53 protein-coding genes (2 of these 53 cut by a window edge) are annotated in these 57,671 nt (G+C 43.5%); 34 read left to right on the forward strand and 19 right to left on the reverse strand.

The features are described 5' to 3' along the window. The 6 genes from L1070_RS12305 to L1070_RS12330 all read right to left on the reverse strand — a co-directional run. On the reverse strand, positions 1–641 hold the 5' portion of the coding sequence (locus L1070_RS12305; RefSeq protein WP_070986610.1) for an iron-containing alcohol dehydrogenase. It extends 562 nt beyond the left edge of the window; the window shows 641 of its 1,203 coding nt (coding positions 1–641); the start codon lies at positions 639–641; its stop codon lies beyond the left edge, outside the window. Positions 642–826: 185 nt separating this feature from the next. After that, positions 827–2,641 carry a DEAD/DEAH box helicase gene (locus L1070_RS12310; protein WP_070986611.1) on the reverse strand — a complete coding sequence of 605 codons (1,815 nt, stop codon included), beginning with the start codon at positions 2,639–2,641 and terminating at the stop codon, positions 827–829. Between the two features lie 214 nt (positions 2,642–2,855). Further along, entirely contained in the window at positions 2,856–3,119 is a 264-nt protein-coding gene (locus L1070_RS12315) for a GrxA family glutaredoxin (RefSeq protein ID WP_237125766.1), read from the reverse strand. Between the two features lie 100 nt (positions 3,120–3,219). Beyond that, positions 3,220–3,498: a peptidylprolyl isomerase gene (locus L1070_RS12320; protein WP_070986613.1), complete on the reverse strand. Its 279-nt coding sequence runs from the start codon at positions 3,496–3,498 to the stop codon at positions 3,220–3,222. Between the two features lie 217 nt (positions 3,499–3,715). Beyond that, positions 3,716–4,198, reverse strand: a complete 483-nt coding sequence (locus L1070_RS12325; RefSeq protein WP_070986614.1) for a TlpA disulfide reductase family protein — start codon at positions 4,196–4,198, stop codon at positions 3,716–3,718. Positions 4,199–4,308: 110 nt separating this feature from the next. Further along, positions 4,309–6,015, reverse strand: a complete 1,707-nt coding sequence (locus L1070_RS12330) for a lysophospholipid acyltransferase family protein (protein WP_237125767.1) — start codon at positions 6,013–6,015, stop codon at positions 4,309–4,311. Positions 6,016–6,189: 174 nt separating this feature from the next. Here L1070_RS12330 and L1070_RS12335 point away from each other — a divergent pair, with 174 nt between their 5' ends. Further along, the gene (locus L1070_RS12335; RefSeq protein WP_237125768.1) at positions 6,190–7,110 is read left to right on the forward strand and encodes a glyoxylate/hydroxypyruvate reductase A; all 921 of its coding nucleotides are present in this window, start codon (positions 6,190–6,192) and stop codon (positions 7,108–7,110) included. A 190-nt stretch (positions 7,111–7,300) separates the two neighbouring features. Further along, complete coding sequence (locus tag L1070_RS12340; protein ID WP_170829168.1) at positions 7,301–7,441, forward strand: hypothetical protein; 141 nt, start codon at positions 7,301–7,303, stop codon at positions 7,439–7,441. On the opposite strand, the gene smrA is transcribed toward L1070_RS12340, so the two are convergent. The 3 genes from smrA to L1070_RS12355 form a co-directional block, all read right to left on the reverse strand. Next, positions 7,431–8,012 (reverse strand): DNA endonuclease SmrA, encoded by a 582-nt coding sequence (smrA, locus tag L1070_RS12345; RefSeq protein WP_070986617.1) that lies wholly within the window; start codon positions 8,010–8,012, stop codon positions 7,431–7,433. The two genes, L1070_RS12340 and smrA, sit on opposite strands and share 11 nt — an antisense overlap. 66 nt (positions 8,013–8,078) lie before the next feature. Next, a complete protein-coding gene (locus L1070_RS12350; RefSeq protein ID WP_070986618.1) occupies positions 8,079–8,318 on the reverse strand; it encodes a hypothetical protein in 240 nt (79 codons plus the stop codon). Positions 8,319–8,418: 100 nt separating this feature from the next. Continuing rightward, positions 8,419–8,883, reverse strand: coding sequence for a hypothetical protein (locus tag L1070_RS12355; protein ID WP_237125769.1), 465 nt, complete (start codon positions 8,881–8,883; stop codon positions 8,419–8,421). Between the two features lie 93 nt (positions 8,884–8,976). Between L1070_RS12355 and L1070_RS12360 the strand changes: the two genes are divergently transcribed. After that, positions 8,977–9,360: a response regulator gene (locus L1070_RS12360; RefSeq protein WP_237125770.1), complete on the forward strand. Its 384-nt coding sequence runs from the start codon at positions 8,977–8,979 to the stop codon at positions 9,358–9,360. A 64-nt stretch (positions 9,361–9,424) separates the two neighbouring features. Here the strand turns inward: L1070_RS12360 and rpsT are convergent, their stop codons facing one another. Further along, positions 9,425–9,685 (reverse strand): 30S ribosomal protein S20, encoded by a 261-nt coding sequence (gene rpsT, locus L1070_RS12365; protein ID WP_070986621.1) that lies wholly within the window; start codon positions 9,683–9,685, stop codon positions 9,425–9,427. Between the two features lie 373 nt (positions 9,686–10,058). Here rpsT and murJ point away from each other — a divergent pair, with 373 nt between their 5' ends. The 13 genes from murJ to L1070_RS12430 all read left to right on the forward strand — a co-directional run bounded on the left by murJ (position 10,059) and on the right by L1070_RS12430 (position 24,664). Continuing rightward, positions 10,059–11,627, forward strand: coding sequence for a murein biosynthesis integral membrane protein MurJ (gene murJ, locus L1070_RS12370; protein WP_276204896.1), 1,569 nt, complete (start codon positions 10,059–10,061; stop codon positions 11,625–11,627). A gap of 127 nt (positions 11,628–11,754) precedes the next feature. Beyond that, complete coding sequence (gene ribF, locus L1070_RS12375; protein ID WP_070986622.1) at positions 11,755–12,681, forward strand: bifunctional riboflavin kinase/FAD synthetase; 927 nt, start codon at positions 11,755–11,757, stop codon at positions 12,679–12,681. Between the two features lie 21 nt (positions 12,682–12,702). After that, positions 12,703–15,528 carry an isoleucine--tRNA ligase gene (gene ileS, locus L1070_RS12380; RefSeq protein ID WP_237125771.1) on the forward strand — a complete coding sequence of 942 codons (2,826 nt, stop codon included), beginning with the start codon at positions 12,703–12,705 and terminating at the stop codon, positions 15,526–15,528. Positions 15,529–15,537: 9 nt separating this feature from the next. Next, on the forward strand, positions 15,538–16,038 hold the full coding sequence (lspA, locus tag L1070_RS12385) for a signal peptidase II (RefSeq protein ID WP_070986624.1): 501 nt from the start codon (positions 15,538–15,540) through the stop codon (positions 16,036–16,038). Beyond that, positions 16,035–16,475: an FKBP-type peptidyl-prolyl cis-trans isomerase gene (fkpB, locus tag L1070_RS12390; protein WP_070986625.1), complete on the forward strand. Its 441-nt coding sequence runs from the start codon at positions 16,035–16,037 to the stop codon at positions 16,473–16,475. The genes lspA and fkpB overlap by 4 nt, the downstream gene beginning before the upstream one ends. Continuing rightward, positions 16,475–17,404 carry a 4-hydroxy-3-methylbut-2-enyl diphosphate reductase gene (ispH, locus tag L1070_RS12395; RefSeq protein ID WP_070986626.1) on the forward strand — a complete coding sequence of 310 codons (930 nt, stop codon included), beginning with the start codon at positions 16,475–16,477 and terminating at the stop codon, positions 17,402–17,404. The genes fkpB and ispH overlap by 1 nt, the downstream gene beginning before the upstream one ends. A gap of 18 nt (positions 17,405–17,422) precedes the next feature. Then, on the forward strand, positions 17,423–18,448 hold the full coding sequence (locus L1070_RS12400; RefSeq protein ID WP_237125772.1) for a histidine kinase: 1,026 nt from the start codon (positions 17,423–17,425) through the stop codon (positions 18,446–18,448). Beyond that, positions 18,445–19,110 carry a LytTR family DNA-binding domain-containing protein gene (locus L1070_RS12405; RefSeq protein ID WP_237125773.1) on the forward strand — a complete coding sequence of 222 codons (666 nt, stop codon included), beginning with the start codon at positions 18,445–18,447 and terminating at the stop codon, positions 19,108–19,110. The genes L1070_RS12400 and L1070_RS12405 overlap by 4 nt, the downstream gene beginning before the upstream one ends. A gap of 98 nt (positions 19,111–19,208) precedes the next feature. Next, positions 19,209–19,766, forward strand: a complete 558-nt coding sequence (gene pilV / locus L1070_RS12410) for a type IV pilus modification protein PilV (RefSeq protein ID WP_237125774.1) — start codon at positions 19,209–19,211, stop codon at positions 19,764–19,766. Positions 19,767–19,770: 4 nt separating this feature from the next. Further along, positions 19,771–20,763: a PilW family protein gene (locus L1070_RS12415; RefSeq protein ID WP_237125775.1), complete on the forward strand. Its 993-nt coding sequence runs from the start codon at positions 19,771–19,773 to the stop codon at positions 20,761–20,763. Then, a complete protein-coding gene (locus tag L1070_RS12420; RefSeq protein ID WP_070986631.1) occupies positions 20,751–21,224 on the forward strand; it encodes a pilus assembly protein PilX in 474 nt (157 codons plus the stop codon). The genes L1070_RS12415 and L1070_RS12420 overlap by 13 nt, the downstream gene beginning before the upstream one ends. Before the next feature lies 1 nt (position 21,225). Next, the gene (locus tag L1070_RS12425; protein WP_237125776.1) at positions 21,226–24,258 is read left to right on the forward strand and encodes a PilC/PilY family type IV pilus protein; all 3,033 of its coding nucleotides are present in this window, start codon (positions 21,226–21,228) and stop codon (positions 24,256–24,258) included. After that, positions 24,245–24,664, forward strand: a complete 420-nt coding sequence (locus L1070_RS12430) for a type IV pilin protein (protein ID WP_237125777.1) — start codon at positions 24,245–24,247, stop codon at positions 24,662–24,664. The genes L1070_RS12425 and L1070_RS12430 overlap by 14 nt, the downstream gene beginning before the upstream one ends. Position 24,665: 1 nt before the next feature. Here the strand turns inward: L1070_RS12430 and L1070_RS12435 are convergent, their stop codons facing one another. Together L1070_RS12435 and L1070_RS12440 are read right to left on the reverse strand one after the other, a co-directional pair. Next, positions 24,666–25,184, reverse strand: coding sequence for a GspH/FimT family pseudopilin (locus L1070_RS12435; RefSeq protein WP_237125778.1), 519 nt, complete (start codon positions 25,182–25,184; stop codon positions 24,666–24,668). A gap of 87 nt (positions 25,185–25,271) precedes the next feature. Further along, positions 25,272–25,820: a GspH/FimT family pseudopilin gene (locus L1070_RS12440; RefSeq protein ID WP_237125779.1), complete on the reverse strand. Its 549-nt coding sequence runs from the start codon at positions 25,818–25,820 to the stop codon at positions 25,272–25,274. A 130-nt stretch (positions 25,821–25,950) separates the two neighbouring features. Here L1070_RS12440 and glnB point away from each other — a divergent pair, with 130 nt between their 5' ends. Continuing rightward, positions 25,951–26,289 (forward strand): nitrogen regulatory protein P-II, encoded by a 339-nt coding sequence (gene glnB, locus L1070_RS12445; protein ID WP_070986635.1) that lies wholly within the window; start codon positions 25,951–25,953, stop codon positions 26,287–26,289. An 83-nt stretch (positions 26,290–26,372) separates the two neighbouring features. Here glnB and L1070_RS12450 read toward each other — a convergent pair whose 3' ends face one another. Then, the gene (locus L1070_RS12450; RefSeq protein WP_070986636.1) at positions 26,373–27,131 is read right to left on the reverse strand and encodes an outer membrane protein assembly factor BamD; all 759 of its coding nucleotides are present in this window, start codon (positions 27,129–27,131) and stop codon (positions 26,373–26,375) included. A 123-nt stretch (positions 27,132–27,254) separates the two neighbouring features. Here L1070_RS12450 and rluD point away from each other — a divergent pair, with 123 nt between their 5' ends. The 4 genes from rluD to L1070_RS12470 all read left to right on the forward strand — a co-directional run bounded on the left by rluD (position 27,255) and on the right by L1070_RS12470 (position 32,838). Beyond that, positions 27,255–28,232, forward strand: a complete 978-nt coding sequence (gene rluD / locus L1070_RS12455; protein WP_070986637.1) for a 23S rRNA pseudouridine(1911/1915/1917) synthase RluD — start codon at positions 27,255–27,257, stop codon at positions 28,230–28,232. Between the two features lie 9 nt (positions 28,233–28,241). Beyond that, complete coding sequence (pgeF, locus tag L1070_RS12460; protein WP_237125780.1) at positions 28,242–28,967, forward strand: peptidoglycan editing factor PgeF; 726 nt, start codon at positions 28,242–28,244, stop codon at positions 28,965–28,967. A gap of 89 nt (positions 28,968–29,056) precedes the next feature. Then, positions 29,057–31,630 carry an ATP-dependent chaperone ClpB gene (gene clpB, locus L1070_RS12465; RefSeq protein ID WP_237125781.1) on the forward strand — a complete coding sequence of 858 codons (2,574 nt, stop codon included), beginning with the start codon at positions 29,057–29,059 and terminating at the stop codon, positions 31,628–31,630. 437 nt (positions 31,631–32,067) lie between these two features. Next, entirely contained in the window at positions 32,068–32,838 is a 771-nt protein-coding gene (locus L1070_RS12470; RefSeq protein WP_237125782.1) for a response regulator, read from the forward strand. Between the two features lie 76 nt (positions 32,839–32,914). Here L1070_RS12470 and L1070_RS12475 read toward each other — a convergent pair whose 3' ends face one another. Then, positions 32,915–34,462: a methyl-accepting chemotaxis protein gene (locus L1070_RS12475; protein WP_070986641.1), complete on the reverse strand. Its 1,548-nt coding sequence runs from the start codon at positions 34,460–34,462 to the stop codon at positions 32,915–32,917. A gap of 201 nt (positions 34,463–34,663) precedes the next feature. On the opposite strand from L1070_RS12475, the gene L1070_RS12480 reads away from it, so the two are divergent. The 5 genes from L1070_RS12480 to L1070_RS12500 all read left to right on the forward strand — a co-directional run bounded on the left by L1070_RS12480 (position 34,664) and on the right by L1070_RS12500 (position 41,690). Continuing rightward, positions 34,664–35,602: an NADP-dependent oxidoreductase gene (locus L1070_RS12480; RefSeq protein WP_237125783.1), complete on the forward strand. Its 939-nt coding sequence runs from the start codon at positions 34,664–34,666 to the stop codon at positions 35,600–35,602. A gap of 101 nt (positions 35,603–35,703) precedes the next feature. After that, the gene (gene gshA, locus L1070_RS12485; RefSeq protein ID WP_237125814.1) at positions 35,704–37,239 is read left to right on the forward strand and encodes a glutamate--cysteine ligase; all 1,536 of its coding nucleotides are present in this window, start codon (positions 35,704–35,706) and stop codon (positions 37,237–37,239) included. Positions 37,240–37,361: 122 nt separating this feature from the next. After that, positions 37,362–37,970, forward strand: coding sequence for a transglycosylase SLT domain-containing protein (locus tag L1070_RS12490; RefSeq protein WP_237125784.1), 609 nt, complete (start codon positions 37,362–37,364; stop codon positions 37,968–37,970). Between the two features lie 198 nt (positions 37,971–38,168). Next, complete coding sequence (locus L1070_RS12495) at positions 38,169–41,039, forward strand: pentapeptide repeat-containing protein (protein ID WP_237125785.1); 2,871 nt, start codon at positions 38,169–38,171, stop codon at positions 41,037–41,039. A gap of 111 nt (positions 41,040–41,150) precedes the next feature. Further along, positions 41,151–41,690 (forward strand): SRPBCC family protein, encoded by a 540-nt coding sequence (locus L1070_RS12500; RefSeq protein WP_237125786.1) that lies wholly within the window; start codon positions 41,151–41,153, stop codon positions 41,688–41,690. A gap of 73 nt (positions 41,691–41,763) precedes the next feature. Here the strand turns inward: L1070_RS12500 and L1070_RS12505 are convergent, their stop codons facing one another. After that, entirely contained in the window at positions 41,764–42,153 is a 390-nt protein-coding gene (locus L1070_RS12505) for a hypothetical protein (RefSeq protein WP_237125787.1), read from the reverse strand. Between the two features lie 154 nt (positions 42,154–42,307). Here L1070_RS12505 and L1070_RS12510 point away from each other — a divergent pair, with 154 nt between their 5' ends. Beyond that, the gene (locus tag L1070_RS12510; RefSeq protein WP_237125788.1) at positions 42,308–43,060 is read left to right on the forward strand and encodes a Nif3-like dinuclear metal center hexameric protein; all 753 of its coding nucleotides are present in this window, start codon (positions 42,308–42,310) and stop codon (positions 43,058–43,060) included. 22 nt (positions 43,061–43,082) lie between these two features. Here L1070_RS12510 and L1070_RS12515 read toward each other — a convergent pair whose 3' ends face one another. Further along, positions 43,083–43,832 (reverse strand): YdcF family protein, encoded by a 750-nt coding sequence (locus L1070_RS12515; protein ID WP_237125789.1) that lies wholly within the window; start codon positions 43,830–43,832, stop codon positions 43,083–43,085. Between the two features lie 59 nt (positions 43,833–43,891). Beyond that, positions 43,892–44,779, reverse strand: coding sequence for a LysR substrate-binding domain-containing protein (locus L1070_RS12520; protein ID WP_070986649.1), 888 nt, complete (start codon positions 44,777–44,779; stop codon positions 43,892–43,894). A 287-nt stretch (positions 44,780–45,066) separates the two neighbouring features. On the opposite strand from L1070_RS12520, the gene metE reads away from it, so the two are divergent. Continuing rightward, on the forward strand, positions 45,067–47,340 hold the full coding sequence (gene metE, locus L1070_RS12525; RefSeq protein ID WP_237125790.1) for a 5-methyltetrahydropteroyltriglutamate--homocysteine S-methyltransferase: 2,274 nt from the start codon (positions 45,067–45,069) through the stop codon (positions 47,338–47,340). 75 nt (positions 47,341–47,415) lie between these two features. On the opposite strand, the gene L1070_RS12530 is transcribed toward metE, so the two are convergent. Next, positions 47,416–49,791 carry an EAL domain-containing protein gene (locus L1070_RS12530; RefSeq protein ID WP_237125791.1) on the reverse strand — a complete coding sequence of 792 codons (2,376 nt, stop codon included), beginning with the start codon at positions 49,789–49,791 and terminating at the stop codon, positions 47,416–47,418. A gap of 187 nt (positions 49,792–49,978) precedes the next feature. Here L1070_RS12530 and pyrC point away from each other — a divergent pair, with 187 nt between their 5' ends. The 4 genes from pyrC to L1070_RS12550 all read left to right on the forward strand — a co-directional run bounded on the left by pyrC (position 49,979) and on the right by L1070_RS12550 (position 53,915). Continuing rightward, a complete protein-coding gene (pyrC, locus tag L1070_RS12535) occupies positions 49,979–51,019 on the forward strand; it encodes a dihydroorotase (protein ID WP_237125792.1) in 1,041 nt (346 codons plus the stop codon). A 317-nt stretch (positions 51,020–51,336) separates the two neighbouring features. Beyond that, entirely contained in the window at positions 51,337–51,546 is a 210-nt protein-coding gene (locus tag L1070_RS12540) for a cold-shock protein (protein WP_070986653.1), read from the forward strand. A 203-nt stretch (positions 51,547–51,749) separates the two neighbouring features. After that, positions 51,750–52,055: an H-NS histone family protein gene (locus L1070_RS12545; RefSeq protein ID WP_070986654.1), complete on the forward strand. Its 306-nt coding sequence runs from the start codon at positions 51,750–51,752 to the stop codon at positions 52,053–52,055. A gap of 114 nt (positions 52,056–52,169) precedes the next feature. Further along, entirely contained in the window at positions 52,170–53,915 is a 1,746-nt protein-coding gene (locus L1070_RS12550) for a DEAD/DEAH box helicase family protein (RefSeq protein ID WP_237125793.1), read from the forward strand. Between the two features lie 32 nt (positions 53,916–53,947). On the opposite strand, the gene L1070_RS12555 is transcribed toward L1070_RS12550, so the two are convergent. Further along, the gene (locus tag L1070_RS12555; RefSeq protein WP_237125794.1) at positions 53,948–54,277 is read right to left on the reverse strand and encodes a ribonuclease E inhibitor RraB; all 330 of its coding nucleotides are present in this window, start codon (positions 54,275–54,277) and stop codon (positions 53,948–53,950) included. A gap of 162 nt (positions 54,278–54,439) precedes the next feature. On the opposite strand from L1070_RS12555, the gene L1070_RS12560 reads away from it, so the two are divergent. Continuing rightward, complete coding sequence (locus L1070_RS12560) at positions 54,440–56,176, forward strand: BamA/TamA family outer membrane protein (protein WP_237125795.1); 1,737 nt, start codon at positions 54,440–54,442, stop codon at positions 56,174–56,176. After that, positions 56,176–57,671: the 5' portion of a translocation/assembly module TamB domain-containing protein gene (locus L1070_RS12565; protein WP_237125796.1), read on the forward strand. 2,182 nt of this gene lie beyond the right edge of the window; only the first 1,496 of its 3,678 coding nucleotides appear in the window; it begins with the start codon at positions 56,176–56,178; the stop codon falls past the right edge of the window. Before L1070_RS12560 ends, L1070_RS12565 begins: the two co-directional genes overlap by 1 nt.

Below are 57,671 nucleotides of genomic sequence, written 5' to 3' on the forward strand. Positions count from 1 at the left end.
GCATGTGTCAGAGCATCTATTGCCGTTGTTGCGGTTAACTGCGCAGGTAAGCTGGTGGTGAGGTTGGGCAGTAATACAGCGTGTTGTGGTACCAATGAAAAATCAGTAGCAGCATATTTTTGCTGCTTTTGGGGGTCGTTAACAACTGCAGCAACCGTTGTTTCTGCACCGGTACCTGCTGTCGTCGGAATCGCAATATTGGGAGGCAGACGTTTGAGCACTTTAAACAGGCCTTTGAAGTCGGCTATCGGTTTATTGGGCCTGACTACTTTAGCACCAATGAGTTTCGCGCAGTCGATTACTGAACCGCCCCCGATAGCGATAATTGCACCGCATTGGTTGTGTGTGTAACAGTCATAGCCTTGTTCAACATCGTTAACGGTAGGATTAGGGTGAACGTCACTAAAAACGAATGGTTCAAGTTGTTGTTGTTTGATGATGTCGAGTAATGCTGATATTTGTGGGAGCTTCACGAGCGTATTGTCGGTGACAACGAGCACGTGGGACTGTTGTTTAAGTTTGAGTGCTTGTAACGCTTCTAGTAGCGCGTTACTACCACGGTGTAACTTGGGATTAGGCACACCAATTAGAATAACGATGCATTTAAGGATGAAGTGATAACAGCGATAAAGCAGGGCCATGTGAGCGCTCGATTTTTAAACATGACAAAAATGTAGCATAAAGCTGTTTATTCATCTATGTCAGGTGAAGGAACGATACACATAAGACACTGATGCTTATCGTGTTATGTTGGAAGCGTATAAAAACAAAAAAGCCGCTGAAAAGCGGCTTTTTAAAGAGCAATCAAGTTGCTGCTTAAATGAGATTAGCTGAAGCTTACAGCTCTACGCTCTTTACGTTCACCATCGCGACGAGGTGGACGTTTTCCTTCGCTACGTGGGTCTTTAAAGCTACGCTTTCTGTCGCCACGAGGCTCAGAGCTGCCAGCTTTATCAGCTGGGTGAGAGCTCTTAGTTAGCTTCATTGGACGTTTACAGATAAATACGTTCTGGAAGTGTGATAGCACTTCAGCAGGCATATTCTGTGGTAACTGCACCGTACTGTGTTCATTGAACAGGCGGATGTCACCGATGAATTTGCTTGAGATATCAGCTTCGTTCGCAATAGCACCAACAATGTTCTTAACCTGAACACCGTGATCACGACCCACCTCGATACGGTAAGTATCCATAGGTCCTTGTGAGCTGTTGCGTGGACCACGATCTGAACGCTCACTGCGTTCACGGCCTTTACGCTCACCACGAGCACCGTCACGACCACGACCTTCACGGCGATCATCGCGTTCACGACGCTCACGCTGGAACTTGATTTCTTCAACTTTAAGCGGTGACTGTTGCTGTGCTAAACACAGTAACGCGCCTGCTAAGTCTTCAGTGCTAAGTTCTAGCTTTTCAGCCAAGTCTTTTGCAACGTCATTGAAAAAAGCAATATCTTTGTGCTCAAGTGATGTTGCAAGCTTAGTTTGTAGTGCCGCGATACGTTTTGCTTCAACCGCTTTTGCAGAAGGTAATTCAACCTCAGCAATTTCCGATTTAGTATGACGCATGATGTTGCGTAGCAAATAACGTTCATTGTGTTTTACGAACAAGATTGCTTTACCAGTACGACCCGCACGACCAGTACGGCCAATACGGTGTACATATGCCTCACTATCTTGTGGAATATCGTAGTTGATTACTAAGCTTAAACGATCCACATCTAGACCACGAGCTGCAACGTCTGTTGCAATAACGATATCTAACAGGCCATTTTTTAAACGCTCTACAGTGCGCTCACGTGCTTGCTGGTTCATATCACCATTAAGCGGAGCGGCTGAAAAACCTTCATGCTCAAGTAACTCTGCAAGTTGTACAGTATCGTTTCGAGTACGAACGAACACAATTGCACCATCATAGTCTTCTGCTTCTAAGAAGCGAACGATGGCTTTGTTTTTGTGTACATTGGCACGCCAAAATACTTGCTCAACCGTTGAAACAGTTGAGTTACGAGCAGAGATATGAACTTGTTCAGCATTGTCTAAATACTTAGCACAAATAGACTGAATCTGTTTTGGCATCGTCGCAGAGAACAAACAAGTTTGCTTATCTTCTGGTGTTTTTTCCATGATGCTTTCAACGTCATCAATAAAGCCCATACGTAACATTTCATCGGCTTCGTCTAACACAAGCGCTGCAAGGTTAGATAGGTCGATAGTCTTACGGTTAATATGGTCAATTAAGCGTCCAGGTGTTGCAACAATGATTTGTGCACCACGGCGTAATGCGCTTAGCTGAATGCCGTAGCTTTGTCCACCATATAGAGCTAGTACTTCAACGCCCTTAGTGTATTTAGCATATTGTTCAAATGCTTCTGCCACCTGGATGGCAAGTTCACGAGTTGGTGTTAACACCAAAATTTGTGGCTGCTTAGTAGCCGGGTCAATATTGTTCAATAATGGTAATGCAAATGCTGCTGTTTTACCTGTACCCGTCTGCGCTAGTCCCAGTACGTCCTTTCTTTCTAGCAATAACGGTATACATTGAGCTTGGATCTCAGATGGTGTCTTGTATCCTTGCTCTTCGACTGCTTTTAAAATTGCAGGAGAAAGATCTAAAGATTCAAACGTGACTGGTTCTGACATTAATGCGCCTCAACGAATTTAAAGAGGCGCGCATTGTATAGGAAAAGCGCATCAAATGCTTGTACTAATTGGAACTATTTTATATGTGGTTGAAGTTGTACGTTTTTTAATCGTTTATAAAATGGGTAATTAACAATATGTTTACTAAGTTGTTATTCCTGAACGTATTTTAACCGAGCACGAGGCTCGGTGTTATCACAACAATCAACCAAGGTTAATTGTAAAGCGCCAAGTTCTCTTTGGCGTAGGCTTCAAATTCAGTAAAACCACCGATGTGGTTTTCGTCAATAAATATTTGTGGCACCGTTGGGCAAGGTTTGCCAGCCGATTTTTCTAGATCAGCTTTGCTGACACCTTCTTTAATGATATCGACATAACGATATTTAAAATCCTCGCGCTGTGCGCTTAAGCGTTCTGCTACTTCTTTAGCACGTACACAATAGGGACAACCTTCACGACCAAAAATAACACTAAACACGATAAGACTCTCTTTTGTAATGTGATTGATGGTTACAGTTTAGGAGAATTTTACCAAACTAAAAGTAACAAAAAACAATCAGACTAATCGATTTATTAGATTAGGTTCGATACACTGTTTTAATTAAGTGATAGCCAAACTTGGTTTTTACTGGTCCATGTACTTCAAAAAGCGGTTTTTTAAATACCACATCATCAAAGGCTTTAACCATATCACCCTTGTTAAACTCTCCTAAATCGCCGCCACGCTTTTTTGAAGGACAAATGGAGTGTTGTTTAGCAAGTTTGTTGAAGTCTCCACCTTTGGCAAGTTTAGCTTTGATAGCAAGGCATTCTTTTTCGGTTTTTACCAGAATGTGGTAAGCACAAGCTTTTGGCATGATAGCTCCTAAATTCAAATAATGGCGAGATCATGCAGGGCTGGTAAGTAAAACACAAGCCCTTTAGCCCTCTTGATATTGTGCGTAGTTTTTAGCTGCATCGTGAGTGTGATTAGTTTACCGAGATTAACCTTCAATACGAGGACATGTTTATTGATATGTACTGCTTAAGGTGCTGAGGTTTATGTAATTAATTGGCGGTTCTAAAGTCATAAATCTACATTCTCATCCGCAAACCTAGTTCGCTGGAGTAACCTCTAGAACGAGCGATGATGTTACTTTTTTCATCCAAGACATAATAGCTGGGGTAGGCACTTACTCTATAGTTGGCTTTGATATTGTGGTGGCCCAACAACACTGGCATAGATAGCTCAAGTTCATCAATAAAATGTTGCACCTGTGCTGCATCATCATAATCCAAAGCGATGGCAACAACATTTATATTTTGTTGTTCATAGATGTTATTCAAGTTTGGCATACTGAGCTTGCAGACATGGCACCAAGGCGCGAAAAAATACACTATGGTTTTTTGCCCTTGTAGTGATACTAAGTCTATGCGTTTATCACCCGTGAGGCTAGCAAGTGAGAAATAAGGGGCAGGTTGTGTGCCATCTTCACTGAGCATATCCTTTTCTTGATAAGCCGAAACAAGTAAAAATACGCAAACTACAACAATACATTGCACTAAAAATTTGACCATTTCATAGCAACTAAAAAACCTTATTCATAGCCAAGCTTACTATGGAACGGTCTGATAACAAAATGGATTGCGACGTGTAATGAGTGAGTCAAACACGTCTTTTTATTCCGCTATCCAAGATAGCGCTTGGCCTTTTGAGGTTTGATCTTTGTTAAATCGACCAACACTAAGCCATCGATACAGTTGTTAAAGTCAGGGTCGATGCTAAAGCATAAAAAGTTGGCGCCATCGTTGTCGCAAAGCTCTGTGTACTGCTTGAACAATGTGGGTACTTGAGCACCCATGTTCGCCAGTACATGTTTCAGCTCAGCAAAATCTTCCTTGATGTCGTTACCATCAAATAGTGCCTGATACTGACTCACCTGTTGGCTGGTCAGCTTAAACTCGTTTTTAGGCTCAGCGTGATCAGGCAGTGAGGAAAAGTAATGGGAGTAGTGATAAACCAGCATGGCTTTGGCCTCGTCAGGCAAGCTGTTTGATAAGCTTACGGCACCAAATAGATAGCGATGCTCAGGGTAGCGTTTTACAAAAGCGCCAATTCCATACCAAAGATAGTCCAGGCTTTTTCTTCCCCAGTATTTAGGTTGCACAAAACTGCGGCCAAGTTCTAAACCATGTTGAAAGTATGATTGCATTTTGTTGCTGTAGCGAAAGAGGCTGTCAGTGTATAAACCCTGCTGGCCATATTCTTCAATCACTTGTTTAGCGCTTGCCAGTCGGTATGCGCCAACTAGCTCCAATTGATTGGGGTCCCAAAGCACTAAGTGTTGATAGTGCATGTCGTATTTATCAATGTCGCGGCGCTTGCCACTGCCTTCTCCTACAGCACGAAAGGCGATCTCTCTTAATCTGCCTAGCTCTCGAAAGATGACTGAGCTGCCTTGGTATTGGTAGAGGTAAATTTGCATACCATCATGGGTCTGACCAAGGAGTTCACAGGTTTCCAATGCTTTTTTTAATTCTTTTCGGCATTCAGAAACTGCAATGGGTGTTCGAGTTTTTAACGGTAGGGGCTTTTTACTGCTAAGTCGATATAGCTGCTTGCGAATAAGGCCAACAATCTCTTTGTCTTTAAGGTTTTCAATTAAATATGATTCTGGAGGAATAGATGCCCCAATTTCAAATTCCAGTGACTTTTGTCGCTGTTTAAACATTTCTTTGACCAAAAGCAGGCTTGCTAGTGGTTTGTAAATCATAGAGGTGCCATAAAACAGTGGACTATTTTTAGCTTTAATAAAGACAGGTAAAATAGGGCAGTTGGCTTTTTTTGCCATTCTCAAAAAACCGGAGTTCCACTTGCAGTCTTTGATCCCTGTAGGGCTTAATCGTGAAACTTCGCCAGCAGGGAAGATAAGTAAAGCACCTTCTTGTTTGAGATGTGCTTGGATGTTGGCAAGTTCCTGTTTACGACTTGTACCAGAGAGGTTGTCCACAGGTAGTAGCAGAGAATGCATCGGCGTGATTGACATCAGCATTCTGTTAGCGACAACTTTTAGATCGGGACGAACTTTTGTGATCACACGAACTAGCGCAAGTGCATCAAGTGAGCCTATCGGGTGATTGGCAACGATGACCAGACTGCCTTCGCTGGGAATATGTTCAATTTGTTTTGGTTTGTAGCGGGCATCAAAGTCCAGCTCGTCAAGTACCTGCTCAACAAACTCTATACCTTGTAGGTGAGGGTAGGTGTCAGCAAACGCCACGAATTCCTGTTCATGTAATAGATAGCCTAACCCTTTTTTGACGAGTCCTTTGACTTTTGGAGATTGCTCTAATTGTGGCAAATTAGCTTCGATCACTTTATCGACACTGATCATATAACAGTCCTATTAGGTATGATGTGCATTAGATTAGAAATCTCTGGTGACAGCCATGTTGCAAAAATACGGCAGTTGTATGACATCGTATGGCGTAACGCAATATAAAGCGGCGCTGGGTTTTTTAAGTCGAATTGGTTAGCATGACCATAATACATTGTGATGAGGTGATTAATGTCGTTATTGGTATGTGTAACAAAACGAGACAACACAAAGTTACTAGCTAAGCTAAGATCGTTGTTACCAGGGGTTGAAATTAATGAATGGCCACATTGCCCTAACTTGGAGCGAGTTCGTTGTGTTCTTGCATGGGGGGCGCCAGATAATTTGTGGCCTCAGCTGGCCAACCTAGAATTAGTTCAATCATATGGTGCAGGAGTTGATGGCATCGCCATGGAGCTATTACCTGAGCAGGTTGCGGTGACGCGTATTGTCGATAAGAAGTTAGCTGAAGATATGGCTGAATATGTTTTGACCCATGTACTCGCTCATAAGCTACGTTTGCACCAGTATTTTAGCCAGCAAACTCAGCGACTTTGGAAGCCTAAACGAGCACATCAGGGCTTACATATCGGCATTTTAGGGTTAGGCGAACTTGGCAAAGTAACTGCTAAGCGGCTGATAGCTAATGGCTTTAAGGTGAGTGGTTGGTCCGCAAGGGATAAAAGTGTTGCTGAGGTTAATTGCTATGCTGGCGAGTCTCAGTTACCAACTTTTTTATCGGAACTTGATTACTTAGTCTGCTTGTTGCCGCTGACTGAGCACACTAAAGGTATGCTCAATCGTAATATCTATGAGCAGCTCCCAAATCATTGCGTATTAATAAATGTAGCTAGAGGTTTGCACGTCAATGAGGAAGATTTACTTTGGGCTCTGAATAACGGCGAATTGGCAGGTGCTTGTTTAGATGTTTTTGCACAAGAACCTTTAGCAGAAGGGCACCCATTCTGGTCTCACCCAGCTATTACAGTAACACCTCATTGTGCGGCGCTGACAAGCATTGATACCGCATGTGAACAAATTGCTGCTAACTATCTTGCTTTAATAAGCAGTGAGCGAATTTCCAACCAAATAGATAGGACACGGGGTTATTGAGTAAACAAGTATAAAAGGTAGGATAAAAGTGCTAATCCCCTGGGTTCAATTACCACTTAGTTATTTTACCTTGTACCTGCGCTGTTACAAAAAGTTCACTTATTGTTCATGTTGCTGTATATAAAAACACCTTGTTCGTTCAGGAAATATTCAGTAAATTAATAAAAAATAATAAAAACAGGAGACTAAGATGAAAAGTAAACAAAGTGGTGTTAAGTTCTCAATAATCCTTTTCTCTGTTATCATTTTGGGGGTATCCGCTTGGTTTACCAAGGCTCAAGCAACTGAAATACCTAAGCCTGAAGGCAATGTGGCACACTCTAGCGTTTAGCGTGTAACTCTCTGTTTTCTAATTTCTTCTCTTCACTTTTCTTAAGTAAAACATAAGTTGCAGCACTACCGCCATGACAACTTAGCGCACTATGAAATGCCAACACCTGTGGCATTTCTTGGAACCATTTATTGACGTAGCTTTTTAAGATAGCGGGGAACGGTTTGCTTTTGAGCCCAATACCGTGTCTGACTAGCAGTACGCGTATGTTCCGCTGTTGGCAGTCCATAACGAAATCAAACAATGCGCTTCTGGCTTCACGAAAGGTTTTCCCGTGTAGATCCAACGTTGCGTCAATCTGATACTTACCTAAGCGTAAGTTTTTATAGACGCCTTCTTGGACACCCGATTTTTTGTACTGTAATAGATCATGAGGATCGAGTAAATCAACGTATTCAGTAGAAAGAAAGTTGGCATCAAAATCTATTTCTTGCTGCGCGGCTCGACGTTTCTCAAGTTGCGCTATGGTGGGAGAATGCTTAAGACGGGAAAGCTCGACTTGATTTGATTGCGCTAATGGAGTGACGTCCCCCATTGATGCTAGAAATAATTCTTCGTCTGTCATAGCCATACTGCACCTGTAAAAACCACTGTAGAGTATGGCTGAGATTCTAGCTTAGTCAGACGTCGATGACTACTAGCTTAGTTCTATTTGTCCAAACGTATAGACTTTAAATAAATAAAACGTATTAATTAAAATCAAACTAAGGTTGGAAACAACCGTGGTATTCACAAAGTCCAAACTGAACGATAGAAACAACAGACTACAAGCAGCGATAGCTGCGCCACGCAACAGCGTGATCTGATTGATAAAAAATGCGCCTAAGCCTAGCGCTAACAATACAATATTAATGAGCCAGTTGAACTCGTTGAGCATGGTCTGTTTGGTCTTCCATAGTTGATTAAAGGAGCGCCATTATGGTGATCATTTAACCATGCTTCAAGCGAGTATTTTTATAATTTTCGGATTAGTTTTTTTAATCTAAAATTAATTTTTTCAAGGCGGAAATAAAGCCGTTTTGCTCAATGATTTGATATTTTTGACAGCTATCTGGGTTGTTTAGATCTGCACACAAATATAGCGTATCCCTTTCAAGTGCTGGACGTGGGTGCAAGTTAGAGTCAAATAACACAGGGTCAATACCAGGTAGTCCTCCCCAATACACACTTTGCGAAACGAGTCCTAACTTTTCATAAGTTATAAGCTTTGGCTTGGGAAAGACCAGTGCGATTAGCATAATTACCCCTAGCACAATCCATTTAGTTGGACTTTTCCGCGAGCTTGGCGGCATGTTTTGGGTGGTAGATTCAGAGGCTGACTTCTCAAATGTTAAATTACCTTTGTGAGGTGTTCTTTTAATGCGAGCCTTGTGCTTTCCCTTTACTTGTCCAAGTAACTGAGCTTTTTGTTGTTTTTTTTGCTTATTTAAATTGTTTGCCATGCTTAGATGTAGCCTTTTAGTTGCAGCACTCTATAATAGTTCTATCATCTTAATAATAGCGTATTTTTATGTCGCAGCCTATGGGAAAGGATTATGGAACAGCAAATCTCAATATTAATCGTCGATGATGTGGGAACAGTGCGTAGCTTTTTACACCAAACCTTAATGCACCTGGGAATTGAGCATGTGAAAGAGGCCTCAACTGTTCGCCAGTGTATTAACGCCTGTGAAGAACAGCACTTTGATATCGTGTTTTTAGATATAGAATTACCGGATGGAGACGGCAAAGAAATCATTGCGCAACTTAATGATATTAACCCTGATCTTAATGTTGTGATGGTATCTGCACATTCAACTGTAGAAAATGTAAAAGATGCCATTGAGTTAGGCGCTAAGGGGTTTGTAGTCAAGCCATTTTCACCAAAGAAAATTGCAGCAATGTTGAAAAAGTTCTATCCAGAATTAGAGATAAGTTAGGCTGAAGGGTGTATTTAAGGCATAAAAAAACCGACTTTCGTCGGTTTTTTTAATCAAAAACAAATTATAGTGCTTTGATTTTAGCAGCTAAACGGCTCTTATGACGAGCAGCTTTGTTTTTGTGGATTAGACCCTTAGTTGCGTAACGGTCTAGGATAGGTGTTGCAACAGCAAATGCTTGAGTTGCAGCTTCTTTGTCACCAGCTTCAATAGCAGCTACTACTTTTTTGAAGTAAGTACGCATCATTGAACGACGGCTTGCGTTGTGCTGGCGGCTTTTTTCGCTAGTAATAGCGCGTTTTTTTGCAGACTTGATGTTAGCCAAGGTTTGCTCCTAACAATCTTAAAATAAGCTTAATTTAAAGGCCGAGGAATATGCCTGTTTTAATCGCAAAAGTCAATAAAATTTGACAACTGCGGCCTTTGTTTCTTTCTCATTGGTGGCCTGAATTAACAAAACAGTAAGCAAAAAGCTCGCTATCAAGCATTCTCAGGCCATTGAATCACACCAATACCAAAGAAATTCCCCGGCTGTTGCGATTAATGGAGCGCATTGTAGCAAACCTTACTTCGTTCACATAGTGTTAGGCTAATAAATTTTACTCTATGGTCGTTTTCGTACGATTAGATTGTCATAGAATCATGATCCTATGGCATAATTGGTGGGTTTTACTGATGGTTTTAATTTTGGGGGAAGAGTGGGCAAAGGATTATTTAAATCCGGCATGATAGTCAGTGCAATGACTATGATATCGCGTGTAATGGGATTGGTGCGAGATGCAGTCGTGGCGAACTTGCTTGGAGCTGGGTTAGCTGCGGATGTATTTTTATTTGCCAATCGGATCCCCAATTTTTTACGTCGTTTATTTGCTGAGGGAGCGTTTGCGCAAGCGTTTGTACCAGTACTTTCTGAAATCAAAGAAAAGCATGGTGATGATGACGTGCGAATCTTTGTAGCGCAGGCAGTGGGAACCTTAGGCACGATACTTATGTGTGTCACTATTTTGGGTGTTGTCGGCTCTCCAATTATTGCTGCGCTTTTTGGTACAGGTTGGTTTATAGATTGGTGGCAAGGTGGGCCAAATGCTGAGAAGTTTGTCTTGGCTAGTAGTTTATTAAAATTAACTTTTCCATACCTGTTTTTTGTCAGCTTAGTCGCGCTCAGTGGCGCAATTCTTAACGTGTACAATCGATTTGCCGTTGCCGCTTTTACGCCAGTGCTGTTAAATATTTCTATCATAAGCTGTGCCATATTTTTACACGACGTATTTTCTGTCAGCGCGTATGCACTTGCCGTGGGGGTGTTTATTGGCGGAGTGGTACAGTTGGCGTTTCAGTTACCTTTCTTATTTCGCTTGGGGGTTTTGAGTCGCCCTACGTTTGCTTGGTACTCGCCTCAAGTAAGCAAGGTACGTAAGCTTATGCTACCTGCTATGTTTGGTGTGTCTATTAGCCAAATCAACTTGTTATTAGATACCGTTATTGCGTCATTATTGGTAACAGGGTCAATATCATGGCTTTACTATTCAGATAGATTGATAGAATTTCCACTTGGCCTGTTTGGGATTGGGATTGCGACCGTGATCTTACCTGCGCTATCTAAATTGCACGCTGGGGACAAGTTAGACGATTTTCAAAAAACCTTGGACTGGGGCGTACGCTTCATCTTATTTCTCGGATTTCCTGCGATGTTTGGGTTGATGGCAATAAGCCCACTGATAATCTCAGTGTTGTTTGATCACGGTGCCTTCTCGTCTGCTGAGGTTGACCATGTACAGGCTGTAAGTTACGGCGTTGCTGCATATTCCGTAGGGTTGGTTAGTTTCATGTTAATTAAAGTGTTAGCTCCTGGGTTTTATGCGCGTCAGGATACCAAAACTCCAGTGAGAATAGGCATTGTAACTTTGGTGCTCAACATGGTGTTTAATATCATCCTGGCACCATTTATTGGTTATTTAGGGCTAGCACTCGCGACTTCTCTTTCTGCCACCTGTAATGCTCTGTTGCTATATCGCCAGCTTAATCGTGATGGAGTTTATCGCGTATCTGGCTTTACATGGGGTTTTGCGATTAAATGCGTTGTAGCGGCGGTTGTGATGGCTGTGAGTGTGGGGTATGTCACCTCGTTATATTCGTGGCAAAGTTGGCTGTTGTTGGAGCAAATAGCTTTGCTCGCTCTTTTGCTGCTAATGGCAATGGTAGTATATTTTGGTTTACTGCTGTTATTTGGCGTTAGGCTGACAACAATCAAAGACCTGCGAGATTGATAGTAAGTGAGCGGCCATACCAACTGTAAAGTTGTGCTTGCCTTAAGGTATCTAGATGTTCGCATTTTTAGGTAACTTGGGTATAATCGCTCACTTTCAACTATTGCGTAAATAAGGCATTGAAACTATGCAACTGATCAGAGGTATCCATAACATTCGGCCACATCATTTTGGCTGTGTGTTGACTATTGGTAACTTTGATGGAGTGCACCTAGGGCATGTTGAAGTTCTAAAGGGGCTAAAACAAGATGCGCAGCTACATGGCTTACCTAGCACTGTGATGCTATTTGAACCTCAGCCACAAGAGTTTTTTGCGAAAGAAAAAGCGCCAGCCAGACTGACTCGCCTAAGAGACAAACTTGTGTTGTTGTCTAAGCTGGGTATCGACCGCGTTATTTGTGTTAGTTTTAATGCAAAGTTTGCCAGCCAGCAAGCCGAAAACTTTATTGAACAAGTTCTAATAAATAAGCTGGGCGTAAAAGCACTTACGGTTGGCGATGACTTTCGCTTTGGTAAAGCCAGGCAAGGTGACTTTGGGATGTTACAACGCCTTGGTAAAGTGCACGGTATGCACGTCAAAAATACTGAAAGCTTCCGACGGGACGATCATCGAGTGAGCAGTACGCTAATCAGGCAGGCGCTGAGTGAAGGTAAGCTTGATGAAGCGCACCAAATGTTGGGACATACCTATTGTATATCTGGCCGGGTGATACATGGCTGGAAAAAAGGACGCGAACTTGGCTTTCGAACTGCAAATATAGCGTTGAAGCGACAAGTAAACCCTGTTCGCGGAGTATTTGCTGTGCGGGCGAGTGTGGCAGGAAAACAGTACAATGGTGTTGCCAATGTAGGCAATAAACCCACGCTAAATGGTACAAAAGCACTGTTAGAGGTGCATTTATTTGATTTTAACCAAGATGTCTACGGACATTTTATGCAAGTGGAGCTGATCAAAAAGCTTCGCAATGAGCAAAAATTCGATACATTGGAACAATTAACAGCGCAAATCAGCGAAGATGTTGCCGCTGCTAAACAATGTTTTAATTTTAAGTAGCCGATACGGAAACTAGGATAAATGAGCGACTACAAACATACTTTAAATCTACCGGAAACTGAGTTTCCAATGCGCGGTAACTTAGCGCAACGCGAGCCAAAAATGCTTAATGCTTGGTATGAACAAGACTTATATGGTCAGATTCGTAACGCGAAAAAAGGTAAGAAGCCATTTATTTTGCATGATGGCCCTCCGTACGCCAATGGTGACATTCATTTGGGTCACTCAGTTAACAAAATCCTAAAAGACATCATTGTAAAATCTAAGACGTTATCAGATTTTGACGCGCCTTATGTACCAGGCTGGGACTGTCACGGATTACCTATCGAGCTACAAGTAGAAAAGAAAGTGGGTAAGCCTGGTCAAAAAGTGACGGCTGCTGAATTTCGTGAAAAGTGTCGTGAATATGCCGCCAAGCAAGTAGAAGGTCAAAAAACAGATTTTAAACGTCTTGGTGTACTGGGTGATTGGGATAAGCCTTATCTGACTATGAACTTTGACTTTGAAGCCAATGCTATCAGAGTACTAGGCCGTATCATCAACAATGGTCACCTGCATAAAGGTGCAAAGCCTGTTCATTGGTGTACAGATTGTGGTTCAGCATTGGCGGAAGCGGAAGTTGAATATCAAGATAAGCAATCACCTGCGATTGACGTACGTTTTGATTTTGTCGATCAGCAAGCTGTGGTCAGTGCATTTAATCTGGCTGATGGTCACGAAGGACAGGGCACAGTTAGCACTGTGATCTGGACTACCACACCTTGGACTCTGCCTGCGAACCGTGCCGTTGCGGTACATGCCAAACTTGAGTATGCCTTGGTTCAGGTTGAAGATGAAGGTAAAGAGCAGCGTATTATCTTAGGGTCTGAACTGGTAAAGGACGCAATGGATCGCTTTGGCTTTAAGCATTTCCATGTATTGGGTTATGTCAATGGTCAAGCGCTTGAAAACCTGCGTGTGGCTCACCCTTTCCTTGAAATTGATGTACCAGTTATCTTAGGCGACCACGTTACAACTGACTCAGGTACAGGTATCGTTCACACAGCACCAGGCCACGGTCCGGAAGATTTCTCGGCAGGTCTGGCATACGGCCTAGAGGTTGCCAATCCAGTTGGCGCAAATGGTGTATTTTTGCCAGACACGCCAATTTTTGCAGGACAACACGTCTTTAAAGCCAATGCGAGCATCGTAGAGCTGTTAACTGAAAACGGTACGTTAATGCATCACCACGCCTTGCAGCACAGCTACCCGCATTGCTGGCGTCACAAAACACCGATTATTTTCCGTGCCACTCCTCAGTGGTTTGTGAGTATGGACCAAGCAAACTTGCGTCAAGACTCACTTACTGAGATTGGTAAAACTCAATGGATCCCTGAATGGGGCGAAAACCGTATTGCTAACATGGTTGAGGGACGCCCAGATTGGTGTATCTCTCGTCAACGTACGTGGGGTGTTCCAATTGCGCTATTTGTAGACAAAGACACCGGAGCGCTACACCCAAATACCAATGAGTTGATTGAGCAAGTTGCTAAACTCGTTGAACAAAAAGGCATTCAGGCGTGGTACGACTTAGAACCAGAAAGTTTGCTAGGTGATGACGCGCAGCAGTTTGTAAAAGTACAAGATACGTTAGATGTATGGTTTGACTCGGGTGTTACACACGCTTGTGTGGTTGATGCAAGGGAAGAGCTAACGGGCCCTGCTGATTTGTATCTAGAAGGTTCGGACCAACACCGTGGTTGGTTTATGTCATCTATGATGACGTCAGTGGCGATTAATGGTCACGCACCGTACCGTCAAGTGCTGACTCATGGTTTCACCGTGGACGAAAATGGTCGCAAGATGTCAAAATCGTTAGGTAACGTGATTTCACCACAAAACGTTATGAATAAGCTGGGTGCTGATATTCTGCGTCTGTGGGTGGCTTCAACAGATTACACAGCTGAGATGACAGTATCGGATGAAATTTTCAAGCGTTCAGCCGATCGCTACCGTCGTATCCGTAATACAAGTCGTTACTTGTTGGCAAACCTAAGCGGTTTCAACCCTGCAACTGACTTAGTTGCGGTAGAAGATATGGTTGAATTGGACCGCTGGATTGTGGCACGTGCTGCAGAACTACAAAAAGAAATTATTAATGCATATGACAACTACCACATGTTGGTTGTTACGCAGAAGTTGATGAACTTCTGTACAGGTGAATTGGGTTCTTTCTATCTTGATGTGATAAAAGACCGTCAATACACTGCCAAAAGTGATAGCCATGCTCGTCGCTCTTGCCAATCGGCGCTTTATCATATTGCTGAAGCAATGACGCGTTGGATGGCACCAATCATGAGCTTCACAGCGCAAGAGATCTGGGAAGTACTACCAGGTGAGCGCGGCCAGTTTGTGTTCACCGATGTATGGTACTCAGGACTTGAGAACGTGACAGAAGGGGCACTGAATAACGAGTACTGGCAGAATTTATTAGCGGTACGTGATGAGGTAAACCGTGTGCTTGAAAACGCCCGTAAAGAAGAGCTTATCGGTGCGACATTACAAGCAGAAGTGACCTTATACACGGGGGGGGATTTAGCACAATCACTACAGCAAATTGGTGATGAACTACGTTTTGTTCTATTGACGTCAAAAGCGACGGTAGAAGTCGTTAATAGCAAGCCTCAGCACGCCATCGCGACAGAAATCGAAGGTTTATACATCTCGATTCAGGCAACCGAAGCTGCAAAATGTGAGCGTTGCTGGCATTACTGTGATGATGTAGGTCAGCATGCTGGGCATGATGACTTATGTGGTCGTTGTGTAAGCAACGTAGAAGGTGATGGCGAACAGCGTCAATTTGCATAGGAGCATTAAGTGACTAGCACAACCCAAAGAAGTGGTTTAGTCTGGTTATGGCTGAGTCTACTGCTTTTTGCAGTAGACTACGTGACCAAGGCTGTAGTGGTTGCTAACATGGAGCTTTATGAGTCGATAAAGCTATTACCATTTTTTAATTTTACCTATATGCACAACTACGGCGCAGCCTTTAGTTTCTTGAGTGATGCTGGGGGCTGGCAGCGTTATTTCTTAAGCGTGATTGCAATCGGGATCAGCGTTTTATTACTATATTGGCTTAAAAAGCTACCTGCGAAAAGCTGGGTCTTATGCTGTGCCTATTCAATGGTATTAGCTGGTGCGCTTGGTAACTTGGTTGATCGATTGATACATGGGTATGTAATTGACTTTCTGCATTTTTACTATCAAACCTGGCATTATCCAGCGTTTAATGTTGCGGATATGGCAATCGTTGGTGGTGCTGCATTGTTAATTTTTGATGCCTTTAGAGGTGATAACGCGCAGGAGAAAAAAGTATGAGTGAGCAAGTGATTGGTCCACAATCTGAAGTTGTGTTTCACTTTTCTATTAAACTTGAAGATGGTTCCGCAGCGGACTCTACCAAGGTTCATAATAAGCCAGCAAAGCTGTTTATGGGTGATGGTAGTCTGACGGAAAACTTTGAGAAATGCCTGTTAGGTCTAAAAGCGGGCGACAGCAAGTCGTTTGATTTGCAACCGGAAGATGCTTTTGGTCAACCAAACCCAGACAACATCTATTATCTTGATCGCAGTAAATTCGGTGCAGATGCACCCGCTAAGGTGGGGAACATTATTGCGTTTACTCAGCCTGACGGCACTGAGTTACCAGGGCTTATTCGTGAAGTTGCAGGTGACTCGGTGACCGTAGACTTCAATCATCCATTGGCAGGTCAACCAGTGACCTTTGAAGTTGATATCTTAGAGGTGAAAAACTAATGGACATTTTGCTGGCAAACCCGAGAGGATTTTGTGCGGGCGTGGACCGTGCGATAAGCATTGTTGAGCGAGCACTAGATATCTTCGAAAAGCCCATTTATGTGCGCCATGAAGTGGTGCATAACAAGTATGTGGTTGATGGATTGCGTAAGCGAGGTGCGGTATTTGTTGAAGAACTTCATCAAGTACCGGATGACAGTATTGTTATTTTCAGTGCGCATGGGGTATCACAACAAGTACGTCAAGAAGCAAAACGCCGTGAGCTAAAAGTGTTTGATGCAACTTGCCCATTGGTTACTAAAGTACATATGGAAGTGACTCGCGCAAGCCGCAAAGGAACTGAGTGTGTACTGATAGGACACCACGGACACCCTGAAGTCGAAGGTACCATGGGGCAGTATGACAACCCTAACGGTGGGATTTACTTAGTAGAAACGCCACAAGATGTTGCTAAGTTGCAAGTAAAAGACGATAGCAACTTATTTTATTGCAGCCAAACGACCTTATCAGTTGACGACACCGCGGATGTGATTGATGCGCTACGTGAAAAGTTTCCGAAGATCCATGGCCCGCGCAAGGATGATATTTGTTATGCCACACAAAACCGCCAAGATGCGGTAAGAGATTTAGCTGATAAAGTTGACGTGCTATTAGTGGTCGGCGCTAAAAACAGCTCTAACTCTAACCGCTTACGAGAACTTGCGGATAAAATGGGAACGCGAGCTTATCTTATTGATGATGCAAACAGCGTCGATTCTGACTGGTTTGCTAACGTACAAAAAGTGGGAGTAACAGCTGGTGCATCGGCACCTGAAGTACTTGTGCAGCAAGTTATAACTCGCTTGAAAGAACTTGGTGGACAAACAGTAGTAGAAAACCCCGGCGAAGAAGAAAATGTCGTCTTTGCTGTTCCGGTTGAGCTTAGATAATCCACCAAGCGGCGTGTCATGCTTAAGTCGAACGATTTAACTTCACAGCTGCTACCTACCATTGTTACCGCCAGAGGTGTATTGGCCATGCTGATCACCTCTCAAATTCTCGCCTGTGTACTGGCGTTTGCACCATTGAGTTATGAAAGTGTTTGGGTTCGCTTAGGGATATTCAGCTTATTTATTCATTGTGTGAGTGCTGTTGGCTTTAGCACACTTTATTGCCTACGTAATAAAGTGAGTCGCTATGGCTTTGTGAGCCAAGTAATGCTAACGCTCGTTATATTTCAGTGTATAACCATGCTGATAAGTGTTGTTGTTAGTTATTATTCTGCTCTTTATGATGGTATTTTTGATTGGACATTTGTGCTGAAAAATATGGCGATATGTTTGTTTGTATCGTTGTTTTTTATTCACTCAATGACGATTTTTTTGGATAAGCTACAAACCGTTGAAACGCTCTCAAAAGTGGAGTTTGAAGCGCTGAGTGCCCGAATTCGACCACACTTTTTGTATAACAGCTTAAACACCATTGCTGAACTTGCTCATTGCAATGCCGATGACGCAGAGCAAGCGGTACTCACTTTAGCGCAGCTATGTAAGGCAACGATGCGCGCACAACAATTAGCCTTGTTAAGTGATGAATTACAGCTCGCAAAGCAATATATAGCGCTAGAGCGTTGGCGCTTTGGTGAGCGATTAACAGTCAACTGGTTTGTGCCTGAGTCTATCCCTAGGATTCAACTGCCGGTATTAACGGTTCAGCCACTGTTGGAAAATGCGGTTATTTATGGCGTAGAGCCTGCTACTCAAGCCACGCAGATCGATGTGCGTCTACATATAGAAAAGCAGTATGTGGTGCTTACTATCAAAAATGGTTATAACAGGGCTCGAAAAGCAACTCATCAAGGCCAAGGCATTGCCCAAAACAATATCCGCGCTAGATTAGCACATCATTTTGGCGAACGTGCAAGCTTGGAGATTGAACAAGGCGAGCATGTATACACGGTTACCCTGTGTGTGCCTCTGGATCACTTGTCATGAAGTATTTGGTGGTGGACGATGAACCATTAGCACGTCAGCGAATTCAACGCCTGTTATCACCTTTATCTGATTATGAATGCTGTGCACAAACGGGCAATGCAGAAGAAGTTATATCATTGGTTGAGTGCCATCAACCACAGTTGGTGCTGCTGGATATTAGCATGCCGGGCATGGATGGATTAGAGGTTGCCAAGCGACTCAGTACGATGGACCCCTCCCCGAAAGTGGTTTTTATTAGTGCGCATCCTGAGTACGCTTTAGAGGCATTTGGGGTGTTTGCCAGCGGTTATCTGGTTAAGCCCGTTCAGCAAAGCGAATTGCACGCATTGTTAAGACATTTGTTTCCACCAAGAATCAAGTACTCAATTGGTAATCATATTCGTTGGCTGGAAGTGGCTGACGTATTAGTTGCTCGCGCTGAGGATAAATATACGCAGCTGTTTTTTGAAGGCGGGGAAGCGGTGGTTGATATGAGCCTTAAACAGTTGCAGATAAGTTATCCTGAGCATTTTGTACAGGTACATAGAAACACGTTAGTAAAGCGTACTCAGATGCAATCACTTACTTACGATGGTGATGGTTACTACGTCCATGTAACTGGGTACCCCGAGGCCATCGCGGTTAGTCGTCGGGCTGCACAAGCGCTTAAATCAAGCTCTTAACCGTTTATCGGTCCATTGAACCGTTTATCTGTAAACTGCTTGCTTATGTTTTGCAAAATTATAGGCTAACCTCATGAAGCTCCTTTTTTCGTTGTATTATGCGGATAACATCGTCTCACAATAAAGGCTTTACATTACTTGAGGTATTGATTGCATTTATGGTGCTAAGCTTCGGCCTGCTAGGTGCCGTCGCACTGCAAGCGAAGGCGAAGCAAGCTAGCTTTGATGCCATGCAAAGAGCCGCAGCGCTCGCCTTAGCTAAGGATATAGTGCAACGCTTGAGAGTGAATGATACACAGGCGCTTAGCACCCACTATAAAGTCGTTTTTAGTAGTTCCTCCACTTTAAACCCAGTCAACAGATGTTTCAGTCAGCAGTGTGATTCTACCAGCATTGCAGCAATGGACATTGAGCATTGGCGTCAGGCTATTCGCGCCAGAGAAAATACCGGTTCTTTAGATAATACAACAGTGTGCATTACGCCTTCTGTGGTTGGCGGCACGCGCAACCGAGGTTACAACGTAGAGGTTGTGGTTGCTTGGCAAGGCAAACAAGCGATGAAAGCAAGTTCAGAGAATCAAGCAATTGACTGCGGTGAAAAAAACGATAAACGCAGGCTTGTGGTGATTAACAGTTATGTGTTGGTGAGGGCTTAAGTATATGCGTGTGAAGGGTTTTTCCATTATTGAGCTGTTGATTGCACTGTTTATTGGCACCTTGATACTCGGGGGCGTGGTCGCAACCTATGTGAGCATGAAAGTGACCACCAGAGATACGCTTGCCATTGGTGAGATGCAAGAAACAGGACGCTTGGCGTTGTCTATTTTAGCACGCGATATTGAGCAGGTTGGATTTTGGGGCACCTTTTACGAAGCTGGATTTAGTGAAGAGAACGTGACGATGGCAGAATCTGTCGGTAATCCAAGAGGAGATTGCTTTGGTGGTATCAACAACGGCAGCTTTCCTGATAGAGCGCCTTCCAATTTTCGTTCTATTTATGCTGCCGTAGCCACCGATAATACCCTTAATTGTATCTCAAATGCGAAGAAAAGCACCGAGGCCGTGCAACTTAAGTTTTTAGAAGGTAATCAGTTGCCAAACGTGGCTGCCATGCAAACAAATCGTTACTACTTTATTGCCGATCAGGAACAGGCAATGTTCACTTCTGGTCAGCAACGCACGGCATTACCTACCGTAAACTCTACGCTTTGGCCATACAGCCATCATGTTTACTACGTCAGTGAGCAGCAAGTGACGCTGCGTGATCAAACGATTACTATTCCGGTATTATCACGTCGGCGCTTAACGGTGAATGGCGGTATGATCAGTGAAACGGTCATGGAAGGTGTCGAAGACTTACGTTTGGTGTTTGGGCTTGATACCAATGCAGATAACCGAGTGGATAGTTACCGTAGTACTGAGGACATGACCGCTGCTGATTGGGAGCGGCTCAATGGTATTTTAACCGTGCAACTATTTATTTTGGTCAGAGCACTGGAGCCCGATCCCGATTTAAAGCTCGCAAATCAAACCTACATCTTAGGATCAGATCCTGACAAGCGGGTTCATACATTCAACGATAACTTTCGTCGCACGGTGTTTTCTACCACCATCAGGCTTAACAATATGGGGTCAATATTATGGCGCTTGTAAAGCAACAAAGAGGTATTGTTTTAATCACTGCGATGATCATGATAGTGGCGGTAACTGCAATAGCAGTCACCTTGATGAGCACCAGTAGCATTGATTTGAAAATTACTAATGCAGCGCAAGAACGTGAAGAAGCTGAGAGCTTGTTAATGGGTGAGGTGCAAAGGGCGGTGGCACAGCAAGCCGCGCTTGCAGAGCAAAGCTTATTTACGTTTAGCCGAGAACAGTTAGAACAAGGCAACAACACCTTTGACGGACAGAACGGGGCCACAAATAGGGTAACAAGCCTTAATAATGGCCCGATGGAAATTAGCTGCCCACGTTCGTACAGCGCGACAAACGGATTGATATGTAACATGACGCAACTTGAAACCACTATCAACTACGGTAGTAAAGACCAATACACCATCACTGTGGTAACGGGCGTAGGACAAGAAATGCTCAGTGTAAAAGAGGGTCGTTAAGATGATGAAGTGGTGGCTACTTTTACTCACAGTTATGGCTTCTCATGTGTTGGCTGAAGATATTGAACTATACATAAAACGCAATGCGGATGTGACTCAAAAGCCGAGAGTTATGGTGGTGTTTGATACCTCTGGGAGTATGGCGTTCTCAAGTACCACAGGGGAGGATTGTGGATATGACTATTTTTATGATAGGTATATTTTATGTGCGGATAACCGTTTAGGCGTGGCCAAGACCGCTATCACAACGTTAGTTAACGATAATCCAGATATTGATTTTGGGCTTATGCGTTTTAACGACAGTAATGGTGGTTATATATTGGCTGGCCTTGGCTCAAATACCAATAAAATTAAAAACCAGATCAATGCACTTGAGGCCAATGGGGCCACCCCTTTGAGCGAAACTCTTTGGGAGGCATATTTATACTTAACTGGTGGTAGTCGCTATTATTCTTGGTATTGGCCATCGTCGCAGCGAGACACGAGTGTTGAACGTTACAGCAAATATATTTCCCCGTTTGAGTCGATTGCAGCTGATCCAAATATTTGTAGCAGCTCGGCGAATTTGATTGTGATGACGGATGGTGACCCTTCTAACGACAGCCAAAGCAATTGGAATATTGCAACAGAATACTGGAACACATTTTCAAAAAGCGCGACCACCGTACACGATAGCTATATGCCCGCACTTGCTAAAATTATTCGTCATAAGGAAGATTTATATACTCAAGCAGGTAGTGTGGAAGATAGAGGGCGGGTGTACACCATAGGTTTTGGTCGTGGTATGAGCGATGAAGGTACCGAAATCTTGCAAAAAACTGCGGATTTGGGAGGGGGGATTTATACGCAAGCGAATACACCACATGAACTATCAGAAGCGTTAAAAAATCAAATCGACAATATTCGTCAGCTCAACGACAGCTTTTCGTCACCGTCAGTTTCGACCAGTAGCTCTGATCACACCCGAAGTGGCGAGTCTTTGTATTACACTATGTTCTATCCTGAGAGCCACACCCGTTGGCAAGGTAACCTTAAAAAACTTAAGTTTTCAGATGATAAAGTGGTGGATATGCACGGTGCGCCAGCCCTTGATGAAAAAGGCTTAATTAAGGCAAGTGCAACCACTTTTTGGTCGCAAAGTGGCTCTCAAGATGGTAACAGCGTGAAACGTGGCGGGGTTAATTATCAGCTTAGTCAGCAAATCACACGAACTATTTATTCTGACTTTGGTACTGACGCGTTACTTCCGTTGACCATTCGACAGGGGCGCACTAGATATAAAAATAGAAATAAATTTGCTCGAAAGTTTGGCACGAATGCTTCGCAGCTGCAAAACACCATAGACTGGCTTTATGGCAAAGATGTTGACGATGAAGATCAGGATAATAATACCCAAGAACGCCGTGATACCATATTTGGTGACCCGCTGCACTCAAAGCCAGTATCTATGGATTATGGCAATGGTGACATACGTATAGTTGTTGGCACCAACGACGGATTTTTACACATGTTTAAGGACAGTGGAAATACCGTACAAGAAAGCTGGGCCTTTATGCCGGAGTATTTATTTAAAAATGTTTCGGATATACGTAACAGTAAACCAGATACAAAACTTTATGGTATGGACGGACCGTTGACCATTTACTTTCATGATACACAAAAAAATGGCGTGGTAGATGGCAACGATAAAGTATGGTTGTTTGCCGGCATGCGCCGTGGTGGGGCGCGATATTATGCCTTTGATATTACCTCTCCAGATAGCCCAAAGCTGATGTGGGGAGGGCCCTTAGTTGGCGGTCAAGGGGGCTTTGAAGAACTCGGTCAAAGCTGGTCAAAGCCTGAAGTTACGTTTATTGAAGCAAAGGGTGACTCACCGGTGCTTATCTTTGGAGCAGGGTATGATACTGGCAAAGATAACTACACCAAAGCCACCGATCAGATTGGACGTGGCATCTTTGTGTTGGACGCAGCAACGGGTGCCCTTGTCTGGTCTTTGACGCCAAAAACAGGCTATAAGGGGGCACATAGCGTGGCTGGAGATGTTGCTATGTTGGACTCAAACTATGATGGTTATACCGATAGGCTCTATTTTGCTGATACGGGAGGGGATGTGTGGCGGGTTGATATGCCAAGTGCTGCGCCCAACGATAGTAAAGAGCCTTGGACGCACCATAAGCTTGCCCAATTGGCACAAAATGGTAGTAGTGGCGATCGGCGCTTTTTTTACAAGCCCGCCGTAGTGAGAACATTTTTCAGTAAAGTAACGGTTACAACAACCCCTGATGGCAGCGTCAAAACGCGTAAAGATACGCCATACGAGGCGGTGATGTTAGGCTCTGGTAACCGCTCACGGCCCACATTAACGGGTGTTAATGACTACCTGTTTATGCTCAGAGATGAGCACACTGTCACCCAGTCATTTCAAACGAATGTACCCGAGGTTATCACAATTGGCAATTTAATGGATATCACCGGTGACCCATTTGCGTTGCAGCGCAGTAGTCTTGAAGGATTTACCAATGTTGAAGCAACACTGGGCGCTTTTAAGGGATGGAAGTACGCGCTATCTGGCAATGAAAAGTCGCTGGCAGCACCTGTCGTTGCTGGTGGTATTGCTTATTTTACCTCGTTTACCCCACCTGCGAATGTCAGTCGTTGCGAGGTATCGACAGGAAAGGGCCACATGTACGCGTTTCACCTGCATTATGGCACACAAGTGTATGAACAATTGAAATATGAAACCACCCACACAGTGCCTGATACACCAAAAGTTTACTTTAGCTGTGAAGGTGGAAGTGAAAGCGAAAGTTGTAAAACGGTGGTACGTATGGTCGGTCCTGCACTAGACACCACCGTGAATAGTCAAGATGGTGGGCCTTCTGCGGGGACTCCATGGACTCCATCAGCGCTGGTGGATGACCCTGTACCAGTACTAGTTGATGGCAAGGTTTCTCTGGTCAAGCCAAGCTTGGACTTTGGTTTAACAACACGGCAAATGTTTATCTATAAAAAAGAGCAAAATGATGAAAAGTAATAAGAGTATGGATGGATTTACATTGCTTGAAGCGCTGATTGTTTTGGTGATCTTAGGTATCGTCGTATCAATCGCCTATCCAAGCTACCAAACTCACTTGGTGAAAGCTGCCAGAGCAGAAGCAATGGTGTTGTTACTGGATGCGGCAAACAGACAGGAGCAATATTTTATTGATAATAGAGTGTATACCACCACTTTATCAGACATAGGTGTGCCAGAGAAAACAGAAAACGGTTACTATTCTTTGTCTGTAACAGTTAATGATGATGAGTTTGAAGTGAAAGCGAAACCCATAGCAGGCCCCGTCAAAGATGATCAGCAATGTACCGAGCTAAAAATTAATGAACTAGGGCAAAAGCTCAGCACTGGGAATGGTACAAACGAACTATGTTGGAATCAACAATAACTCACAAAGGGCATTTTTCTGTGTCTCTCAGGCGTGCCCTGCCAGAATTACTGATACTCATCTCTAAACCCCTGGATAGTCCTTGATGCTCAGGCAAACAGTAAACAAAGGTGCCATTAGTGAAGCCCTTAATTGATCCATCGCGGTTAAACACAATCGCGCGACGTGGGTAAACTAAATTATCCGTTGTATGGATTGGCTCAAGTTCATATAGGCGCTTGTCTTTGGCATCAAATACTGTTGGCTCACCGCCATCAATAAAAACTGTGATCGATTTGTGCCATTGATCATCGCGACAGCGGTTGTGCTCAAGGTGGCATACCGTTGCTTGAAAACCTGTAGCACTGGCATGTGCTTTAGCAAGGCTTATGGCATGTTTAATGCGCTTCAGGGCAAATTCTGGTCGGTGTTCAGAGACGATTTCACCATAGCTAGACAGGGCTAGTGTAAGTAAAGTAGCCATGATAGCCATAGTTAAAAGTGATTCAAATAGGGTTAACCCTGCTTCCTTGCTGAGCATAGCGATGTCCATCCTTGGACCTTTATTGCTTGCTAATTTAGTTAAGACTAGTGCATATATAAGTAAACACAAGGCAAACTTAGGTCGTTAGTTACATTTGTCTTGGCTTGTGCCATTGAACAATGCATTACCAGATAGTGTCACGGTGAGCATTTGATTGTTTTTATCTTCAGCGCCTGGGCAATACACAAACTTACCGGCTGCGCTGGTAATTTGCCCGCTGCCGTCAAAACGGATCAAAGAAGCGGTAAATTTCAGGGTATCCGCGCTATATACGGGGTCTAACGCACGTATAATGGTTTCTTCGTCACTATTAAATTGACCATCGTTATTAAGATCAACAAATGTTGCTATGGCATTATTTGCCCAGCTTGGTTGGCAGGCAAAGTTGCTTTTATCTCGGAGTTTCTCTGCGTTTACAGGACATAAGATGACAATTTGGTCATCGGCGGCTGCCTTTGCTCGCGCAAACGTAATATTACGTTTCAGTTCAGTTAGATATGACTCTGCTCGATTGCTATCGAGTAAATTGTTATTCGCATAAAAGGCGATTGAAGCCAAAGTGGCTAAAATTGTGAGAGCGATGAGCAATTCAATCAGAGTGAATCCGCGAAACTTTAACAAATGTGGGCGCATATTCTACAGTGGCTACAACTTTAGTTTTCTTCATTATGGCGTGGTTTTTTACCCTAACGCAATGACTTTGTTTGCTAACATTTTTAGGATTGATTAAAATCGACGCACCATCACAGTAAAGTACAAAACCATGAAAAAAATAGAAGCGATAATTAAACCATTTAAGTTAGATGACGTAAGAGAAGCTTTGTCAGACGTTGGTATTACGGGTATGACCGTGTGTGAAGTAAAGGGCTTTGGCCGTCAAAAGGGTCACACTGAGCTATACCGTGGCGCGGAATACATGGTGGATTTTTTACCTAAGGTAAAGCTTGATATCGTGCTGGCTGACGAAGATGTAGAGCGTGCGATTGATGTTATCCTGAAAACCGCTCAAACCGGTAAAATCGGCGATGGTAAAATCTTTGTGACTGAAGTTGAGCGCGTGGTGCGAATTCGTACTGGTGAAGAAGACGAAGACGCGATTTAACTCTGTTATAGCTGTAAGACTCAATAAAAAATCCCCACTATATTGCGGGGATTTTTATATTTGTTTCACGCTGGTTGATGAGGTTAGCGTTTGTTTAGTTCTCTAGTTTGACGGGCATGTTCGCTCAAGTCACTTAAGCCTAGTTTTTCGTAGCTCTTTTCCATGATTTCCAATGCACTGTCGAGGTAGCTACTTTGTGAGTAATGTTCAACAACATACTTACCGCGGTTTGCTGCGGCCAAGTAAGCTTCACGTTCAAAGTAATACTGTGCCACTTTTAATTCATAGCGTGCCATCTTGTTTAACAACCAAACGAGGCGCTTTTTAGCTTCTGGTACATAAGCGCTATCAGGGTAGCTGTTAATTAGGGTGGATAAATCTTGGAACGCCACGCGCGTGCGGTTGGCATCGCGGTCCGCTCTATCAACACCGAAATAGTCTTGGAATGCGTTTTCGTCTGCTTTGATATTGACCAAGCCACGCATGTAGTACATGTAATCAAGATTTTTATGGTTTGGATTTAAACGTATAAAACGGTCGATGCTTGCCAGTGCTTGGTCAGTATTGCCTGTCTGGTAATAAGCAAATACCAAATCCATCTGCACTTGACGAGAATACGGACCAAAAGGGTATCGAGCATTAATTGCACTTAACAATTCAATTGCGCGCGCATACAAGCCTGAGTCTAAAGTTTGTTTGGCATCTTCATATAACGCTTGGGCTGATTTATTGGGTACGCGTTCTATTTCATCTTGCTCTGGCGCTGAAGAACAGGCCGCTAAGCCTAAAAATGAGGCGCTAAGTACAATGGCAAAGGCGCGCGTCCTTAAGTTATTAGTCATTTTATTTTACTACCTTTGTTGTCTTCGGCTAGGCCAAGTCGGTAAAACCGAGTAAACTATGCATTTATGCGATTCTAACCCAGTCGAGCACAGCTTGCACTGGTAAATTAGGTAAAGTTACAGATGTCAGAGCAAATTTCCCTTCAAGCTGAAGTCCCAACCGAATTAGGTGGTAAACGTCTAGACCAAATATTGGCGCAATTGTTCCCTGATTTTTCACGTTCAAGAATAAAAACTTGGATTTTAGATGATAAAGTCACCGTCGATGGCGCAGTGCTCAATACACCTAGAGAGAAGCTACTCGGTGGAGAAGTGGTTGCAATCGAAACTCAGATTGAAGCCCCACGCGAATATGAGGCGCAAGATATCGCACTAGACATTGTGTACGAAGACGATGATATCCTAGTGATTAACAAGCCAATGGGCTTGGTGGTGCACCCAGGTGCAGGTAATCCAGATGGCACAGTGTTGAATGCGTTGTTACATCATCATCCAGATATTATTAATGTGCCTAGGGCCGGTATCGTGCACCGTTTAGATAAAGACACAACAGGGTTAATGGTGGTTGCAAAAACCATTCAGGCGCAAACCCATTTGGTGAAAAATCTTCAAGCACGAGAAAACTTTACCCGTGAGTATGAAGCAATATGTAACGGCACTATGACAGCGGGTGGTATGGTTGAAAAGCCAATCGGCCGCCATGCAACAAAACGTACCCATATGGCGATTCACGAAATGGGTAAGCCAGCTATCACTCATTACCGAGTAGCAGAAAAGTTTCGTGCGCATACGCGTTTACGTTTGCGTCTGGAAACAGGTCGTACCCACCAAATTCGTGTTCATATGGCGTATTTGAATCACCCCTTGATTGGTGATCAGCTATATGGTGGCCGTCCACGTCCTCCTCGCAATGCTACGCCTGAGTTGTTTGCACAGTTGAGAGACTTCAAGCGCCAAGCGCTGCATGCAATTAAGCTGAGTATTGCACACCCAATTACGGGGGAGATGATGACTTGGCAAGCGCCTGTTCCAGAGGACATGCAAATTTTGACTCAGGCGTTGCGTGAAGATACTAAGATTAACCCTGACCTGTCATTGTAAGGATAGTTGATGATACTGCCCAATTGGCCCATACAGCATCGAGTCAGTGCGTTGTCAACAACACGCCTCGGTGGCTATTCAAATGAGCCTTTTGACAGTTTTAACTTAGGCTATCATGTTAGTGATGAAATCTCTGCCGTGAATAGCAATCATCAGCGGTTACTTGAGTACTTGCCTCGGCCTGCGCAGTGGCTTGAGCAAATTCATAGCGCAAAGGTCATAACGGTAACGAGCCGCACAACAGCCACCGTTTGGCCGCAAGCTGATGCGTTATACACTCGTGTAGCACAACAGCCCTTGGCGATAATGACGGCGGATTGTTTGCCCATTCTGCTCGCTAATGAACAAGGCACGGAAGTGGCCGCTATTCATGGTGGTTGGCGGCCTTTAGTACAGGGCATTGTTGCCAATACGCTAAGTCTATTTGACAGTCCAGCTGAACAACTATATGCATGGCTTGGGCCGGCGATAGGGCCACTGACATTTGAAGTCGGTAGCGAGGTCAAGACGCAGTTTTGCGAACAAAATAGTGCACATAGCAGTGATTTTAGTGCGCAGGGTGATGGTAAATATCTTGCCGATATTTACGGTATTGTGCGCAGACAATTAGCACGCTCAGGTGTTGTTCGCATCTTCGGCGGACAATTTTGCACTGTCAGCCAAAGAGAGTTATTTTTTTCTTATCGTCGTGACGGGCAAACTGGACGTATGGCCAGTTTGATCTGGCGCAATTAATCCTATTTTCCTCGCTTTCGTTACTTGAACATTCGCACAACAATACCCATTAATTAACTAGTTATTAGTTTTTGATAGGTAGATGCACGATGCGTTTAGACAGATTTACCAGTAAATTTCAGGCGGCGCTTTCAGATGCGCAATCTCTTGCGCTAGGCAGAGATCACCAATTTATTGAGCCAGTACACCTGATGTATGCGCTGTTACAGCAAAATGGCTCTAGTGTTCGCGCATTGCTCGCTCAGGCGGGCGTCAGCGCAGATGAATTAAATAGTAAACTTTCTCAGGCCATTGAGAAAGTTTTTAAAGTTGAAGGGATAGGCGGTGACGTTCAGCTATCCAACAATTTAGTTTCGTTGATTAACTTGTGTGACAAGTACGCGCAAAAGCGTAAAGATCAATACATCTCCAGTGAATTGTTCGTATTTGCAGCCTGTGAAGATAAAGGGCCTTTGGGTGATATATTCAAATCGTTAAATATCACTCAGCCGAAAATAGAAGCTGCAATCAAAGCGATTCGTGGTGGCCAAAAAGTTGATAGCCCTAATGCAGAAGACACCCGTCAATCATTAGAAAAATACACCATCGATCTGACCGAGCGAGCAGAGCAAGGTAAGCTAGACCCTGTGATCGGGCGTGATGATGAAATTCGTCGCACTATTCAGGTTTTGCAGCGTCGTACCAAAAATAACCCGGTATTAATTGGTGAACCGGGGGTGGGTAAAACAGCCATTGTTGAGGGGCTTGCACAGCGTATTATTAACGGTGAAGTGCCTGAAGGTTTAAAGAGCAAGCGAGTACTCTCGTTGGATCTTGGGGCGTTAGTTGCTGGCGCTAAATATCGTGGTGAGTTTGAAGAAAGGCTCAAATCAGTGCTAAATGAGCTGGCTAAAGAAGAAGGCCAGGTTATCTTGTTTATTGATGAGATCCATACCATGGTTGGCGCCGGTAAAACTGATGGCGCTATGGATGCGGGCAACATGTTAAAGCCTGCATTGGCACGCGGTGAGCTGCATTGTGTCGGAGCAACCACCCTTGATGAGTATCGCCAGTACATAGAAAAAGATGCAGCGCTTGAGCGCCGTTTCCAAAAGGTATTCGTCAGTGAACCAAGCGTTGAAGATACCATTGCGATATTGCGTGGCCTAAAAGAGCGCTATGAGCTACATCATTCGGTGGACATTACCGATCCTGCCATTGTTGCAGCGGCAAATCTGTCACATCGTTATATCAGCGATAGACAACTCCCAGATAAAGCGATTGACTTAATTGATGAAGCTGGTAGCTCTATTCGTTTGCAAATTGATTCTAAACCGGAGCAGTTAGACAAATTAGAGCGCCGTATCATTCAGCTAAAACTTGAGGACAATGCGCTGGCAAAAGAGAAAGATGAAGCCAGCCAAAAGCGTCGTAGTGAGATGCAATCGCTGATCTCAGATTTAGAAACAGAGTACAAGGAGCTTGATGAGGTATGGAATGCTGAAAAAGCCTCATTGCAAGGCACGCAAGTGATCAAGGCTGAATTGGAACAAGCTCGTTTGGACTTAGAAGTCGCGCGCCGTGCGAGTGATTTGCAGCGTATGTCTGAATTACAATACGGCCGGATCCCGGAACTGGAGCGCAAGCTAGACTTGGCATCTCAGGCTGAAATGCAAGAAATGAGTTTGTTGAAAAATCAGGTCGGCGAAGATGAAATTGCCGAAATTCTATCTCGCTGGACAGGGATCCCTGTAGCAAAAATGCTTCAAGGAGAGCGTGAAAAGTTGCTTCAAATGGAAGATGAACTTCACAAAAAGGTCATTGGTCAAGATGAAGCTGTGAACGCGGTTGCTAACGCGATTCGTCGTTCTCGTGCAGGCTTGGCTGATCCTAATCGTCCTATTGGCTCGTTCTTATTCTTGGGACCAACAGGCGTGGGTAAAACCGAGTTGACCAAAGCATTGGCGCATTTTATGTTTGACACTGAAGATGCCATGGTGCGTATAGACATGTCAGAGTTTATGGAGAAGCACTCCGTTGCTCGTTTGGTCGGTGCACCTCCAGGTTATGTAGGGTATGAGGAAGGTGGCTACTTGACCGAAGCTGTACGTCGCCGACCTTATTCTGTGGTGTTACTCGATGAGGTTGAAAAAGCACACCCTGATGTATTCAATATTTTACTGCAAGTGCTAGATGACGGGCGTTTAACAGACGGACAGGGGCGCACGGTTGATTTCAAAAACACGGTAATCATTATGACCTCCAACCTTGGCTCAGATATCATTCAGGAGCAGGCGAGCAATAACGACTACGCAATGCTTAAAGAGCTAGTGATGGGCGTTTTAGCAAGCCAATTTAGACCTGAATTTATCAATCGTATTGATGAAACTGTGGTCTTCCACCCATTAATCAATGAGCATATCAAACAGATTGCCAGTATTCAGTTAGAAAAATTGGAGTCTAGGCTTAACGATAAGGGTTATCAGTTTACCCTAACGCCTGCGGCGCTTGAAAAAATTGCAGCCAGTGGTTTTGACCCAGTATTTGGCGCGAGACCGTTGAAACGGGCTGTACAGCAATACATCGAAAACCCACTTGCACAGCGCTTGTTATCAGGTGAATTTACCAGTGGTGATAATATTACCGTCGATGTACAGGACGATGATATTATCTTTGTAAAATAAACAGTTAGGCAGGCCAAAGTGACGACCACTGATGGCCTGCCATTTAATTTAAGCTAGTGTTGTTACATCCATTAACACCTCTAACCACCCCCGCCCTCATTCTTTTTTCTATATATAGTTGTTTTTTTATACGTAAAAATGAGTATAATCACTGTGCGCTGGGGCTAGCAGGTTTTACCTCCCCCCAATCTTGAAGGATCTAGGTTTAAGTCGTTTTTTGTTTCACTACTTGATAGTGGAAGATGAACCTGTAGGTCTTTACCTACCCATTTATTTCTATGAGAACACACTAATTGTTTACCAAATAACAGCAATGTAATTGTTGTTATCAGTGCTGAGTGTGCTACAACTAAGTTATGAAGGAATCGCTAACGTTGTCGTATCATGTTCGCGTTTTATGATTAACGTGTTCTCTTTTCCCTTTAACGGAGCATTAAATGCAAGATGTGAGCTTTTTGGTCGTTGACGACTGTCAATTGGTACGTAACCTAGTGCGGAACACCCTAGAAAATCGTTTGGGTGCTGAGAATGTTTATACCGCCACCAATGGCAAGGAAGCGCTCGAACTGCTCAATGCAAGAAGCATTGATATTATTATTGCGGACTGGCAGATGCCAAAAATGGATGGCGATGAGTTACTTCGTACAATTCGCAAATCAGAAAAGCACAAGTTAACCCCATTTATCATGATGAGCTCGTTAGGTGATAAGGAACACGTACTGGCAGCCATTCAAAATGGGGTATCACAGTATGTGATGAAACCATTTAGCGCAGATAAGCTCGAAGATGCAATTCATAAATCATGGAATTCGGCGAATCGACGCGGTGCTGTTCGCTTGTCCGCCCTACCTGAGCATAGGGTGCGTATTCAGACCAGTAACCGTAAGTTAGCTGGCATAGTAAAAAATATCAGTCATACGGGGATGTTGATAGAGTTAACCTATAGCCGTGAACTTAACTTGTTTAATAACTACTCGATTGAGCTGGATATTTTCGATTTAAACCACGAAGGTAATATGCTTATTGAGCCACTATACGGCGTACCCGTTCGTCTTATAGCGGTTGAGCCTAGCACTAGTAAAGCGAATGTTTGTCAAATGGGGATCCGCTTTAACCGAGAAATGTTGCACGAAACAGTGAAAGGCAAACTGGACTATCTACTGAAGAATCTGGGGCAAGATAGCGGTGACCTTATTCAAGATAACTAGTTGCTAAATATCGCTAGTTGTGACGTAAAAAAGCCTGCAATATGCAGGCTTTTATCGTTGATTGAACCATATCCGTTTAAGTCCTAAACGTTAGTATCATTCCTGATATCTTATTGGCACTTTCTACCAGTTTGGCTGCATCCTCTGCAACACGGTAGCTAAGTTGCAGGTTGTCATTACCGTGCTTACTAATATTACCGATATTCTCGTTGATTTCGCAGCTTACCACTTGCTGTTGTTCAGCGGCAGCTGAGATTTCTTGCGCTGATTGAGCTATTTCACTGATTTGGTTGAAAATGGTTTCCAGTGCTTGTTGACTTTGTTGACTGGCCTGCGCACAGTTATCAGCTCTGTCTTTGGTACTTTGCATTACCTTTGACCAACTAAATAGCGTATCCTGAATTTCTTTGACAGACGCATAAATGTGACTGGTTGCATTTTGTGTCCTCGAAGACAGTGCCCTAACTTCGTCTGCTACCACGGCAAACCCTCGACCATGCTCTCCTGCACGAGCAGCTTCAATTGCAGCGTTAAGCGCTAGCAAATTAGTTTGTTCGGCAATACCCTCGATTTCAGTCATTACCTTGCCAATTTTATCTGCTTCATTGGCCAGTGAGGTTGCTGTTTGCGCCGCTTCGTCTACTTGTCCAGCCAGAGTATTAACCATGTGACTGTTTTCCGCCATGGTGGACTTAATATCCTTACAATGCTGTTGTGTTGTCTCTACTTTCTGTGCGGTTGCGCCGGTATTGTGTGAGATGTCGCCAATGGTGCTACTCATTTGCGACATTGCCGTTGCGATTGAGTCTAAGCGCTGGCTTTGTGCCTGAATTCCTTGTTCCGTGCTACTTGATTTTTCATCCAAGCCAGTAGCAATGCTTTTAAAGGTAAAAGTTGCATCTTTCATACGGCCCAATACGGTGCGTAGTTTTGCCTGTAGCATACCTTGGCTATACTGTGCCACGCTAAAAGGGTGATGGCCGTTGTATACATATCTCGATACTGAATCGAATTGTGCTTGTTGATCACGTAATGCTTTTGGGGTTCTAATGAGTTCGTCGTAATTAACCGCCACAAGCAAGGCAAAAGTAAGCAGCAGCAGTAGAGCGGCACTAGTACCAAAAGACCAAAATGTTGCAATAACGGCTGCGATGGTGATTACTCCACTCAGTGCTCTGCGTAAACTGTATTGTTCGCTCCAGTGCCAAATGTTCTTGCCTTGATTAATTGCATCATATAACTTTTGAGCACGTTGTTTGAGCCCTGTGTCAGGGCGCACGCGTACGGATTGATAACCAGTTAACTGTCCATGTTCAAAAATAGGGGTTACAAATGCGTCAACCCAGTAGTATCGGCCATCTTTACAGCGGTTTTTCACAACCCCACGCCACGAATGACCTGCTTTGAGTTTGTCCCAAAGCTCCTTAAAAGCAGCTTTGGGCATATCAGGATGACGAACGATATTGTGATTTTTGCCAACTAACTCTTCGCGGGAGAACCCTGATACCGAGCAAAATGCATCGTTGGCGTAGGTTGTTACGCCACGAAGGTCAGTAGTTGAGACCAATTGTTGGCTATCATCAAAAGTCACTTCTTCATTAATTGTATTTTGTCCACGACGCATAATTTCTCCCTATGGATAACGAGTTAGGCAATTTTAGTCACTAACACGTTTACCACCTAATAAAGTCACCAAGGTTGATGACTTTGTTAAGTTACGTTGTCCTGAGTGGTAGTGATAGACAGGCGTAATCATACCATTAAGATTTTCATTAATTGTGTTAGATTATAGCGAGTTATAGAGTAAGGCAACAAGGCGAGTATCATGACAGAGTTAAACTACGTGTACGGGATTGAACAATTTGGTGATGTAGACCAAATTGTGGCGCGACAGATTGTCGAAAAAGCGTTGGAGGAGCAAGGTGTACGAATTGAGGTATTGGCCTCCAGCGTTAATCCGATTGATATTAAAACACGTAAGGGGCTGGGCTTTGTTGCGGCACAAAAACCAGTGAACGATTTCATGGGTCTTGGTTATGATGTCTATGGGCGCATAAAGGCGCTAGGCAGTCAGGTGAAAAACTTTGCTGTAGGTCAGTATGTTATTGGTATGGTGGGGTTTGCACATCATCCCGGCTGCTACGCAAAACAGGTTGATGCTCACGTGAGTGAAATTATTCCATTGGCGCAGAAAGAAAATTCTGCAATAGCGGGTCTTTGTTTGAGCGGTTTAACTGCTTATCAAGCTTTGCAGTGTGTTCCGGTTAGTTTAGATATACCTATCTACATTAATGCGCCTACGGGTGGCGTTGGACACTTAGCGGTGCAGCTAGCCAAGCTTGAAGGTAGAAAAGTGATAGCGCTTTCGAGTCGGCCCAATCATGAGTTGTTGGCCAAGTTGGACGTTGAAGTGATGGATTATGATTCTTTTTTCGATACGCCAAGAACGGGTCAGTTGCTCGATTTAGTCGGTGGAGACAGAACAATTGAGTTACTTGATAATCTAACCGCAGGGAGTGAGGTGGTCACGGTTCCAACAATTAGTAAAGAGCAGGTATGTGAACATGCAAAGCGTAAACAAATCAATGCACAGGGGATGGTTGTTGAGGCAAACTGCGATGACCTCAATAAATTGTATCGAGCGGTTAGAAGTGGCAAACTGACTGTGCATATGGATAAACAGTTTGTACTACCTGAGGTAGCTGACGCACACCGTTACATGGAAAAAGGCGAGCATAGCGGAAAAGTCATTATTTTGGCTTGAGTATTCCTAGTTTAGCCCCCATAACTTTGGCATTGCCTTATTTGGCCGAGGATATTTTTTTGATAACAACAGATTTACAGACAATACTTGCAGCATTGTCGATGCCTGAGCACAAGCATACCATCAGAGGTATTAAGCGTGGAATAGAGCGAGAGGCCTTAAGGATTGAACGCGATGGTAAGATTGCTCAAACCCCTCATCCAAAAGGCGCGGGACATCCATTAACACACAGTAGCATTACAACCGATTTTTCTGAGTCTTTGTTGGAATTCATCACGCCGGTGAGTGAATTTCCAGAGCAAACTTTGAGCCAATTGCAAGAACTACAAAAGTACACTCTGTCTAAAATGGGTGACGAGTTGCTTTGGCCGATGAGTATGCCTTGTTTTATCAACGATCAGAGCGACATCGCGCTGGCACAGTTTGGTGATTCAAACATTGGTCGCATGAAAACGCTATATCGCGAAGGCCTCAAGAATCGTTACGGTAGTATGATGCAGGCGATAGCGGGTGTGCATTTTAATATCTCATTTCCCGATTCGCTTTGGCAAAGTTTGCAAACAGTTGAAAGCAATACTTCACCGTTACAGCACTTTATATCAGATAAGTACTTGGGCCTGATCCGTAACTTTAAGCAAGAGCTATGGCTGGTTAGTTACCTATTCGGAGCATCTCCTGCGTTGTGCTCGTCATTTTTGCAGGGCAAAGAAAGTCATTTACCGTTTAAAAAGCTAGGCACAGGTACTTTGTATCTTGAGCATGGCACGGCGCTGCGTCTTGGTGATCTTGGGTATACAAACAGCGCACAGTCGTCTTTGAAAGTGATGTATAACAGCTTAGATGAGTATATTGCTGGATTACGTGAGGCAATACGTTGTCATTCAGACCTATACGGGGAGCTAGATGACTACACCAGTGAGACCCCCAAGCAGCTCAATAAAAATATTTTACAAATTGAGAATGAGTTCTACTCTCCAATTAGGCCAAAACGTAATGCACTGAGCGGTGAGCCGCCCACGCATGCCCTAGAACGTGGCGGTATTGAGTATGTGGAAATTCGCGCGCTGGACGTGAACCCATTTGTCGATACGGGTATTAGCATCGAGCAGATAAACTTCTTGGATGTATTTTTAACATATTGTTTGCTGAAACCTTCACCAGAAATGAGTTGGGATGAGCAAAAGTTAAGTCAGGAGAATCTAACCACTGTAGTAAATCAGGGCAGGGACCCAGAAGTGAAATTACTACAGGGCAACCATCAAGTCACGTTAAGACAGTGGGCTGAGCATATCTTTACTGACCTTAAAGATGTGGCTAAATGGATGGATGAGGCTTATGGTAGTGACAAGTATGTTAATACAATCAATGAATTAAGCTCATGGGCTTCACAGCCAGAAAAAACTTTCTCGGGCCGCTTGCTTTCGGAGCTAAAGCAAAAGCAGCAGGACGGTGGTGTATTAGCGCTTGATTTAGCAGCTAAATATAAGGCATCTTATCAAGACGTAAGCTATTCAGAGTATAGTGAACAAGTTCTTGATCTTGCAGCAGATGAGTCACAGCAAGCAGCAATTACAATTAAGGAAAATGACGATAAGGATTTTGTAACTTTCTTGAGAGATTATTTTGCCAGAGCTTAGGCAAAAAAAGCGCAGCCTAATAAGCTGCGCAAATAAATTTCAGGGATGAAACAATGCTAAACTGCTGCATTCATAGGTTAAGACAGGCATTATTTATAAAAGTTCAATGGGTTCGTAAAAAAATGCAAAAATTTATAATTTTATTGCCTGTAGTGTTACTTCTAGCTGGTTGTGCAACAGCTCCACCAAAACAACCCAATGATATCTGTAAGATTTTTCAGGAAAAAGAAGATTGGTACTACGATGCGCGTGATGCTCAAGACAAATGGGGCTCGCCAAAACATGTATTAATGGCAATGATGTACCAAGAAAGTTCCTTCAAACATGATGCAGCACCACCTATGGAATACTTCTTATGGTTTATTCCTGTTGGGCGTGCAAGCTCGGCATATGGCTATTCTCAAGCCAAAACACCGACTTGGAGTGATTATATTCGTGAAACGGGTAACTCAGGTGCAGACAGAGACGACTTTGAAGATGCTATCGACTTTATGGCTTGGTTTGTTTATAAAACTCATAAAATCAATGGTGTTTCTAAATGGGACGCTTATGCACAATACCTCAATTATCATGAAGGTTGGGGGGGATATAAGCGTGGCACATATCGAAAGAAAAAGTGGTTGATGGCCGTGGCCAATAAGGTTAAGCATCGTGCTAGCCGTTATGGCGCACAGCTCAAACGCTGTGAAGAAGACTTAGACAAAAACTGGTTTGAACGTTTGTTTGGTTAAATTTTATTGAGAGGCTGCTATTGCGGCCTCTCACTCTCTCCTTTTACTGTGCAAACATTACCCGCACGATAAACTTCCTAAGTAATATCTCAATTGATTAACGACATGAAAGTACTGGATATTTAAATTTACCTGCGTATTGTAGTTAAAAGTTATTATTTTGTGCGTCATGGTTACGCCTCATTGCAAGGACCCGTTATGAGCAATCAGTATGATCTAACTTTGGAACAGCCCGTTTCAATTTGGAATAAGCCACTTGACCTACCTATCAAAGAGCTATTTAAAAGCCTAGGTAAAGCCACTGTTGCTGGCGTATTTGCTGACAGCAAAGGCCTATATGAAAACTTGGTTGAGGCCTCCAGCGTTTTAGGGTTTGAGAAAAACCCACAGCAAGCTGCGTGGGTATTGGTGTTTAAAAGCCTGCAAGCGACGCTTTGTGAATTAGTACCTGATTATCAAGACTTATTTGAGTGTGAGCTTGATGATACAGGGGTTGAAGCACTTAGTGATAATATGGCCAAGCAGTTAAACGACGTGCCACTTGGGATTACCCCTGATTTCTTTGACTACCCTGAAAACCTGTCGTTATTTACGCATATCAAACCGGCCATTACTTTTTGGCTTGAAAGCTTAGGGATGCGCGCACAAGATGCGGAGGGTTTTTTTGCTCGATTAAAACAAAGCTTTGCTTTGGCACTACATAAAGAATGGCACAACAACCGAGAAGATTACCTGTGTGTTGCTGAGCACCTACAAAGCCCTTTTGCAAGCTGCAACAAAGAGCAGCGAGGTTGGCATGTGTATAATGTGTGGTTACAAGAACAGGTTAACCAACGCATGTTTGCTGAGGCGTTTAGTCTCAGCCAAGTGTATGTCAATCTTAATGCCTACTATAAAGTGGCGGTGGATAACGATGAACAAGAGCTGCTGCGCAGCACAGCGTCTAATACAAAAAAACAGGTTGTTGACCTGCACGCTGAAATAAACAACTGGGCGATACAGTTTAATAAGGCGTGTGCCATCAAAGTGATTAGTGGGGGTCCTGGTTCCGGTAAGTCTTCATTTGCGAAAATGTTTGCAGCCACTATGGTGCGCGAACGCCCAGAAATACGTGTGGTGTTTATTCCGCTGCACCACTTTGACCCAAGCGATGACCTACTTAATGCGCTCGCCCGTTATGTAGAGTCAGACCCTAACTTACCAACTAACCCATTGAATAAGGAACAAAAAACACAGCGAGTGTTGTTGATTTTTGATGGGCTAGATGAGCTGGCAATGCAAGGCAAATTAGCGGCTGAAACCGCTAACCACTTTGTTGAAGAAGTGATCAGTAAAATAAACCGCTTTAACGATGCGGGTTTCCAATGGCAAGCATTGATCACGGGTCGAGAGATGGCGGTTCAGTCGGTAGCAGCAAAGCTAAGGGGGTTACAACAGCTATTGTATGTGCTGCCCTATTTTGTAGAGCAGGATGAAGATACGGATGATAGCGAGTATATCGACCCTGAGAAATTACTGGCAACGGATTTGCGCGATACGTGGTGGCAAAACTATGGTCGGGCCAAAGGAGCAAGCTATGAAAAACTACCCGAGCAGTTGGCTATCAGCCAACTACAACCCATTACGCAGGAGCCGCTACTGAATTACTTGGTGGCGTTGAGTTTTGAGCGTGGGGAAGTGGTTTTTGATGAGCATTTAACGCTTAACCAAATCTATCAGGATTTGTTAGATGCGGTGTATCACAGGCAGTGGGATCATGGTGGCTATAAGCAAACGAGAGACCTTGAGAAGCCGCATTTTATCCGCGTGTTAGAAGAAATTGCCCTAGCGGTTTGGCATGGTAATGGCCGTGTGGCCAGCATTAGCAAAATTCAGCAACAATGTGAGAGCAGTCGCGTCACAAAATATCTAGAGGTGTTTCAAGAAAGCGCCACGTCGGGGATCTCTCGTTTATTGACCGCGTTTTATTTTCGCCAAAGTGAGTTGTTAGACGGGCAAGATAAAACCTTTGAATTTACTCACAAAAGCTTTGGTGAGTATTTGATTGCTCGACGCATTGTGCGTGAAGTGGCTGCAATTACCAGTGAGGTCAATCGTAACATCGCAGACCCAGATGTGGGCTACGACCAGATAAGCGCAAAAGCTCGCTGGGCAAAGCTCAGTGGGCCCACAGCATTAGATGAGTATATATTCAACTTTTTGGTGGATGAGGTGAGTTTACGTCACATAGACGATGTGCAGCAATGGCAAACATGTTTTGCGGGGCTGTTCTCGCGGACACTGCGCAAAGGCATGCCCGTTGAAGAGCTTCAGTTGGCCACATTTAGCGAGATGCAAAAATATGCCCGTAATGCCGAAGTGGCGCTGTTGGCGATTCATCATGCTTGTGGCTGTGCTACCGAAAAGGTCGCGGATTTGAACTTAGAAAATGGGTATAGCTTATCTCAGTGGCTTTTACGGGTTAAAGGGAGTGGGGAAGAGGATGACCGTATACCTGCTAGATGCTTTACTCATATTGATTTACAACAGTGCAGTTTTGAATTCAAAGATCTAAGAAAGGCTAATTTACAAAATAGTAATCTGAATGAAGCCATCTTTATTGGGGGGTATTTAGCTCAAGTTAGGTTGCAAGGCGTGAGTGCGATAGAAAGTAGTTGGTGGGGCGCGTCTTTAAGTTTAGCCAATGCGTCTTATGCGAATTTCGCGAACGCTAAATTTGACCACACTAAAATGCTTCACTGTGTACTAAAGTCAGCCTGTTTTGAAGGCGCGGTGTTTTACCGAGCTGACTTATTTGGTTCAACGTTAATCAATGCAAATTTAACCGATGCAAATTTAACCAATGCAAATTTAACCAATGCAAATTTAACCAATGCAGATTTAACCAATGCAGATTTAACCAATGCAGATTTAACCAATGCAGATTTAACCAATGCAGATTTAACCAACGCTATTTTAGATCACGCCAAGCTTCGCGAGGCTACATTAAAAGGTACAGTTTTAATCGGTGTAGATTTAAGCAAGGTTGACCTAAGTGATGTGGATTTATCCGAGGCGATTTTGGAATAAGTGATTATTGGATTTACATAGCGACATAGTCGATGTCTCTGTCAGTGTTCGGTAGATACGTATAAATCGTCTATGCTTGATGACGGATAATTAAAACACAGGAACCAAAGCATGTTTAAAAAAATAATAATCATACTGCTGCTTGTTATCGCTTCACCATTTATTCTCGCGCTGTTTGTGGCTGATAGCTATCATGTGGAACGTGAAGTGGAGATTGAACAGCCCCTCGAGCAGGTATTTTCTTATATCAAGTTATTAAAAAACCAAAGTAACTACAGTACGTGGGCGCAGGTGGACCCTGCTATGGAAACCGAGTACCGAGGAGAGGACGGCACCGTGGGTTTTGTTTCTGCTTGGCGCAGTAAGCACCCAGAGGTTGGGGTAGGCGAGCAGGAGATCATCAAGATTGACGAAAACAAACGTATCGATTTTGAACTGCGCTTTAAAGAGCCGTTCCAGTCAACCGACCCTGCTTATATGATCACTGAACCCACCCTCAATGGCACAAAAGTTAAGTGGGGATTTAATGGTCATATGGATTACCCAATGAACTTAATGTTGCTACTTGTGGACTTTGAGCAAATGTTGGGTGACGACTTACAAATGGGGCTAGACAATCTCAAAGAGGTGCTTGAACATCCAGTAGAATGATTGGAAGACAACCGAAATTCAGACATAAAAAAACCGCACGTTGCGGTTTTTTTATGTCTACAAAACGTGAGTGTTAAACAACACCACGTGGCAGGCGACAATCATGGTCTTTACCAGCAAGCTCAGCTATCCAAAACTCTTCGGCTGTATAGCCTTCAGCGTTTTCTTTAACGACTTTAAAAGCCGCTTTCTTTTGTGCTTTTGCAGGAGCTGCTTTGCTTGTTTTTGCTTTTTTAGCAGGCGCTGCTTTTTTGGCTGGTTTTGCCTTTGGTGCTTCACTCTTAGTTGAAGAACCAGAAGTAAGCTCTTCTGTCAGTGCTGCTACATCAGCAAGACGGAGGTTTTTCCCGCCATCAATGCTGTACCAACCAGGTTTGGTTGTGATCTCAGGCTTTTTGCCGTGGGCAGCTTCGTAAGCAGCTTCAAAAGCGCTTAATACTTCAGTTTTATCTAGTTTACTCATCGTAGATCCTAGTCGTTTTATACGCGGGATTAAGATTAATGAGTAGTTATACCCATATTTGCGCAATTTTTCAATTTTTTAAGGGTTTTGCTTCCATTTTGGCTGTATAAACGCCAGAATTTGAGAAATTTTCAGAAATAATACTGGTAACTTCATGAAACGTTCAGAATTTACACACGCCCTAACTGAGCTGTTAAAACCCGACGCAATCCGAGATTTTGCCCCGAATGGTCTGCAAGTCGAAGGAGCAGAAAATATTCGCAAGATTGTGACAGGGGTGACTGCCAGCCAGGCATTGGTTGATACTGCGGTAGAGCTACAAGCGGATACTATTTTGGTGCACCATGGCTATTTTTGGAAAGGTGAGTCACAAGTGATCACCGGCATGAAAAAGCGCCGTATTGCAACGTTGCTAGCCAATGATATCAATTTATATGGCTACCACCTCCCGCTTGATATCCATCCAGAGCTTGGAAATAACGCACAGCTTGCAAAGCTTTTGGATATTGAGGTGTTAGGTGGGCTTGAAAGTGGGCCGGCGAGTGTTCCTGTCCATGGGCGATTAAGAACCCCAATGTCTGGTGAAGTATTCGCTGAAAAGATTGCCACCGTGCTAAATCGTAAGCCACTCATTAATATTGTCAGAGATAAACCTATAGAAACCATAGCTTGGTGCACAGGCGGTGGGCAAGGTTACATTGATTTGGCTGTCAGCCGAGGCGTTGATGCCTATCTAACAGGTGAAGCCTCAGAGCAGACGATTCATAGCTCCAATGAACAGGGCATTGATTTTTTTGCGGCTGGGCACCATGCTACAGAGCGTTACGGTATCAAGGCGCTTGGTGAATACTTAGCTGAGCAATATGGCTTTGACGTCACCTTTATTGATATTGATAACCCAGTTTAAACAAAGCTTTTTAAAGAGGCGCTTAGAGCGCCTCTGGATCGATTATTCGTCGAACCTTTATCCAAAGCGTTCCTAACATTTCATGATAATGCGTGGTGACAGCTTCAAGTACGGAGACTTGCGCAATAAACTGCTTATAATCTGGCGCGTTATGCAGATTATGAAACTGTGTTGGGGCTGCAATCGTATCGACCCCTTGCGCCCAGAATAAATTCTTTGCGCGTGCCATATGGCTGGCTGACGTCACTAAGGCAACCTGCCTATCCACTAAATAGGGCGCTAACAGTTTTGCTTCGTCTTTAGTATCCATAGCGGATGGGTTAGCACGTACTCGAACGCTTGGGATACCCAGCGCTATTACTGTCTGTTTCATAAGTGGGGAACTGAGATGACCTGACACAATCAGCTCGGCACTCTTATAGTGATGTGCCAATCTTAGCCCTTCGATAAGTCTGGCTGATGAACAGCCTGTGAGCTGCGCATTGGCAAGTTGCTGACTATTAGGATGGACGCCGCAACCAAGTACCACGATTTTGTCTATTCTTGGGTGTTTGCTGACATCGAAGGTGTGCCATTGTGATTCAGCAGAGGTGGTAATCTTACTGGCAAAAAATGGGGTGCTGATACACCACAGCGCGATCACCGTAAGCCAGAGCATAATATATGACTTCAGGTTGGCTTTGCTTACAAATAACAAACATATTGCAACAATAATTAATGACAGTGGTAGTGGCATCAGTAGGCCACCAAGCACTTTCTTAAACAAAAACATAAGAAACCCAATCAATTAGCTTGGGTTCAGTTTAGTTAATATTACACAAAAATCATAGCTTAACGAGAATTGTTCTGTTTACAGGTGTTTAAAAAGTGTCTGTACACAGGGTTATCCTTCATGGTTTTTTTCATCGCTAGGTACATTGGGCGATTAAGACCAAGCGCCCCAAGAGGGATAGATTTAATAAGGCCTTGGCTTTCATAAGGGGTAACCAGCCAATCTGGTAATGCTGCGACGCCCATGCCCGCACTGACAAGTTGAAAAATGAGTAGCCCTTGGTCAACGGTTTTCAATGTACCGTCAAAGCGTGCATTTTGTATAAAGTGCTTGAAGATGTCTTGTCTCTCGCGCGGAATAGGGTAGGAGATAATGGTTTCATCTTTAAGATCTAATGCGGTTACATAGGCTTTTTTAGCCAATTCATGATCGGGTGAGACAATCAGCTTGAGTTTGAAATCAAACAGGTGCGCATATTCAAGTTTATCTTGCTCACGCATGTCCGAAGTGAGCACCAAGTCCAGCTCATCTTCTAATAGTTCAGGGATCGCGTCATAGCTAAAGCCGCGCTCGTAGTCGACTTTGATATCAGGCCAAAAGTTATTAAATTCTTTTATGGTTGGTAATAACCAGTGAAAACATGCATGGCATTCAACGCTGAGCCTCAGTTGAGAAATTGGCTGATTTAGGCTCTCTTTTAAACGACATTTCGTTGCTTCTACACGAGGTAACACGTCATTGGCAAGTTCTAGTAATAACATACCTTGTGGGGTAAAACGCACCGGTTGGGTCTTTCTTTCGAATAACTGACAATCAAGTTTATTTTCTAAGTCTTTAATTTGATGTGACAAAGCTGATTGCGTCAAGAACAACTCACGGGCCGTATTAACAAGCGAACCAGTGTCTTTAAGGGTTGCGATGGTTTTCAAATGCTTTATGTCGATCATCTTTAATAAATCTCATTATTAGTGTGAGTTAAACTCAGATTGCTCTACTTGAATCTCAGTCATTACCTAATAGTAACGTCTAGACGTCTAGAAAACTAGCAATCGATGATTAATTTTTAACAAAATCACTATAGCATTATTTTTGACAGCGTTGTCATTATTTATTTAACTTTTTTTCAAAAAATACAAATTAATTTTATTCAACTTCCTCCTGAGAAAGCATCATTTGTATTCACACTGCTCATTAAGTAGATTTCTAGACATCCATACATCCAAAGGAGAGAGGCATGACACAAATACATAACTTGGGTTTTCCCCGCATCGGAAAAAAGCGCGAACTAAAATTTGCCATAGAAGCATATTGGGCAGGCAAGATCACACAGGATGAACTGATTGAAAAAGGACGTGAAATTAGAGCGCAAAACTGGAAGTTGCAGGCTCAAGCTGGCGTAGAGCTTTTACCCGTAGGGGACTTTGCTTGGTATGACCATGTTTTAAATACAAGTTTATTGCTCGGAGCCGTGCCTGAGCGCCATCGCAACCATAACGAAGAAATCAACTTAGACACGCTATTTCGTATTGGTAGAGGTAAGGCCCCAACTGGGTGTGCCTGCGCCGCCAGTGAAATGACGAAATGGTTTAATACTAATTACCATTATATTGTACCTGAGCTAGAACAAGACCAAACCTTTACGCTATCTTGGTCTGAGCTATTTGAGCAGGTTGAAGAAGCACAAGCGTTAGGGCATCAGGTTAAACCTGTGCTGGTAGGCCCCGTTACTTATTTACACTTGTCAAAATGTGCTAAGGAGCCATTTGAGAAGTTGGCTTTACTTGAACGTATTTTGCCAGTGTATCAACAGGCTTTAAGTAAGCTTGCAGATTTGGGCGTTGAATGGGTGCAAATTGACGAGCCAGTCCTTGCTTTGGAGGTCAGCGATGACTATCGTGCGGCACTAAAAAAGAGTTTTGAGCTGCTGTCAGGTCGGGGTGTAAAGCTACTACTGGCGACTTATTTCGACTCAGTGAGTGATTATCTTGCAGACATTAGCGAATATCAGGTTGATGGCGTACATTTTGACTGTGTCGCAGGCCAGTATGATATTGCGCAATTGCATGAGACATTGAGGCCTGAGCAAGTACTGTCATTAGGCGTTGTTAACGGTCGAAACATTTGGCGTGCTGACTTACAAGCTCTTTACCAGAGTATTTTAGATGTGGCGATTAAGCGAAAAGGTAAACTTTGGCTTGCGCCTTCTTGTTCACTATTACACACGCCGGTTGACTTAGAGCAAGAGACGAAACTTGATAGTGAGCTACGTTCATGGTTGGCATTTGCGACCCAAAAAGGGCAAGAGCTGGCACTGTTAAAACAAGCGTTAGTTACTCAAGATGAACAGCTTCTGGAGGAATACTGTGCACCAGTTAAAGCACGGTTGACTTCATCACGTGTTAACAATCAAGCAGTTCAGCAGCGCGTAGCTGCTTTGACTGAGCGTGATGGACAAAGAAATAGTGAGTTTGCTAAGCGTATCGAAGCACAACAAGCATCCTTATCTTTGCCTTTATTACCAACGACAACGATAGGATCGTTTCCACAAACCAAGGCTATTCGTGCAGCAAGGCGTGATTTTAAAGCGGGTAATCTGTCATTTGAGCAATATCAAGCGCAAATGGAGGCTGAGATTCGCTATGCGGTGGAGGAGCAAGAGGCACTGGATTTAGATGTGTTGGTGCACGGTGAAGCTGAGCGTAACGACATGGTTGAGTACTTTGGCGAATTGCTAGAGGGCTTTGCGTTTACTCAATTTGGTTGGGTACAAAGTTACGGTTCACGCTGTGTAAAACCCCCCGTTATTTGGGGAGATGTATTCCGTCAAAAGCCAATGACAGTGGCTTGGACCAAGTACGCACAGTCACTGAGCGAGAAAAAGATGAAAGGCATGTTAACAGGGCCTGTGACAATCTTGTTTTGGTCTTTTGTTCGCGATGACTTAGACAAGCCCAGTATCGCCAACCAAATCGCATTGGCCCTCAGAGATGAAGTGGTTGATTTACAAAATGCTGGCATTGATATTATTCAAATTGATGAACCCGCATTTAGAGAGGGGATGCCACTTAAGGCGGGTCAGTGGCAAAGTTATTTGGATTGGGCGGCGTATGCTTTCAGAGTGTCAGCCTGTGGTGTTGAAGACAAAACTCAGATCCATACGCATATGTGCTATGCCGAGTTTAATGACATTATCGCAGCGATAGCGGATATGGATGCCGACGTTATCACCATTGAAACTTCTCGTTCAAACATGGAGTTGCTAGCGGCGTTTGAGCACTTTGATTATCCGAATGATATTGGACCAGGTGTGTATGATATTCACAGTCCTAATGTACCAGACGTGGATTGGATGAAAGCGCTGATACATAAAGCGGCTCAGAAAATTCCGGTACAGCGCTTATGGGTTAATCCAGATTGTGGCCTCAAAACTCGGGCTTGGGAAGAAACTCGTCAGGCGTTGGCCAATATGGTGAGCGCTACCAAGGAGTTGCGTAACGAACTTGGCTAAGTCCATTTTTAAAAATAAGCCCATATCAACATGGGCTTTTTCATGATACGTCTGCTCTGAAATGTATCAACATTCTTAAATCGACAGGGTCATTTGGGTATTGTCGATTAGAAATTGCATGGCCTGTTTTGCTGGCAGCGGTTTAGATACCATAAAACCTTGACCGAACTGACAGCCTTTGCGTTTTAACAATGCCCATTGTTTTGGGTTTTCTATTCCTTCAGCTACTACTTTTAAATCAAGTGAGCGCGCGAGCGACAAAATGGCGTCGACCAGCGGGTTTTCTTTGTGGGTTAATTGATCCACAAAGCTTTTGTCTAACTTTAATACGTGAATGGGTAATTGGTGCAGATATCCTAAGGCAGAATAGCCCGTACCGAAGTCGTCCAAATAGAGTTTCACACCTAGGGGTTCTAAGCCTTGGATGATTTTGGTTGCAAGCTTAAGGTTTTCAATCAAACCAGACTCGGTGATCTCAAGACACAATGCCCCATTGGGAAGTTGATAGTCTATATAGAGTTGCTGCATGTAAGTCACAAAATCGAGGCTGGCAAAGTGCCTTGATGAAACATTAACGGTGATTCGAATCATCGGGCTGCCTTCTTGACGCCAGCTGTGCAGTTGCTGTGCAGCGAGCTTGAGTAAATGCAAATCCAATTCGATGATCTGTCCGGTTTGCTCAGCTATCACGATAAAGTCATTGGGTGGAACCAAACCGTTTTTGGGGTGATGCCAACGTACTAGGGCCTCAAAGCTCACAACATGGGGATCATTTAGCGCAAAGATAGGCTGAAAGTAAAGTTCAAACTCATCGTTTTGAATACCATGTTGCAGATCGTTCTCTATATCTGCCTGACGTTTGAGTTTTTTTCGCATGGCGTTATTGAAATAACACACTTGGCCTCGGCCTCTAGATTTTGCTTCATACATTGCTGCATCAGCCTGTTGTAGCAATGTGATGGCGTTGTCTGTGGCATCATCAGTAAAAGCTACGCCGATACTGGTGGAGGCTTGTAGCACGTGACCATCGATATACAGTGGCTTGGCAATTGCCTCATTGATGCGCTCAAGCGCTAGAGACACCTGCTCTTTATCTTTGACATTCTCAATGAAAATAGCGAATTCATCGCCACCGAGTCGGGCAAAGGTATCAGTGCGACGGATACAGCCTTTGATCATGTTAACTATGGCGACTAAAAAGCGATCTCCTACATCGTGACCTAACGCATCGTTAATACTCTTAAAGCGATCAAAATCCAAATATAGTAAGCAATGTGAGCTGTCCTCATCTTCTCTATCTAAACTCAAGATGGCGTGCTTTACACGTTCCAGCAGCAAATAGCGGTTGGCAAGTCCAGTTAGCTCGTCATGTAGTGCTCTGTGTTCCAATGCCTGACGTGATAGTTGTCTGTCGATCGCCATACTCACTTGACGACTGATGTAAGTTAAAATAGACAAGTGATGATGGTTAAACGCTCTGTCTTGTGTGTAGCTTTGGATAACGATCACGCCTTGAAACTGGTCATTCACAGCAAATGGCACGCCAAGCCAAGACTTAGGTGACTGGCCCACCATTTGGAAATTACCCAACTCAATATGGCGTTCAAACTCTCGGGTATTACACAACAAGGGTTTGCCCGAAGTTAAGGTAAAGTAAGAGGCGGTGTGTTTGATCTGTGCCTTAGTTACTCGCTGGTGCGCGTTACATTTAACTTTGCCCTCAATCAGGTAGTCAATTTCGAGAATATCACTGTATCTGTCATATAAGCCGATAAAAAAGTTTTCAGCAGGTAACTGACTGTTAATGATCTGATATAACTCATCGTAAAACGCCTCTAAGTCCAGTGAGCGATAGGTAATATTGGCGATTTTTAACAAACACTGCTCTAGTTGCTGTGCTTGATTGAGTTGCTCTATTGTTTTTGTAAGGTTGTTGAGGGTTTTTACCTGATTAATTTTAGCGCTCAGCAAATGTGCAACCGTAGACAGAATTTGTAGATGTCCTTCTGTGAAATAATCGCGTTGTGGGTGTTCACAATCAATCACGCCAAGGAGGGTGTTTTCATACACCAAAGGCACACAGATCTCAGACAAAGCAGGTCTTGAGTCAGCGATATACATCGGCTCGACCGATACGTCTCCAGAGACAAAAGCTTGCCTCGTTCTGGCGACATGTCCTGTTATCCCCTGCTCAATGGGAATTTTGGTTTGTGCAACTTTATAATCATTACTTTGGTGAGCAACACCCATGCTAGCGACTTCTTCTAAAAACTCACTCTGTTCGTCAGCAAGGTAGATCACACAATCAACAAAACCCAGACGGCTTACCACCTGAGAAGTGACATAATCAAATAATTCATCAAGTTGCGTGATTTGCAGCAGGGATGAAGAAAATTGATTAATGATGCTAAGCTGCTCAGTTTTTGATTCTAGTTTGTTGTTTGAAAGCATTCACATCACTCATATATGCAATTAAGACCAATTTAACTTACTTGTAAGACAAACGACACATTATTGCGCAAAAAAAAGCATTTTAGAAACAAATAAGCTGTTTGTGGCGCGTGGATGAGCGCAAAAACTTTACTCTGGGGTGTTAACTGCCTATGATCGGGCAAATTCAGCCGTGGAAAATAGAGCAATGACAAGTACAGTAAACACCCTTACGATTACTCGACCTGATGACTGGCACGTGCACCTGCGTGACGGAGTACAACTTAAAGATACCGTTAGAGACATTAGCCGCTATATGGGTCGCGCTATAATCATGCCTAACTTAGTGCCACCGGCTACGTGTACACAAACCGCGTTATCTTATAGAGAGCGTATTATGGCCGCACAGCCACAGGGGAGTTTTACCCCGCTGATGGTGCTTTATCTCACAGATAACACTACACCAGAAGAAATTAAAAAAGCCAAAGCAAGTGGTCATATCGTTGCCGCTAAGCTTTACCCTGCTGGAGCAACCACCAACTCAGATTCTGGTGTAACTGATATTGAAAACATTTACCCAGTGCTTGAAGCAATGCAAGAAGTGGGAATGCTATTGTTGGTTCACGGTGAAGTAACCGACTCAGCGATTGATATTTTCGACAGGGAAAAGATATTCATTGAGACCAAACTTGCTAAAGTCGTGACAGCATTTCCAAAACTTAAGATTGTGCTTGAGCATATCACCACTAAAGATGCGGTTGAATTTGTTGAGAGTGCTTCAGATAACGTTGCTGCCACCATCACGGCACACCACTTGTTGTACAATCGAAATCACATGTTGGCAGGCGGCATTAGGCCACATTATTATTGTTTGCCAATATTAAAGCGCAACATTCACCAACAAGCTTTGATAGCGGCTGCAACAAGCGGTAATAAAAAGTTTTTCTTAGGTACTGACTCTGCACCTCACGCTAAGGATAAAAAAGAAGCCGCATGCGGCTGTGCAGGAGCTTACACTGCACATGCAGCACTAGAGCTATATGCTGAAGCGTTTGAAGATGCGGGCGCGTTGGATAAATTAGAAGGGTTTGCTAGCCATTTTGGTCCTGACTTCTATGATTTGCCACGCAATTCAGACACTGTGACGTTAAAGCGTGAAAGCTGGAGTGTTCCAGAAAGTTACCCTCTAGGAGATAGCCATGTGGTGCCAATTAAAGCTGGTGCAGAAATATCTTGGAAAGTAGTCTAACTGTAATCGCTAATAACCTGAATTAAATAAAAAAAGCGCACTTATTAGTGCGTTTTTTTATTTAATAATATTATTTAATTATTAATTTTGCTGGTAATTTGTACTGTTGGTCATTTTATATGTTAGGCTTAGAATGCTTTGAGTTTTTGCTGTTCTATGGATGTAAGAGTTGCGGTAAGGAAGCTTCATTAGCTACAAGTTAATGAGCGTAAAGTGTTTTTTGCTGTATTTATTATTCCGACGGGTTGCGGCGCAAACTCAGGGAGGAAGCCTTTAAGGCGAGTGTTAAATTGATCTGACTTACAGGAATAATAGGTATGTCTAATTCTAAAACAGGTAAAGTAAAGTTTTTTAACGAATCAAAAGGCTTCGGCTTTATTGAACAAGAGAACGGTCCTGATGTGTTTGTACACTTCAGCGCTATTTCGGGCGAAGGGTTTCGTACCTTGAGTGATGGCCAAGCAGTGTCGTTTGATATTAAGCAAGGTAAAAAAGGCCCTGAAGCAGAAAATGTAGTTGTGTTATAACTTCACTATACCTGAGGAGTAACGTTCTGTTGCTCCTATTTTATTCACACTTCTAATTATTTTATCAGAACCACGTAATATAATTTGATTTATTATATTTATATGCAAAAATATAGTAATTGAAATATGAGTACAAACCTTTCAATTTTTAATTATATTATACCTTTTTTAGGTATCAACCTGATAATTTAAGAGAACAATCAATGCGAGAAATTAAATCTTTTATCAAATCTGCAAGTTTTACTGAGTTGGAAAAAGCAGCTGAATTAATAAATGACGCGATTGAGTCTCAGCGTGAACAGCAGCAAGTAAAAGAGGAAGTATTAGCACTGATCAAGGAAAAAGGTTTAACCCTTGATGATCTTGTTGCTGGCGCACCAGTAGATAAACGTGCAAAAGTTAAACCTAAATATAGAATTGAAAAAGATGGTGAAGTCTTCGAATGGACTGGCCGTGGTAAAACACCAAAAGCATTTGTGGGTGTTAATTTAGATGACTACACCATCTAGTTGAAAAACTAAGCAAGCATATTTTTAAAAGGCCCATAATGGGCCTTTTGTCTCGAAGCCTAATTTATTATGTGTATAATCGTGCAATCGTTTCTCAGTTTTCAATATTGAGAGGTGCGTATCTATACGCTAAGACCTTATCAACAAGAAGCCGTTCAAAATACCATTGCTCATTTTCGAGAGTGTGATGACCCCGCTGTTATTGTATTGCCAACCGGTGCTGGAAAGAGCTTGGTTATTGCAGAATTAGCACGCCTTGCGCGGCATAAAATTCTTGTTTTAGCACATGTAAAAGAGCTGGTGGAACAAAATGCGCAAAAATATGCCAGCTTTGGTTTAACAGCAAGTATATTCTCGGCAGGGCTTGGACAAAAGAGCCTTCGTGAGCAAGTTACTTTTGCGAGTGTGCAATCTTTAGCACGAAACTTAACGTTGCTCACAGACTATTACTCTTTGCTCATAATTGATGAGTGCCACCGTGTGAGTGGTGAAAGTGATAGTCAGTATGGCAAGGTCATTAAAGCATTGAAAGCTTATAACCCACATTTGAAGGTGCTGGGTCTTAGTGCTACGCCTTACCGACTGGGTATGGGATGGATTTATCACAATCATTACCATGGTTTCATTAGGGGAGCGCCAGATAGTCCGTTCAAGCGTTGTATTTATGAATTGCCTTTACGTTATATGATAAAGAATGGCTATTTAACACCACCTAAAGAAGTTAATCCGGCTATTAGTCATTATGATTTTACTTCTCTAAAAAGCGATCAATTTGGCAGGTATTCCCAAGAAGACATGAATACCTTGTTATCAGCTCAGACTCGTGCAACTTTTAGTATTGTTTCTCATATTATCGAACAGAGTAAACAGCGTAGTGGGGTGATGATATTTGCAGCGACCGTGATGCATGCAAAAGAAATATTTAGTTATTTACCCCAAGATAGTGCGGCATTAATTATTGGTGAGACAGAAACTGTTAACAGAGATAATATAATTAATAATTTTAAGAATAAGACGTTAAAATATTTAGTAAATGTATCTGTATTAACTACAGGGTTTGATGCGCCTCATGTTGATCTGATTGCTATTTTACGTCCGACTGAATCGGTGAGTTTATATCAGCAAATCGTTGGCCGAGGATTGCGCTTATCGCAAGGAAAAAAAGATTGTTTAGTACTGGACTATGCGGGCAATGACTTTAATTTATTTCACCCTGAAGTGGGCACAAAGAAGCCAAACTCTCAAAGTGAGCCGGTACAAGTTATATGTCCAGGCTGTGGTTTTGCAAATATTTTCTGGGGTCAGCTAAATGAGCAGGGAGAGCTCATTGAACACTATGGACGTCGATGCCAAGGGCTATTAGGTGAGCCGCCCGAGCAGCAACAGTGTGATTATCGCTTTCGTTTTAAAGAGTGTCCGGCATGTGGCTGTGAAAACGATATTGCAGCACGGCAATGCTGCGAGTGCGGCGAAGTCATGGCTGATCCTGACGATAAGCTACGAGCCGCTTTAAATTTAAAAAATGCTATGGTGCTGAGGTGTAGTGGGTTGAGTGTGACCTTACTCAAAGCACAACAACTAAAAATTACCTACTTTGATGAAGATGGCGCAAGTTGTGATGAAGTTCATGACTTAGCGAACCCTAAAAGCCGCTATGTTTTTAATCGTGATTTCAGCCGGCGGCTGAAAGGCAGAAGTACACAAGTGAGTTGGAAAAGTGCAGAGCAAGTGTATGAGATGTCTCATCTATTAGAAGCACCTGACTTTGTTGTGGCCAAGCAGCACAAAAAATACGGCTGGCAGGTTAGTGAAAAAATATTTGATTACCAAGGTCAGTATAGAGTTGCCGATAAATCCTAGAACCCATTATCTGGGCTCTAGGGTTAGGCGAACTATTCAGATGCCATTATACCCCAACCATCACCATAACCTTCATGGCTATTTGCGATGCTTTCTAGATATTGTTCTGTTTGGCCAAGTAACTGATGTTCAGGCACCATTTTTATTGATGTGATCACTTCCCATACACCAGTGTCTTTACACTGCTGTAATTGGGTATGTGGTGCAAGCTCGTCTTCAGCTATCGCTTTTATAAAAGACTCAGCCTGAGGCTTTTGCTCAAAGAGAATGAAAAAATCGACCGTGTGAAACTGCGTAAGGTCAATGCCTGCTTCTGCCATTTCTGCTAGAAGTTGGCCGTTATCATCATCTGGGAATTGCATATTTAGGTCCAAGTAACTCAATTATGGTTATTGTCGGCTATTCGCGAGCAAATAAAAAGAGGCAAGGAGAAATTAGCGCTTGATTGCGCATGTAATGTTCATAGGGCGTTGTGAATGAATATGGTAGAATGTGCCCAGTTTTAGATAAGGAATAGATGGTAAGTGTTTAAGGCCGTTATATTTGTGCTGCTTGCAGCACTTGTTAATATACATAGTAAAGCTCTGGCGCAACCTCAGATGCAAGAGCACTGGCAATTGCAGCATATTGATATAAAGGGCGTGGAGAGTGAGTTAGAGGACAATATTAGTCGGTATATCAGCCACTACTTAGAACAACCATTTGAGCAACAGCAACTAGATCCAATGCGCCAAGCTGTTGAGCAAGCAATGCAAGCACTTGGCTATTATCATAGTCGGCTTTCTTTCATTGTTACACCAAGCAACAATACGCTACAACTCAATATTGAAATGAGTGAGCCACTGAGCTGGAATGAAATTGCAGTCAATATGATAGGTCCAGCACAAGATGACGACGCGTTACATAACTTACTTGCAGATTTACCTATAAAAGTAGGGCAAACGGTGCGTCACGATCTCTATCAACAGGCCAAGTCGAGCTTAGAGAGCCTGCTGCTAGAGCGCGGCTATTTTGATTTTAAATGGCAACGTAGTGAGTTGTTGATTGATAAAGGTGCACGTACAGCAATCGTTAATTGGCAACTTGACGGAGGTAAACGCTATCGTTTTGGTCAGTTGCAAGTGAGTCAAAATACAAAAGCAACACAATACATCCGTTCTTTAGCGACATTTAAACAAGGTACACCTTTCCAAGGCGCATTGTTGTCAGACTACACTCTAGCACTAAATGCCACTCCCTATTTTCGCTCTGCCAAAGTTTATCCGCAGCTAAAAGACCGCCACGATGGGGTACTACCAGTGCGGGTCGATGTGCAAGATAAGCCTGATAATAGTTTTGAGGTCGGTGGCGGATATAGTACAGATTTAGGGGCAAAGGCTCGTTTAAAGTGGAGCAAGCCTTGGATCACTGATGATGGGCACTTTTTAGAAAGCAACCTGTCTGTGTCTGAGCGTCGCCAGGATATTACGGGTAGTTATACTATCCCAGTTGCAGACCCAAATAACGATGTTTGGCGCGTATTGAGTGGCTATCAATTCAACGATGATATTCAAGAAGGGATCAACAGCAAAATATGGAACATACAGTTACAGCGACAATGGTTAACGGATGATAACTGGATCCGCACGGCTTTTATCAAACGCGAGCATGAGAACACGGAACAAGATGGTGAACGCTTCGAAACCGAAATGCTACTGCCGGGGATAAGTTATGCCAAAAAGCAAACAAAAGGGGGGACAACCCCATATTGGGCAAATGAACGATTACTATCATTGGAAGTTGCCAGTGATTCATTGGTGTCATCGACATCGTTATTAAAAGCACGATGGAACAATGCTTGGTTGCGCAATTACCAACAACAGCACTTTGTGATCAGCCGCATTAACCTTGGGGCTATCGTTGTGGATGATATTCATGAAGTGCCGTTTAATATGCGCTTTTTTGCAGGTGGCGACCAAAGTATTCGAGGTTTTGCTTATCGCTCTATTGGTCCAAAAGAAGACGATAAGGAAGTGGGTGGTAAGTATCTCGTAACAGGCTCTTTGGAATATAACTACCAATTTTTGCCTAGCTGGCGTGCGGCCGTGTTCATCGATGCGGGTACCGCCACAAACGACTTTTCGGAAAAGTGGTCTGTGGGCGCTGGGTTTGGTTTTCGTTATATCACCCCTGTGGGCCCCATTCGTATTGACCATGCATGGGGGCTGAGTAAAGAAAGTAAAAGTACCCGTCTAAGTATTGTTATAGGACCAGAAATTTAATGTCTCTTATGTCACGCTTTAAAAAAATACTCGGTGGTTTTGCGGCTATTGGGGTGGTTATTTTTTGTATTGTTGCGACCGCGCCGGGTCACCAATTACTGGTGGGGCTGGCAAACAGTACGGTATCTGGGCTGAAGGTCAAGCTGGCAGATGGCCGATTGCTATCAGGCACTCAAATAGACATAGATTATCGTAACGAACAGTTAGTCTTTAATGCGCAGGCGCTTAAGGTGTCACTGGAATGGTTTAGCTGTGCAACGCTTTGTTTAGATATATCAGCCGAGCAGCTAAAAGTTGCATTAAGCAGCACAGCGCAGGCTGTCGATGAGCAATCACAAAAAACAGCGCCTATCAGTTTACCATTCTCCATTGGGATTAACGATTTTAACGTGGCACATATCGATGTGGCCTATGATCAGCAGGGCTTCAATATTGAAAAGCTGCAAAGTGCAGTGCAGCTACAAGAGTCACGTATCAATGTTAGCAAACTGCTTGTTGAGCAAGTGAATTTAAAGCTACCTGAAACAACAGAAGATAAGCCTCAGACTATACCCAGCAGTTTAGCGGGGTTAGCACTTGCACCTGTGGTTGTCCCTTTAGATGTAACGCTTGAAGATCTAAAGGTTGGAGAAATACAGGTCGTGCAAGGCGAACAAACGACCGTGGTTAATGAGCTGGTACTGCAAGGTGAAGTAAATTCACAGCAACTTAAATGGCACACACTGGCGGCAAAAGCGATGGGAGTAAGCGCAGACTCACAGGGCACGATAAGTTGGTCCAAAGCATGGCAGTTTCAAGTGGATACGTTATTAGATAAAGATGATAACCAGTTGCAAATAGGTATGTCTGGCCCTCTGTCTGACTTGAAATTGGAAGTAACAAGCCGCGGGGCTTATCCAAGTGAACTGCAAGGTAAAATAGACTTAACTCAGCAGAACTGGCCGTTTGATATAAAGCTAGTGGCGCATTCTTGGCAACTAGATGAATTGCTGCAAGCGCCATTGGAACAGTTACATATTCAGCAAGCCTCAATGGATCTTAGCGGTAATGTTAACGATTATTCTGCAAAACTAGCGCTGACTGGACTTACTGCCCCACAAACGCCTATCAATCTTACGACGCAGTTACAGGGGACGTTGAGTGGCGTTAACATCAGTGCTGCACGGTTACAATGGGAGGAGTCAATCTCAACATTGGCAGCACAACTGAACTGGCAGCAAGGAATAACAGGAAAAGTCGACGCGCAGCTTAGTCCACTGCCAATAAATATGTTTTTACCGGACTATCCTAATACGGCGCTTAGCGCTAACCTGAGTGCGGATTTTCGTGTAGCTGGTAAGCAATGGCAGGTAGATGTAAATGCATTAAAGGCGTCTGGGAAGTTGCTTGGCAAAGACCTTACAGCCCATGCTCAACTCAGTCTAGATCAGCATTTGCAGGGACAGCTTAATAGCCTCACTTTGAACTATGGACCAAGTAACTTACGGGTGTCAGG

The organism is Pseudoalteromonas sp. MMG022, from assembly GCF_021654245.1.
Classification (GTDB): domain Bacteria; phylum Pseudomonadota; class Gammaproteobacteria; order Enterobacterales; family Alteromonadaceae; genus Pseudoalteromonas; species Pseudoalteromonas amylolytica.

What these genes read in the sequence shown, in the direction of transcription:
- L1070_RS12310 (WP_070986611.1), bottom strand. Translation starts at nt 2,641, where the DNA reads ATGTCAGAACCAGTCACGTTTGAATCTTTAGATCTTTCTCCTGCAATT.
- L1070_RS12320 (WP_070986613.1), bottom strand. Translation starts at nt 3,498, where the DNA reads ATGCCAAAAGCTTGTGCTTACCACATTCTGGTAAAAACCGAAAAAGAA.
- L1070_RS12325 (WP_070986614.1), bottom strand. Translation starts at nt 4,198, where the DNA reads ATGGTCAAATTTTTAGTGCAATGTATTGTTGTAGTTTGCGTATTTTTA.
- L1070_RS12330 (WP_237125767.1), bottom strand. Translation starts at nt 6,015, where the DNA reads ATGATCAGTGTCGATAAAGTGATCGAAGCTAATTTGCCACAATTAGAG.
- L1070_RS12335 (WP_237125768.1), top strand. Translation starts at nt 6,190, where the DNA reads ATGTCGTTATTGGTATGTGTAACAAAACGAGACAACACAAAGTTACTA.
- L1070_RS12340 (WP_170829168.1), top strand. Translation starts at nt 7,301, where the DNA reads ATGAAAAGTAAACAAAGTGGTGTTAAGTTCTCAATAATCCTTTTCTCT.
- smrA (WP_070986617.1), bottom strand. Translation starts at nt 8,012, where the DNA reads ATGGCTATGACAGACGAAGAATTATTTCTAGCATCAATGGGGGACGTC.
- L1070_RS12350 (WP_070986618.1), bottom strand. Translation starts at nt 8,318, where the DNA reads ATGCTCAACGAGTTCAACTGGCTCATTAATATTGTATTGTTAGCGCTA.
- L1070_RS12355 (WP_237125769.1), bottom strand. Translation starts at nt 8,883, where the DNA reads ATGGCAAACAATTTAAATAAGCAAAAAAAACAACAAAAAGCTCAGTTA.
- L1070_RS12360 (WP_237125770.1), top strand. Translation starts at nt 8,977, where the DNA reads ATGGAACAGCAAATCTCAATATTAATCGTCGATGATGTGGGAACAGTG.
- ribF (WP_070986622.1), top strand. Translation starts at nt 11,755, where the DNA reads ATGCAACTGATCAGAGGTATCCATAACATTCGGCCACATCATTTTGGC.
- ileS (WP_237125771.1), top strand. Translation starts at nt 12,703, where the DNA reads ATGAGCGACTACAAACATACTTTAAATCTACCGGAAACTGAGTTTCCA.
- fkpB (WP_070986625.1), top strand. Translation starts at nt 16,035, where the DNA reads ATGAGTGAGCAAGTGATTGGTCCACAATCTGAAGTTGTGTTTCACTTT.
- ispH (WP_070986626.1), top strand. Translation starts at nt 16,475, where the DNA reads ATGGACATTTTGCTGGCAAACCCGAGAGGATTTTGTGCGGGCGTGGAC.
- L1070_RS12400 (WP_237125772.1), top strand. Translation starts at nt 17,423, where the DNA reads ATGCTTAAGTCGAACGATTTAACTTCACAGCTGCTACCTACCATTGTT.
- L1070_RS12405 (WP_237125773.1), top strand. Translation starts at nt 18,445, where the DNA reads ATGAAGTATTTGGTGGTGGACGATGAACCATTAGCACGTCAGCGAATT.
- pilV (WP_237125774.1), top strand. Translation starts at nt 19,209, where the DNA reads ATGCGGATAACATCGTCTCACAATAAAGGCTTTACATTACTTGAGGTA.
- L1070_RS12415 (WP_237125775.1), top strand. Translation starts at nt 19,771, where the DNA reads ATGCGTGTGAAGGGTTTTTCCATTATTGAGCTGTTGATTGCACTGTTT.
- L1070_RS12420 (WP_070986631.1), top strand. Translation starts at nt 20,751, where the DNA reads ATGGCGCTTGTAAAGCAACAAAGAGGTATTGTTTTAATCACTGCGATG.
- L1070_RS12425 (WP_237125776.1), top strand. Translation starts at nt 21,226, where the DNA reads ATGATGAAGTGGTGGCTACTTTTACTCACAGTTATGGCTTCTCATGTG.
- L1070_RS12430 (WP_237125777.1), top strand. Translation starts at nt 24,245, where the DNA reads ATGATGAAAAGTAATAAGAGTATGGATGGATTTACATTGCTTGAAGCG.
- L1070_RS12435 (WP_237125778.1), bottom strand. Translation starts at nt 25,184, where the DNA reads ATGCTCAGCAAGGAAGCAGGGTTAACCCTATTTGAATCACTTTTAACT.
- L1070_RS12440 (WP_237125779.1), bottom strand. Translation starts at nt 25,820, where the DNA reads ATGCGCCCACATTTGTTAAAGTTTCGCGGATTCACTCTGATTGAATTG.
- glnB (WP_070986635.1), top strand. Translation starts at nt 25,951, where the DNA reads ATGAAAAAAATAGAAGCGATAATTAAACCATTTAAGTTAGATGACGTA.
- L1070_RS12450 (WP_070986636.1), bottom strand. Translation starts at nt 27,131, where the DNA reads ATGACTAATAACTTAAGGACGCGCGCCTTTGCCATTGTACTTAGCGCC.
- rluD (WP_070986637.1), top strand. Translation starts at nt 27,255, where the DNA reads ATGTCAGAGCAAATTTCCCTTCAAGCTGAAGTCCCAACCGAATTAGGT.
- pgeF (WP_237125780.1), top strand. Translation starts at nt 28,242, where the DNA reads ATGATACTGCCCAATTGGCCCATACAGCATCGAGTCAGTGCGTTGTCA.
- clpB (WP_237125781.1), top strand. Translation starts at nt 29,057, where the DNA reads ATGCGTTTAGACAGATTTACCAGTAAATTTCAGGCGGCGCTTTCAGAT.
- L1070_RS12470 (WP_237125782.1), top strand. Translation starts at nt 32,068, where the DNA reads ATGCAAGATGTGAGCTTTTTGGTCGTTGACGACTGTCAATTGGTACGT.
- L1070_RS12475 (WP_070986641.1), bottom strand. Translation starts at nt 34,462, where the DNA reads ATGCGTCGTGGACAAAATACAATTAATGAAGAAGTGACTTTTGATGAT.
- L1070_RS12480 (WP_237125783.1), top strand. Translation starts at nt 34,664, where the DNA reads ATGACAGAGTTAAACTACGTGTACGGGATTGAACAATTTGGTGATGTA.
- gshA (WP_237125814.1), top strand. Translation starts at nt 35,704, where the DNA reads ATGCCTGAGCACAAGCATACCATCAGAGGTATTAAGCGTGGAATAGAG.
- L1070_RS12490 (WP_237125784.1), top strand. Translation starts at nt 37,362, where the DNA reads ATGCAAAAATTTATAATTTTATTGCCTGTAGTGTTACTTCTAGCTGGT.
- L1070_RS12495 (WP_237125785.1), top strand. Translation starts at nt 38,169, where the DNA reads ATGAGCAATCAGTATGATCTAACTTTGGAACAGCCCGTTTCAATTTGG.
- L1070_RS12500 (WP_237125786.1), top strand. Translation starts at nt 41,151, where the DNA reads ATGTTTAAAAAAATAATAATCATACTGCTGCTTGTTATCGCTTCACCA.
- L1070_RS12505 (WP_237125787.1), bottom strand. Translation starts at nt 42,153, where the DNA reads ATGAGTAAACTAGATAAAACTGAAGTATTAAGCGCTTTTGAAGCTGCT.
- L1070_RS12510 (WP_237125788.1), top strand. Translation starts at nt 42,308, where the DNA reads ATGAAACGTTCAGAATTTACACACGCCCTAACTGAGCTGTTAAAACCC.
- L1070_RS12515 (WP_237125789.1), bottom strand. Translation starts at nt 43,832, where the DNA reads ATGTTTTTGTTTAAGAAAGTGCTTGGTGGCCTACTGATGCCACTACCA.
- L1070_RS12520 (WP_070986649.1), bottom strand. Translation starts at nt 44,779, where the DNA reads ATGATCGACATAAAGCATTTGAAAACCATCGCAACCCTTAAAGACACT.
- metE (WP_237125790.1), top strand. Translation starts at nt 45,067, where the DNA reads ATGACACAAATACATAACTTGGGTTTTCCCCGCATCGGAAAAAAGCGC.
- L1070_RS12530 (WP_237125791.1), bottom strand. Translation starts at nt 49,791, where the DNA reads ATGCTTTCAAACAACAAACTAGAATCAAAAACTGAGCAGCTTAGCATC.
- pyrC (WP_237125792.1), top strand. Translation starts at nt 49,979, where the DNA reads ATGACAAGTACAGTAAACACCCTTACGATTACTCGACCTGATGACTGG.
- L1070_RS12540 (WP_070986653.1), top strand. Translation starts at nt 51,337, where the DNA reads ATGTCTAATTCTAAAACAGGTAAAGTAAAGTTTTTTAACGAATCAAAA.
- L1070_RS12545 (WP_070986654.1), top strand. Translation starts at nt 51,750, where the DNA reads ATGCGAGAAATTAAATCTTTTATCAAATCTGCAAGTTTTACTGAGTTG.
- L1070_RS12555 (WP_237125794.1), bottom strand. Translation starts at nt 54,277, where the DNA reads ATGCAATTCCCAGATGATGATAACGGCCAACTTCTAGCAGAAATGGCA.